Raw genomic sequence first — 57,671 nt, forward strand, 5'->3', positions numbered from 1 at the left:
GTTATTATATAGGAAAAAAGTGTTTTTTTTAATAATAATATGAAAACCCTTTCATGTGAAAATTATTTCGTATATATTCATTTTTGTCAAAAAAATTTTTTTCACACATGTTTAGTATAGCAAATTTTCAAAATAAGTGGGTTAAGAGGAATTTTTTTCTTTGGTTTAATGACGAAAGTTGAAAATTAACATAGTTTCTGGGTAGGTCTTTAGAAATAAATAAAAAAAATAAATTAGTCTTTAAGATAGGATTTCATTTTCGAATCCTATCTTTTATTTAGTAATAATGTATTGGGTTTGGATTGAAATTTACTAGTACTAGGTATAAATCATTAATTGTTTTTTCCTTAAAAGGATATTAAAATTTAGTAAAGAATAATTAGTTAAATATGGTTATAGAGATAGAGGAGGGTGCATATGATTGAGGGGGAAATCATAAAGTTTTATCGTGAAAAAATGGGATTAACTCAAGCGATGCTTGGAGAAGGTATATGTACAACTACTCATGTTAGTAAAATAGAAAGAGGAAAGACGGCGTACTCACCTGATATTATCGCTTTATTTTCAGATCGTTTAGGAATCAATATTAATCATGAAGTCCAATCGTTTTATAATTTAGAGAAAAAATTACATCTTTGGCACGACGCATTAGTCATGAAAAAAGAAGCTCAAATTGTAGAAATTAAAGCAGAACTTGAACAAATGCCCTTTATTGATTATTCACAATATGCAGCCCATTATAATTTACTAAGAGCAAGATATTATTTTCATTATCAAAATTTAGATATGGTTAAGCAAATACTTACATATGTGAAAAAAGAATTTGATGATTTATCACCTTTCGAGAAAAATTTATTCTATCATCTTCAAGGTATGTACTATATATCGAACTATACTAGCCTAAGTAATGAAGACCATCAAAAGGCAATAAAAGTATTAAAGATGATTAATATTGATGAGTATCGAAATGAAGAATACTATCACCATTTAGCAATTGCCTATCATTTCGGAAGTTCAAAAATCTTAGCGTATAAATATGCCGAAATGGCACTTAAGTTTTTTCAAAGAACGAATAATTATTTATTCGCAATTAGTTCTGAATCACTTATGTTATTGCAGTACGGTAGTGAATTGGAAATGAATTTTAGTGAAGTTGTAGAACGCTATAAAGATTTAATTCATAACTGTGAAGTATTAGGCGATCGAGAGCGAAAGGCTATTTTATTGAATAATCTTGGAGTGAAATACTTTAAGCGAGAAGAATATGAAAATGCATTGTATTATTTTGAGGAAAGTATTAATGAAACCGAAAATAAAAAATCAATAAATTACTTAAGAAGATTATGCAATTATTTAGAGACATGTACAGAAGGGACACTATTAGAAAAAGAGATACTTCTTAGTGTGATGAAAAGAGCACTAGCATTAGCAAAAATGTTAAAAAGCCCAGTACATATTACATTGATTAAACTATTTAAGCTTAAGGCTGAAGGAGCCCGTGAAAAATTTTATCAATATCTATCGGATGAGGCACTCCCATTCTTTTATTCTACTAATAATAAATTTTATATCGAACAGTTTGGTAAGAAATTATATAAATACTATATAGAAATTAAAGAGTTTCAAAAAGCCGCAGAGTTGTATGAGTCAATTGAACATACATTTGTGAGCATGTAAAAGAGAAATATATAGACAACGTTAAGTAACGTGTCTATGTATTTTTTTTTTGTCTTTTTTTCTAGAAAAAGTGCATTTTTTATTTAGTGAATTTAAAATATCTAAAATTGGTTTATTCCGAAGGGGAATTATGTTGTTATTTGTCGATTTTATTAAGGTGAATTGGATAAACGTTGATAAAACAGGGTTTCTTATAACCCAATTGCGTAAAAATGGAAAATTCTCAATAATATAATTAATAGAAAAAAACGACAAACGTCATTCTATTTTGTTGATTACTAGAAGAAGTTGTCAAAAAAATTAATTCTAGTAATTAACGTTAAAGGCAAACTAAGAAGAAAAATGAACTGGAGGAAGAAAAATGGGGGAAAAGAGAGAAAGAAGTAAAGTTCTAAAAAGTTTTACTGTTTTAGCTTTAACATCTAGTTTTATTTTAGGTTCTCTTGGACAAGTAACAAATGTATCAAATGCAGCAAGTCCGAGTAAAGCAGAAGATATTTTGACAAGTTTAAGTTCAGAGCAAAGAGCAGCTCTAAAGCAGCTTTCAACTAGTGAAGACTCTGGGCTGCAAATTTCCTCTAATATTAATTTGGACTCTACTGATCAAACAAAAGTCATTGTAGAGTTTGCTAGTAAGCCAGTTAAAGTCGCACAAATTGAAGCGAGTGTAGAAGGTAAAACTTTAACAAAATCAGATGCAGAAAAGCAAATCGATCAAGACCATGATACTTTTACGAAAGATATTAACCAAGTTTTAACAACTGGTAAAAGTAAAAAAGTAGATTACAAAATTAATCATTCATATAAACATGCATTTAATGGTGTCTCCATGACATTACCAGCAAATCAAATTAAGAATCTACTAAAATCTAAAGCTGTAAAAAAGGTATGGAGTAACCAAACTTTTACAATTGACCCACCTAAAGAAAATGATCAACTAAAAGCAGATGAAGCAAATGTTGCAAACTATACACCATATGATGCTCTAGATCGCTTACATGCTGAAGGATTTACAGGTAAAGGAATTAAAGTAGGGATTCTAGATACAGGGATGGATTATCATCACCCAGACTTGAAGGATGCTTATAAAGGTGGATATGATTTCGTTGATAACGATAATGATCCAATGGAAACAACATATGCAGATTGGAAAAAATCAGGGCAACCTGAGATTAGTGGTTCATCAACTTATTATACTGAGCATGGTACACATGTAGCTGGTATCATTGGTGGACGTGGTGTTGCGAATAGTGAATATAAAACAGTTGGAGCGGCACCTGATGCTGACCTTTATTCTTATCGAGTTTTAGGACCTTATGGATCTGGAACTGAGGAAGCTATAATTGCAGGGATCGATCGTGCCGTTCAAGACGGTATGGATGTTATTAATATGTCATTAGGTGCAACGTTAAATGATCCATTGTATGCGACTTCAATTGCTGTAAATAATGCTGTATTAAGTGGTGTAACTACAGTTGTTGCAGCAGGAAATAGCGGTGATCAAATGTATACGCTTGGTTCACCTGGTGCTGCAGCTTTAGCATTAACAGTTGGTGCATCATCAATCGCATTAGATGTTTATCAATATGCTGGAGTAAATAATGGCAAAAACTATTCAGTTAGACAATTAGCTCGTAATTATTCAGATGACTTAACAACATTAAAAGGAAAAACATATCAGTTAGTTGATGTTGGTTTAGGTAATCCAGCAGACTTCAATGGAAAAGATGTAAATGGAAAAATTGCTTTCATTAAACGTGGAACGATTGCATTAATCGATAAAATTAAAAATGCAAAAGCAAAAGGTGCTGTTGGCGTTTTAATGTACAACGACGAAACAAATCAAGCTGAAGGTGCAATTCAATCTTTCCTAGGCGAATCAGTTGATGCAATTCCAGCATTCTCTGTTTCTAATCAAGAGGGTACAGAAATTGCAGCCGCTATCAAAGCTGGTAAATCAGAATTCTCATTTGGTGACTTTAAAAAGGTGCAAACAGCATCAGATGAATTAGCAGGATTTAGTTCAAGAGGTCCATCTCGCGTAAACTATGATATTAAACCTGAAGTAACAGCTCCTGGTGTGGCGATCCTTTCAACGGTACCATACTATGTAAATAATAAAACTGGTGATGGATCAAAGCCTGAAGATTACAAATATGCATATGAGCGCTTATCAGGTACATCGATGGCGACACCTTATGTAGCAGGTGTATCAGCATTATTACTTCAATCAAATAAAGACCTACAACCTGAAGATATTAAATCGATTTTAATGAACACGGCTGATCCGTTATCAAAAGCTTATAGTGTATTTGAAGCAGGTAGTGGACGTGTTGATGCATACGAAGCAATTCATTCGAATGTAGAATTGGAAGTAGTAGACCAAACGCCGACATATATTAATGGCAAACAAAAGTCTATTCAAGAACTAACTGGTGGCATTAGCTTCGGATCATATGGTTCCGATGATAAAGATATTTCAGATTCTCGCAATATTACATTAAAAAATCGTAGCGAAAAAGCGAAAACATTTAATGTAAATGTGAAATTCCAAACTGGATTAAGAGGATCTAAAGATGCAGCTGGGAACAATGTAACGTTAACTGGACCTACTTCTGTAAAATTAAATGGAATTAGCCAAAAGAATATCAAATTTAACTTAAACATTCCAAAAACAGCAGAAAAAGGAACATATGAAGGCTTTATTACATTTACAAATACCGGGGATCCAACTGAGCAATATCAAATTCCATTTGGTGGTCGTGTAGTCGATGAAGGAATTGATTATTTTAAAATTGACAACCCAATGTTTGGTAATGATACGAGCTGGCCAGCAAATGCATTTCCGTTCTTATCATTCGATCTTTCATTAAAGTCACACATGAAAACATTAGATGTATTACTACAAGATGCTACAACAGGTGAAGATCTTGGTTTAGTTGGTTCATTTACACCAATCACAATGAATGAAAATCAAGAGTACTTTATTGGAAGAGGATTTAGTTCAGTTTATTATCCATTCACTGGTGATGCAAAAAATCCGATTAGTAATGATCCAGTAGTAGCAAAAGCAGGAAACTATAAATTAAAATTAGTTGGTACAAATGAAAAAGGTAAGTCATTTGTAAGAACTGCTGGTTTCGTTTATGATGTTGCAGCACCTACTATGACTTCTAGTTTTGACTCTTTAGATCAAAAAGTAATTGAATACAAAGATAGTCAATTTGATTCAAAAGGACAATTCTTATATGACTTTAACATTAATCTAAATGATCCCGAAACTGCTGAAGCAAATCGCTTAGGTTTCTCAGTAGATCAGTCAAATAATGCAGTCGTATCATTTTACGATAGTCCGTTCCCAGCTAATCCAATTAAAACGGATAAGAACGGAAACTATACTGACCAGATTTTAGTTAATAAGCGTGATACACCTTTACAAGTTTCTTTCTATGGTATGGATGCAGCAAGAAACTTTACTGGAAATGCTGCAAATATGTTAAGACTAGTATTCGTGGACCAAAATTTCCCATACTACTACTTAAAAGCAAATAAACAAACAGTAACAACAGGCGATACGGTAAATTATAGTGTTCGTTCAAATAATATTAAAAACTTAAAAACAACTAAAATTAAATTTACAGTTGATCCAAATCTTGCAACAATTCAAAATGTCGTTGTAAATGATGCAGTAAAACAATATGGTGATGCACAAGTTTCTGTAACTTCAGTACCTTCTGGAATAAGTCAGCTTTATACATTTACATTTACTTATAATGGAACAAAAGCTTTACCAGAAGACTTACAATTATTTAATTTTGATATGAAAACAGCAGAGAAATATACAAATTTTATCCCAAATGACTGGTATGGAATGACAGCATCAACAACTGACCAATCAAATGTTCAGACTAATGATGTGTATGCGTACATGGAATCTTATAAAATTAAGAATACTTATTCTAAAATTGATGGAGCATTACGTTTAGAAGGAACAATTGATCCAGCAACAGGTCAGCAAAATTATGCGCTTGATCAAAGTGCAATTGGTGCAAAAGTTACAGTTACGTCTTATGATGGAAAAACAACTGTTCAACCTACAATTAACAAAAGTGGAACATATAGTGCAGAGGGACTGAAAGCAGATCCAAAACCTTATACTTATAAAGTTGAAGTACCAGGACATTTTACTATGAACAGACAAGTACTTTTATCAAATGAAGTACGTGGTGAAACTCTTGGTAAGAGATATAATCTAGGTTTATTAACAGCTGCAGCTGGAGACGTTAATAAAGATGATGTAATTGATGTGTTAGATGCAATAGCTGTACAAACGTATTGGGGTACAAATAAAGCTTCAGCAGACTTTAATTTTGATAAAGTAGTAGATAAAAAGGATATGGACTTAGTTGTTCAAAACTTTGGATTACAAAATCCTACTGTTGATAAAGCTCCAAAACCAAAAACTACTTATAAGGGTGCAACTTTAGATAGTATTTTAAAAGAGTTAGGTTTAGACAAATAATAAAAGATTTAGATTAGGGAAGCCAGTTAATTTGGCTTCCCTTTTAAGGTTGTAGAAGGATGTGGTGAAGTGCAAATAAATAACCGAAAACTGCAAATAAAATTGGCAAATCCTCAATTGAAAAAGTCAAGTCTGCAAATAAAATCGGTGGAACTGCAAATAAAGCTATTCATTTTAAATAAATTGAGTGAAAAAGCATAGATTAGTAAAATGATAAATTGAAAATGAACATAAACAGAAGCAAAGTTCAAAGAAACAATCGAAAAACACAAACTCAGAAGTCAAAATGCCCTCTCATAGACTGCCCCAAAAAAGTGCACTTTCTTCGTTGCCCATTACCTTTTAAAGGTAACTACCTCTTTACTCTGTAGTTACTTTTCATCAAAAAAAGGTGTTAATTATTGGCCATTTCAAATGAAAAATAGACCTAATAAATGATGAATTAAAATATTCTAAAATAGTTTTATCTTGTTCAATTAGTAAAAAAAGCTATCAATTTGGGGTTTAATTAGAAATATTAAAGTTTAATTAAAAAAAGTAAGCGTTTTCAAAGAACGGACTCTTTCTTTTTAAATGATAGAAAAATTGGGTTATTTCGATTGTTTTTCACGGGAGAATTTAGAAGAATCCTGTCGAAAGTAGAGAGGGGAAATTTAAAACTTTGATAAATTAGGCGAGGGATAACCCAATTGACCGAAAATTGGAATAAATTGATAATAAATGTAGAAAGTAAATTTGATGTAAAGAGTTAAATATGAAGATAAAAAGTAGCTTACTATTTTATAAATCATAGATCTTTATTGAATTTTACTTTAGATAAATAAAGCCAGGAGGAAGAAGAATGGGGAAAAGAGTAAAGAAAAGTAAGTTTGTATCAGGCTTTACCGTATTAGCTCTATCATCTAGTGTTGTTGTTGCACCGATTGCACATGTAACAAATGTTTCAAAGGCAGCAGGGAATACGAAGACAGAAACAATACTTGCAAATTTAACTTCCCAGCAACGAGCTGCTTTAAAACAAATTACAACGAATGAAGCGACAGGGATTCAAATTTCATCAGACATTGACCAAACGACTACAAAACAAACTTCAGTCATTGTTGAGTTTGCAAATAAACCGGCGAAAGTGGCTCAAATTGAGGCGCAAGTAGATGGCAAATCATTAACCGAGGCACAAGCGGGGAAATTAGTTGATCAAGATCATTCTACTTTTAGTGCAGAAGTGGGACAAGTTCTTAAAGATGAAAATAATAAAAAGGTAGATTTTAAAATTAAGCATTCATATAAAACTGCATTTAACGGTGTTTCAATGAGTCTACCAGCAAACCAAATTAAGAATCTATTAAAATCAAAAGCAGTTAAAACTGTATGGAGTAATGAGAAGTTCTCAATTGACCCTCCAAAAGAATTAGATAAGAATAGCGAGTTAAAAGCAGACGAGTCTAAAGTAGCAAACTATACGCCATATGATGGCTTGGATAAGCTACATGCTGAAGGCTATACAGGAAAGGGGATTAAAGTTGGTATCCTTGATACAGGTATCGATTACAACCATCCAGATTTAAAAGGCGCTTTCAAAGGTGGATATGATTTTGTAGATAATGATAATGATCCAATGGAGACTACATATGCTGACTGGGTTAAAGCTGGTAAACCAGGATCTGCAAATGGAGCTGACTATTATACTGAGCATGGTACACACGTAGCTGGTATTATTGGTGGACGTGGTGCGTCAGATAGTGAATACAAGCAGGTTGGCGCAGCACCAGAATCTGATATCTATTCTTATCGTGTTCTTGGACCTGGTGGAGTTGGAACAAGTGAAGCAATCATCGCCGGTCTTGATAAAGCAGTAAAAGATGGCATGGATGTTATTAATATGTCATTAGGCGCGTCGTTAAACGATCCACTTTATGCAACTTCGATCGCGGTTAACAATGCTGTATTAAGTGGCGTAACGACTGTCGTAGCTGCAGGAAATGATGGAGACAAAATGGACACATTAGGTTCACCGGGAGCGGCTGCATTAGCATTAACTGTTGGAGCTTCATCAGTTGCAATTGATCTTTATCAATTTAACGGTACACAGAATGGAAACAAATACAACTTTAGACAATTAGCTCAAAACTATTCAGATGATGTTACGACATTAAAAGGCAAAACTTATCAACTTGTTGACGTAGGTTTAGCAAATCCATCTAATTTTACCGGAAAAGACTTAAAAGGGAAGATCGCTTACATTCAACGTGGAACGATTGCATTGATTGATAAAATTAAAAATGCAAAAGCAGCAGGTGCTGTAGGTGTATTAATGGCAAATAACGTTGATAACCAAAGCGAAGGTGCAATCCAAGCATACTTAGGTGAGTCGATAGACGCGATTCCTTCATTCTCAGTTTCATATGAAGAGGGATTAAAAATTACTGAAGCAGTTAAAGCTGGAAAAAATGAAGTTACTTTCGGTGATTATTCTAAGCTACAAACAGCTTCAGATGAATTAGCGACGTTTAGTTCAAGAGGACCATCACGTGTAAACTATGATATTAAGCCAGAAGTGACTGCTCCAGGTGTTTCGATTCTTTCATCTGTACCGTTTTATGTAAATAACAAAACAAGTGATGGATCAAAGCCTGAAGATTATCAGTATGCATATGAGCGTATGTCTGGAACATCTATGGCAACACCATATGTAGCTGGTGTATCCGCGTTATTACTACAATCAAATAAAGATTTACAACCAGAAGATATTAAATCAATCCTAATGAATACAGCTGATCCATTATCAAAAGCGTATAGCGTATTTGAAGTAGGTAGTGGACGTGTTGATGCATATGAAGCAATTCATTCAAATGTAGAATTAGAAGTGGTTGATAAAACACCAACGATTGTAAACGGCAAAGAAAAATTAATTAATGAGTTAACCGGTGGGATGAGCTTTGGTTCATTTGGATTTGATGGTAATGATATTGCTGATTCTCGTAACGTTACATTAAAGAATCGAAGTGAAAAAGCAAAAACATTTAGTGTTGACGTGAAATATCAAACTGGATTAAGAGGATCGAAGGATGCAGCTTCAAATAAGGTTACACTTTCAGGCCCTACATCAGTTAAGTTAAATGGTATTAGTTCGAAATCAATTAAGTTTAATTTAAACATTCCAAAAACTGCTGAAAAAGGAACTTATGAAGGTTATGTTACATTCACGAATACTCAGGATCCAACTGAACAATATCAAATTCCGTTTGGTGTTCGTGTAGTTGAAGAGGGTATCCAATCATTTAATTTAGTCAACCCACTTTATTCAAATAAAATTACGAATCCAACCTATGCGTACCCATTTATTGATGGAAGTGTTTCTATAAAAACACATATGAAATCATTAGATGTGATCGTTCAGGACCCTACAACTGGTCAAGACTTAGGTATTATTGGTTCATTTAATACAGCAGTATTGAAAGAAGATGTCGTTTACAATATCGGTCGCCTTGTCGGTGGATATTACTTCCCATTCACTGGAGATGCGAAAAACCCGATTAGTAGTAAATATGAATTAATTAAACCAGGTCACTACAAATTAAGACTTGTTGGTGTGAGTGAAAGTGGAAAAACATTTGCTGAAGCTAGAGACTTTATGCTGGAATATGCTGTTCCTAATATGACTTCAAGCTTTGACAAGTTAGATCAAAAGGTTATCGAGTATAGTGATAGTCAACTAGATAAAAATGGACAAATGTTATATGACTTCAATATCAATGTAAATGACCCAGAAATCGATGAAGCGAATAAATACGGTATTAAAGCGGATCAATCAGATAACACAATTGTTTACACGTATAATTCCTTCTTCCCATCATTGCCTATTAACGTAGATAAAAATGGTGATTATACTGATCAAATTTTAGTTGATAGCAAATATTCAGTATTACCTTTAACATTCTATGGTATGGATGCAGCGTTAAATCCAACTGCTCAAATTAGAATTGCTTTTGTAAAAAATACAACTCCGTATTATTACTTAAAAGCGAATAAGCAAAATATTGTACCTGGTGATACAGTAAATTACGCTGTTAAAGCAAATAATATTAGTAACTTAAAAACTACTAAATTAACGCTTCAATTGAATAATAATCAAGGAAGCATTGACAATATTCTAGTAAATGATGAAGTTAAAAAATATGGTGACGCACAAGTGACAGTAAAAACATCACCTACTACTTGGGACTATATTACACAATATGACTTTACTTTTACTTACTCAGGTTCAGCTAAGTTACCAGAGGACACTCAATTATTTAATTTCGATATTAAAACATTAGATAAATCATTTACAACAGGTTCAGCGATTAACTTCTCAGGTAATGGTGCGTCTACAATTGATACATCAAATGTTGAAACGAAAAATGTTTACACTTATATCGATGGTTATAATGTAAAACCAACAGTTTCAAAACTTTCAGGTACACTTCAAGTAGAAGGAGCAAAAAACCCTGCAACAGGTGAAACAAACTATGCGATCGATCAAAGTAAAGTAGGTGCGAAAATTACATTAACATCTTATGATGGTAAAACTGTTTTACAAACACCAATCACATCAAAACAAGGTGATTATGCATTCGATGGTGTGAAATTAGACAGTAAACCTTACACATTATCTGTTGATGTACCAGGACACTTTACAATGAATCAAAAAATGAATAATTTATTTGATAATATCCGAGGTGATTTAATTGGTAGGCAATTACGCTACTTATTAGATGTTGCACCTGCTGGTGATGCAAATAAAGACAATGTAATCGATGTATTAGATGCATTAGCTGTACAAACTTACTGGGGCACAAACAAAGCATCTGCTGACTTCAACTTTGATAAAGTAGTTGATGCGAAAGATATGGATTATGTAGTTAATAATTTTGGATTACAAAATTCAACTGTTTCAAATCCTCCTAAAGCAAAAAGTTCATATAAAGATGCTACATTAGATAGTATCTTAGCAGATTTAGGCTTAAACAAATAATAAAAGCAGCCTTCTCCCGATTGTTTTTTGGGAGAAGGCTTTTTATTTTTAAATTACTTTTTTCGATCGTTTTCTTCCCCCTAAACCCTGCATTTAAAACACAATGGTAAATTTATACATAAAGAAATTCATTTCAGGTTAACTTAAAGGAATAAAGGATTTGTAGGGAGACTCTTTATGAATAAAAAGTTTATTTATTCAACGCATATTTATATCTTGATGATTATGTCAACCGGATTTATGTTACATGTGTTTATCGTACCTAGTGTTTTGACATCAACTCATCGAGATTCTTGGATTACGGTTATTGCTAGTATTCTCCCTTTTGTAATTTGGGCAGCTTTAGTTTTTTATTTGTATAAAAAGCTTAATAAAGAAGATATTTTATCTGTAATGTTTAAAGTACTATACAAGCCATTAGCCTACATATTATTAACTATTTTTCTAGTGTACTTTTTATTATCAGCCTTTGTTACTTTTCGATTTACACTAATTTGGGCAAATACAAATTATACACAAGATATTCCTAATTTTGCTGTAGTATTATTAATTTCGCTAGTTTGCTTTTATGCTGTACTTAAAGGTATACGTTCAATTAGTACGATTGCATTTTTAATTTTACCTCCAGTTGTTTTGTTTGGTTTTTTAGTTGGAATAGGGAATGTAAAGAATAAAAATTATGGATTATTATTTCCTATTTTCGAAAATGGATATCATGACATTTTTCATGGCTTTATTTATACATGCTCAGGTTTTTTTGAAATGATATTCATTTTATTTTTAAACTCCTTTTTAAAAGACAAAGTAAAAGTAAAATGGCTAATGATCGTTAGTTTTATATTGTTAATGTTAATTTTAGGTCCACTGACGGGTGCGATTACGGAGTTTGGACCTGTTGAAGCAGAAAAAATGAGAAATCCTGTTTATGAACAATGGAAACTTCTAACGATAGGAGCGAATATTACGAGATTGGATTTTTTATCTATTTTTCAGTGGTTGTCAGGAGCATTTATTCGGATTAGTTTAAACCTATATATTGCAAATTACATCATCAATTATAGCGGAAGAAAAAAATGGAGTTTACCAGTATTGTCACTTATTTTATTAGTAGCGGTAATGATTCCATGGAATGCAACATCATTTATTAACTTTTTGCAATACTATTATTTTCCAATAAATTTAATCTTCTTATTATGCATGATGCTTATATTTTTAGTTATTTCAAAATTAAAAGGTGATTCAGCATGACAAAAGATTCGACTACTTTAGAAAACCTCAATTTACTAGAATTTATGGAGTCTTTTAATCACTCGTCGGATATTGATTTCAGAACAAAATTATATAAAGAAGAGGCAGAATCTCATTATGTAATTATAATGTTTTGTCCAAATTTGATTGACAGTCAATTTAGTAATCAAATTATTAATGACATTTATAATGTTGTCCAAAAAGAAGAAAAATTCAATTTTGAGTTAATAAGTAATATAGTTGAGACTAAAAGGTTGAAAGAAGTATCTAATATTAAAAAAGAAGTCGAAGAAAATTTATTTTCTGGGAAGTTAGTAATATTTAGTTCTTATTTAAATGATGTTTTCTTTATTCAAGTCGCGAATCCTCCAAAACGAATCCCGGAGGAATCAAATTTAGAAACTTCAATTCGCGGTCCAAGAGATGGGTTTGTTGAAAATATTTCGGATAATATGGCTTTAATCCGTCAAAGACTTAAGACTTCAACCCTTAAAAGTGTTGAATATACAATTGGTGAAAGAAGTCGTACAAAAGTTTTACTAGTCTATATGGAAGATATCATTAATCCTTCAATTCTTTCAGAAGTGAAACAACGTCTAAGTTCGATTAACAAAGATGTAATCATTAGTAGCTATGAAGTTGAGGAGGAATTATATGACGAACCATTCTCGATTTTTCCACTTTTAGATAATATAGGTCGACCTGATTTTGTTGTACAATCATTAAATCAAGGTAGGTTTGCAGTTATTGTTGATGGCAATCCAAGTTGTTTAATAGGTCCAACCACCTTAAGCCAACTTGTTTATTCACCTGAAGATATACATGCAAGTATTTATTATATTAACGTAGTAAGATATCTTAGAATTTCTGCAATTTTAACGACCATTTTTTTACCGGGATTATATATTGCAATGGTTAATTATCATATAGATCAATTACCATATCCATTTCTTGCGACCATTGCTATGTCTAGAAACGGTTTGCCATTTTCAGCGCCATTAGAAGCCTGCTTAATGTTAATTTTTTTTGAATTATTTAAAGAAGCGGGAATTCGTTTACCGAAGGCAGTTGGACAAACTGTAGCTGTTTTAGGGGGTCTCTTTATTGGTGATGCTGCGATCCGTGCAGGACTAACTTCGCCTTCTATGCTTGTTATAGTAGCTTTAACTGTTATTTCAGGTTATACATTAGTTAATCAAAATATTGCAGGAAATATTGTAATTCTACGATTTTTTATTTTATTTTTATCGTCTATTTTAGGTTTAATTGGCTTTTTTACTGGGATGTTTCTTTTAGCGACATTGATAGTTTCTTTAGAAAGCTTTGGACAACCTTATATGACAATACTGTCTGTCCCAAGTATATCTGACATTTTAAACGTAATTATAAAGGTGCCTCAAAAGTTTAAACAGAAAAGAAATGAATCACTCCATCCAGTTGATAAAGACCGTAAAAGGGAGTGGAAAAAAAGATGAAAAAATTACTGGTTTTTATGCTAATCGTTTTTCATTTATTCATTTTAACGGGATGTTGGGGCGATCGAACGATTATCGATCAAACATTAGTTACAAGTTTTGGTATTGACTTTAAGGACGATCAGTACATTGTTACGATTCAAGCACTCAATTTTTCGAATATTGCTAAGCAAGAAACTGGGGCATTACAAATACCTGCACCTCCGTTAATCGGCCAAGCTACAGGTAAATCTATACAGGAAGCATTAACTAAAATAGATATAAAATCACCAGTTCCTTTATATTATGGTCATGTTAACAGTGTCATCCTAAGTAAATCAGTTATTGAAAAAAAAATGAAAGAAGTTAATTCTTTCATCAGTGGAAGACCACTATTAAGATACACAGTGTGGATTTATGGGACTGAACGAGATATAAAAGATATATTAAGGAGTCAAAGCTTTTTTAATTTACCTTTTTTATATACTGTAGTGACTAATCCAGCTGAAAAGAGTAGAGGAAGTTTTATTGTTTTAAGCATGCAATTTCATCAGTTTATTTCGAGATACACTCAACCTGTTGGAACATTATTGATACCTATATTAGATATGGAAGAAAAGTATTTTACTGAAAAAGAAGTAGACAAGGTAGCTTATATAAAGGGTGCCTACATTTTATCACAACAAAAATTTAAAGGACAAGTAACATTAAAAGATTTAAAATCACTGAATTATTTGCACCAGAAAAATTATAGTTTACCACTTATGCTTGAAAAAGATGATGTAAATTTAGAAGTTAGAAGTTCTAATAGTTCAGTTAAAGTGTTAAAAGGTGGTAAGAAGCCAAAGTATATTATTAATGTAAGAACAAATGTAGCTGTTGTACAGAATGAGAATGGTTTAAGTAGGAAGAAAATAGCATCTGACATAGGAAAAAAAATGAAAAGTGAAATATTAAAAACGATAAAAAAAGGAGAGGAGCTTCATGTAGATCTTCTCAATATTACAGAAAAGCCTTATCGATTTAATCGAAAGGAATGGGATATAAAAACGCTGAATGCACTTGATGTTAATTCGATAAAAGACATTAAAGTGAAAGTGCATATTATAGGTAGTAAAACGTATAAAAGATGAAAAGTGATAGTAAAAGAGAAAGAGCATAAAAAGAAGTTTATTTTTTATTAAAGAGACTTTTTTTATGCTCATTTTTACTAAAAATGAATTATGATAGAAATGGACTGAATAAAAGGAGAAAAGTTATGACTGAAGGAGTAAAAGATAATTGGTTTCCTGGGCGATGGCTAGGTGGGATCTCCTTAATTTTAGGTCCAATTTTTATGCTTACAGGTGTCATTTTAAGAAGTAGATTTCATTTCTTCTTCCCAGATCAGCTTGAAGCATATAAGACTTACCCAACTTTACTATTTTTATCTTATAGTTTTTTTATTGCGGGGAATGTCTTATTGTGGCCAGCAGTTATATCACTTTGTAAATTAATCAGTATAAAGAAGCCAAATTGGGCATTATGGGGTGGAAGTTTTGCGATATTTGGTCTTTTTGCTCGTACTTTTCATGCAGGAGTCGATCATCTAGCTTTTCAGTTGGTTCGAATTCTAGGTGTGGAGACCGCAACAAAAGTTATGGCGCAATCTTATGGAGCGTTTCATATATTCCATAGCCTATCCCCATTAATTATGTTTGGTTGGATTATTTTAGCCATCGGTTCATATCGAGCTAGAGTACTAGGGTTAATTCGCTCTATAATGTTAGGACTTATGAGTTCGCTGCCACTTGGCGTCTTAAAAGGTACAACCTCATTTTCAATTGTGGCTACATCGGCGCTTTGTATAGCACTTTTACCGATGGGTATAAGCGTATTAAAGGACGGACCAAGACCTAATTTAAAGAAAATACTTGGGTCAGTTTTATTAACGATTGTATTGTTAGTAGGTTTATTTGTAATCGGCGAGTTAGGTTAAAAGAATTAAAATAATCCCTATTTTTTTGGGAAGAGGTGAAGAAGTTGATTCTTGTAATTGGTGGAGCGCGTAGTGGAAAGAGTTCTTACGCAGAAAAAAGAATAAAAGAATTACAAACAAATTCAAATGATGTAGTCTATATTGCTACTGCCATACCATTTGACGGAGATATGAATGAAAGAATTAAAAGACATCAAGATGATCGTCCGATTGATTGGCATACTGTTGAGCGATATAAACAATTTAATCAATTAAAAATGGAAGAAGAATTTATACAATCCAAGTTTGTCATTTTAGATTGCATAACAGTTATGATTACAAATTTAATGTTTGATTCTTATACTGATGTTGATTTTGAGACGATGAATAATGAACAAATAAATAAACTAGAAGTAGATATAGAACATGAAGTGAACGAGTTGATAGACGTATGTGATCAGCATGGTAAAACATTGATAATTGTATCGAATGAGGTAGGTTATGGACTTGTTCCATCTTATCGACTAGGAAGGATTTTTAGAGATATTGCTGGGCGTATAAATCAAAAAATTGCTTTAAGAGCAGAAGAAGTTATACTCGTTACAGCTGGTTTACCATTAAGAATAAAGTAGGAGTACCGATATGAATCGATTTAAAATGATCCTCAGTTTTTTTTCAACCGTCCCGGTTAAAAACTACGAGTTTATTGAATCCGAACTAGGGAAAGGAATTAGATTGGTTCCATTAGTAGGGGTGTTATTTGGTTTAATACTTGTTAGTTTGAATAGTGGAATTTCATTTATTTTGGACAAAGAGACTAATGCATTTTTTATTCTACTAGTCTATTTATTCTTAACGGGTGGATTACATTTTGATGGAGTAGCTGACACATCAGATGGCATTTTTAGTCATCGTTCAAAAGAAAGAATACTAGAAATTATGAAAGATAGTCGGATTGGTGCATTTGGGGTAATTTCCTTAATTGTTTTATTTTTAGGAGATTGGTTATTTTTATCAAAGAGTACAACATTTGCTATTTTTTTATTTCCGATTATTGGAAGATGCATTGCCCTATTTACATGCAGAATAAGTACATATGCTAGAAATGAAGGATTTGGAAGTCAATTTATAATTGAAGCTAAAAAATCTAATTCATTATTTGTTCTAATTGTATATGTGTTACTCATTTGTGTAAGCAGTATTTTAATGAATGAAATAGCAATTATTCTTGCAGTATGTGTCACGTTTATTTTTATTACGTTTATTACGAAAAGAATCAATCAAAAACTAGATGGTATTACAGGGGATGTAATTGGATTTACGATTGAAGTTTCCCAATTATGCTTTTTAATTTTTGCCGTGATAGGTGAGAGATTAGTATGAGAATATTTTTAATTAGACATACAGAAAGCATTGGAAATAGACAAAAGGTTTATGCAGGAATGACTGATTTTGATTTAACAGAAAAAGGCTTGAGTCAAATACGTGGTGTGATTTCCAAGTTTACAAAAATGATTGAGCCTACTTCACACTATTTTTTGTATTCTAGTCCACTTCGTAGATGTACTTTATTAAGTGATGCGATTGGAGAATTAATAGGAGAATCAAAAATAGTTGATCGTAGGTTACAGGAGACAAATTTTGGGCTGTTTGAAGGGAAAACATATACTGATCTTTTAAATGAAGTGCCTGAAGTTATAGAAAAGTGGAATGAAGATTTGATTCATTTTCAAATTCCAAATGGGGAAAGCTTAAAGCAGTGTGCAGAAAGAGTTAATACATTTTGTCATGACATTAGATTGAAAAACGAAGATGTAATAGTAGTATCACATGGGGGAATTATGAAGCTACTACTCCTAAATTTACTTAATTTAGATTTAAGTCATTTCTGGAAATTTTATACGAGCAACGGATGTATTATTGAAATTGAGTATAACGATGGTTTTGGATTTTTGAAAAATATCAATCAACTAAATAAAGAGGATGGGGAAACTTGAACACGAAAAAAATTGTTTTACTTTCATTATTTATTGCATTAAGTGCAGTACTGTCTAATATAAAAATATTCTATTCTATTGCATTTGATTCATTGCCGGCTTTTCTGGCAGCTATGTTGATTTCTCCAATTGCAGGAGGAATTGTAGGGGCACTAGGTCATCTTCTTACAGCAATTACTTCAGGTTTTCCATTTACAGTACCAGTGCATCTATTTATTGCTGTTCAAATGCTTGTGATTGTTTGGATTTTTGGCGTATTATTTAAAAAAATGAATCAATACATAGCCATGATAGTGGCAATTATTTTAAATGGTCCAGTGGCAACTTTATTAAGTGGTCTATTAATTGCTTATTTGAATCACTCCTTTACAGTTAAGACTGTTAGTAGTTTTTTTATCTTAATGGTTGTACCATTGACATTGGCTTCAGCGGCAAATATTGTTTTAGCATTTATACTTCAAAAGGTGATGAGACGTGCAAATTTCAAATTATAGGGACTTAACTTTAATGCATATAGATAAGGATCGTTATTTTACAATTGCTTGTGATAGCTGCGGTGGAATTGGGATGAGTGAGCTTGATTTCATAAAGGTTGATGAAGAAATTGTAGGTTATTTAACGGCGAAATTATGTTTAGTTGAAACATTGGCATTTCGCGCTAAGCCAACTGTATTAATTAATACTTTATGTGTAGAAATGAACGGTAGAGGGAAGCGAATAATAAACGGGATTGAAAAAGCGATTAAAGAATATAATGAAGCTAATTTTTATGAAGACAACTTAGAAATAAATATTACTGGAAGTACAGAAGAAAATATCCCAACAAAACAAACAGGTTTAGGAATTACTCTAATGGGAGAAATTTATAATCCGTATAAAAGGAAAGAAATCATTTCAGGGGATCTTGTAATATTAATTGGTTATCCAAAAGTAGGAAATGAAGTATTAGAGGATTTAAATGAAAATAAAAACGAGATCATTAATTTTAACTCATTAAAGCAATTAACAAAAAGCGAAGATGTCTCAGATCTATTACCAATCGGTTCAAAAGGAGTTCAATATGAATTGAATCAGTTGATGGAGACGAATCATATCGATATAAAATTATTGAATCAATCTAGTATTCCATTACATAAATCGGCAGGACCAGCGACATGTGCTTTAGCAATTATTAAAAAGGATGCGATTGACGGATTAAAAAAGCAAATCTCGCAGCCAATCACTTTACTAGGTGAGATTTTTTAATAGTTTGAAATAAAATGATTGGAGATTTACAATGGCAGATGCTTTGAAAAATGTATATAACCACGATTTAATTTCAAAAATAGCAAACGAAATCCATATCGTTTATACAGATTTTAATCGTGAAAATTTTATAGATAAAGTATTCAATGAAAGCTGGGAAGAAAAAACATTAAAGGAAAGAATGAGACATATTACGATTTGTTTAGGAGAGACACTTCCAAACAAATATGAAAAATCAATAGAGATTTTAAGTAGTATATTAGATAAATTTCCAAAGGGCCAATTAAGTAGTATTATTTTTCCTGATTTTGTTGAAGTGTATGGTCTAGATCATTGGGAAAAATCAATAGAATCCCTAGAACTATTCACACAGCACTCAACATCAGAATTTGCTGTTAGACCGTTCATTGTACAAGACCAAGAACGAATGATGGCGCAAATGCTAAAATGGTCTACTCATCCAAATGAACATGTAAGAAGACTAGCAAGTGAAGGGTGCCGCCCAAAGTTACCTTGGGGAATGGTTCTAAAAAGTCTAAAAAAAGATCCAACTCCAATTCTTCCTATTCTAGAAAACTTAAAGGAAGACGAGTCATTGTATGTACGCAAAAGTGTAGCAAATAATTTAAACGATATTTCAAAAGATCACCCAACTTTAGTATTAAAGATTGCGAAAGAATGGTACGGTAAAAATTCCCATACCAATTGGATTATAAAGCACGCATGTAGAACGCTATTAAAAAAAGGTAATATAGAAGCTTTAACGATTTTTGGATTCGAAACGACAAAAGCAATTCATATAGACCAATTCCAATTACAATCAGACAAAATTGAAATTGGAGGAGACTTAAACTTTTCATTTGCGATTCATAGTAACGAACCGACTACCACCAAACTTAGAATCGAATTCGCAATTGATTACGTAAAGTCAAAAGGGAACCGTACAAGAAAAATCTTTAAAATATCCGAAAACACAATTGAAAATGACAAAACATTATCTTACAACAAAACACACTCATTCAAAAACTTATCAACAAGAAAACACTATCCAGGTCAGCATAGCATCACACTACTAATAAATGGAGTCGAAAGTGGAACTTATGACTTTACGGTAAAATAAAAAAGAGATTCCAATTTTTTTGGAATCTCTTTATATTTTCTAAAATCCAGCTTTCCAATCTTTTCTTCCACTTATCCCTGTCTCTTGTGCATCATCACATCTTCTGTTAAAGGAGTAAAGCCAAGTTTTTCTTGTAAAACACTTTTAGGAATTTGTGACTTAGTGATTGTAACTGCTGTAACTTTTCGATTGATGTTTTCATTATGAATTATCGACATTATATCATAAAAATAAGGTATAGCTGCTTCAGTATAAGCAACAGCTAAAATTTCTGAATACACAGTATCTGGTCGTATTGTCATACCAAAATAGGCAATGACTTGATTTTCTAGCTTACATTCAACTGCATAGTCGAATTCAATTGATCCGTAGTACTCATTCATCATGACAATTTGCTCGTTAGTGAGAATTTGTTGCTTCATTTTTAAATCTTTCCAAACATTAAATTGAAATTGATCTTTTATTTCATACGAAAATCCAGGAATACTTTGGAGTGTTTTCATAAGTAGTGGATAATGCGCACCAACTAATTGAGAACGACTAGTAATGTTGAAGCCTTTCGATAAGAAATAGTCTATTTGTTTTGACCACTGTCCTCTAAATCGCTGTGCAAGTAATTTCCCACCATATTCCTTACTAACAGCAAATTGATAAACTCTTTCAAATAATTCATCTCGCACAGTATCCTCATATTCTGGCAATACCCATGGATAACCTAATGAAACAAATTCACCTTTACCAGAGAAACTCATATAACCAACAAGCTGATCTCCGTCAAAAGCAAAGCATCTAGATTTTTCATTAAATTCAGATTGGTGTTCAAATAATTTTGGAGATAAAGTTGGTTTCCAAGCATATGGTAGAGATTCTGTCATCTTATTCCAAAAATCATACTGCAAATCAAGATCTGTTGGACTCTCATAAAAACGATAATCGATAGTCATATCAGTATCCTTTCCTAAATCGTACTAATTTTAATAGTATCAAATTAATTTGGATTTGAATGTTCTAGAATAGTTAATTTTACTAAAAAACAACAGTAACATTTAATAGGGTCAATTAAATAATTATCACATTAATTAAAGTATGATTTTATAGTCAGTCTGTTGCCTATAAAAAGAGCATTGAGTAAAATCAATGCTTCAGACTGTCTGGTAAATTGACTAAAACAATAAAAAACGAGCCTTTTAAAGACTCTAATTAAAGTTCATTATTCATACGTAATTTATTAATAATTACATATTTATAGTCCTTAAGGTAACGATATGAAAATGACCTACATTAGGAGGAGTAATAATGAGAGCTGTTACATATCAAGGGCATTATAATGTAAAAACGATTAAATTAGTTTTGAAACATAAATAAAGGAGTTCAATATTTAGTACTCCTTTAAATTTATCTAAAGAGATATCTTATTTTGCTTATAATCTAATTGTTTTGAATGAGACATTTTATAGGCCATCACGCCAAATAATACGCCCGCCAATCCTCTGAATATCGTTGAGATAATCATCGCAATATTCATACTGAATGATTCAAGTAAAAAAACACCAAATTGTGGAGCGATGAAGGCAACAATTGAAAGTAAGAAATTATAATTAGCAATATAGGATGTGCGATGTTCTTCTTCAGTAGCCTCTAGTAAGCTATTAAATAATATTAAAACAGTACCAGATACAAAAAATCCTGATGTAAAGTTTACGATAAATAAGTATACATAATTTGTTGATAAAATATTTAAAATAGGTGCAGAGGCCATTCCAATCGAAATCCAAATTAGTAATTGAGTATTACTATAACGATTTGCCATTTTTGCCCACCAACGAAAGCTAACGATTTGTGAAAGTTGGTTGCTTACAGTAAATAAACTAATCCAAAAAGCAGTTGCATGAGCAAATCTTATTTGATAAATCGAAAATAAAGACCAAGCCATTTGCCACGCGAAATTAAAAAACAGTGCACAAACTAAAAATGTGATATAGGGTTTATACTGAAAAAGATGTTTTGAAAAAGGAGAATAGTGATTAGAAATCTCAATTTTTTGTTTTTCCTCTTTATGTTTCAATATATAAAAAAACTCAATCATTCCAAATATAAATGCAAATAAAAAAAGTATTTGATAGGGAAGCGCACTTTTTGAGCTAATGGATTTCATACATATTCCTGCTACAAGCGTTACAATCATTCCCGTAAAGGTTAGTATTCTATTTCGGTTTCCAAAAAATGTATTTCGACGGTCTGCTGGGATTAAATCACCAATGAATGCTTGCCAGCTTAAATTTAGAAATGTACCTGGAAAATTCATTAATGCAATTAAAATAACAAAAAACCATGCGATATGCTCTGATTTAATAAATGGAAGAAAAACCATTATTAATAGAAAGAAACGCGTAAAGAAAATGGAGTAAGCAGTGAATTTTCTTTTTTCTTCTAACTTATTAACCATAAAAGCAGCTGGGAGCATTGCGGCCATTCCGACAATTGAAGGTAAGGAAGAAATTAAACCAACTTGATAATTGGTAGCACCTAAAATTGCAATAGAAAACAATATAAAATAGTTATTTGATAAACTGATTGCGATTGTAGATGCAGCTCCATTTTTAATGCTCTGGGATTCATTGTGTAGCAAATCTTGTTTACTGTAAATCAACTGACGTTCCTTCTCCCTTTTTTAATCTCATAATTTTGATAAAATATTCGATTTTAAATTTTTAAATAATTCATTAGAACAATAGCATATTTATTCATTAAATTCTATGTTTTAGAACTAAGTTTTAATGTAAAATAATGGCTTTATTAAGAGTGGGAATTTCCAAAAATTAGTTATTTATTTCAGAGTTTAAAAATTGCATTTTACATTAATTTTTAATAAACTAAAATAATCTGTCTGATGTAATAAGAATCATATTTTAAACATATTAAATATTGGAAAGAACATTTTTTAATAGTTAAGCCATACTAATATTAGAATTGACGTAAAAATAATTTATTTATTTCATCGTCAATTTTTTATTGCACTTTAAGAAAGTATAAGTTGGCAGCGATGATGAGTAGTCGACGTAGTAGCCAATTCTAGGAATAAAGTATAAGTGCACCGTTTCTGACTTCCCTTTAAAGGCTGGCCAGTCGACAAGTTTTCTTTATTTACATATGAACAATATACGGCAAGGAGAAGAGACATATGTTTTCACCAGTTTACAAAGTAAATGATGATGGAGAAATTTACTTAAGTACGAAAGGCTTTTCAGTAACCTACGATCAATTTAAAGAGGATGAACAAGGAAACGCATATGTAATCGTAAAAAGCGATGAAGAACCTCTAATTAGAGTAAAACTACTTCTACATAATATCGGTAATGCAAAAACACCAGAATTAGAAGTAAAAAACAAATCTGGATTAGGTCAGGTGGAAATAAGATTACTTCGAGTAAAAATTAAAAAATTTAAAAATGGATGGGGAGCAAAAATTGCTCTATCAAATGGAGAAGTGACGATTAAAGGTGATATACCTAAACACGTCAAGATACAAGTAGTTCGAAAAGTTAAATTATCGTAACCTTTTTATTTAATAATAATTAATGAATTAGAGTTCCACTATTTTTGTACTTATTATGTTTATACGTTTATTTTTTTAAAAAACTAATTTATCGACTAATAGCCTGAGTTCTATATAAGAACTTGGGTTTTCTTTTAATCATCTTGAATAGTTATATATAATTTTGTACAATAACCTTTTATTTTAGAAAAATGAAAAATCAACTTAAAATATTCAGAATGTAGTATATAAAAAAGGTTTTTATGAAGCTTCAAAGTATATGTAAAGATTAAAATAAAAAAAATATTTTCTAATAGACTTTCTTAATGATAATATTTTAAAAAATGAGTAGTAAGATAGAATCCCAAATTGAATAAAAATGAATATTTATTGTATATAACTAAACTGTTATTTAAGGATGTGAAAGAAATTAATATTGAAAATATAGAAGCGTTTATCCATGTAATTCATTTTGGTAGCTTTAACAAAGCTGCAGAATCACTTTTTCTGTCACAACCAACTGTTACAGCTAGAATTCAATCGTTAGAAAGAGAATTAAATTGTCAGCTTTTTCACCGTTCCGGTAAACAAGTTAATATCACAGAAGAGGGTAAGCGCTTCTTACCGTATGCTCAACAATTAGTTCATATATACGAAAAAGGGAAGATGCACATTAATCAAAAAAAATCCCACAATAATGAATTGAAAATTGGGTGCACTGTTTCGGTTTCAAACTATGTTATTTCAGAAATTCTGCCAAAACTTTCGGTAAGTAATGAAGATTTACATTATAAAGTTATTACAGGAAAGAGTGATGAATTAATTAATAAAGTATTAAATAATGAAATTGATATATGTTTTGTTCGGAAAACTAGTCACCCTAGCCTACAATCAATTAAATTATTCGAAGATCCAATTACGCTTTATGTTTATAAAGATCATCCGTTTATTTCAAAAAAATCGATCACAATTCAAGATATCGCTCAGGAAAATCTTATTTTCTTTGAATGCGGTTCATTAGACTGGCTTAGAATTCATCGTTTATTTGAAAATCTAGAAGCCCCTCCAAATATAAGGATTCATACTGATAGTTCGGAGATGGCAAAAAAACTTATTATAGAACAATTTGGAATTGCTTTCTTGCCTAGTATTAGTGTGAAAAAAGAAGTTAAAGAAGGAATATTATTTCCAATACATATTGAAGAAACAAAGGGAATTTTTCTTCAAACAAATATTTTCTGTAATCGTGGAGAATATACAGAATTAATGAATGAAATAGTTGAATTAAGCAAAGAGTTGGTGAAATAGCCAACTCTTTTTTCTTTTATATCAAGCAAAAAAATATAAAGAAATATAAGAATTGGGGGTATCCTCAATTGACAATCAACTAGATCGTGCTTAAGGGAACAATAAAGCTAATTCAAATATTTAATAAAACGATAGAAAAGTTCTATTGGAAATTACGTTGACTAAATATTCTGTCAGTGATAAAGTTTATAACAATTAATTCCTAGTTAACCTATAAGGAATATTGGTTTTTAAAAAGGAGGGGAACACGTTGAAGGATATTGTCATTATCTCTGCTAGCTCATCACCAAACTCAAGATTGAATGGCATACTCCAATTTGTAAAAGAAAAGTGGACTAATGAAGGTATTAAAGTATGCCAAGTAAATATTGGGGATTTGCCAACGGAAGCTTTAATTAAGAGCGATTTTAATAATGAAGAAATTAAAGAAGCCCTTAATAAAATTGAGAATTCGATCGGTGTTGTTATTGCAGGACCAGTCTATAAGGCCTCCTATTCAGGTTTATTAAAAATATTTTTAGACTTAATTCCTCAGAATGGCTTGAAAAATAAAGTTGTCCTTCCTATCTTCATCGGTGGAACAATTGCCCATTTACTCAGTTTAGAATATGCATTAAAACCAGTTCTCTCTGTTCTTGGGGGAAATCATTTTGTTACTGGTGTTTATGCAATTGATGATTGGGTAATAAGAGATTATCAAAATCATTTTTCATTATCTAATGAATTAACAGAGAGATTAAATAAAGCAACTGGAGAATTATCAGAAGAGTTAATTTGGCTAGCAGTAAGACCCTAAAAAAATTATTCAGAAATGAGGAATTGAGAATGAAAAAGTTTGTGATTACACTTGTATCCTTGGCAGTCGTAGTTTTAATTATTACATTTGCTTTAAAAAATAAAGATAAAGAGGCAGCAACAGCTACTAGTTCAAAAGTTCAAAGAATTGTTGTAGGTACTGGTACACAATTTCCAAATGTGTGCTTTATCGATAAGGATGGAAATCTAACTGGCTTTGATGTTGAACTTGTAAAAGAAATTGATAAAAGATTGCCAGAATACAAGTTTGATTTAAAAACATATGAATTTTCGAGCTTATTGTTAAGTCTAGAAACTAAGAAAATAGATTTTGTTGCTCATGAAATTGAAAAAAATCCAGAGAGGGAAGAGAAGTATTTATTTAACAAAGAAGCTTATGCGCATTGGAAAAATAAAATCGTTGTTGCAAAAGGTAATAATTCAATTCAATCAATTGACGACTTAAAAGGCAAAAAGGTATTAACATCCGCTACAAGTGCAGAAGCACAAATTCTTGAAAATTATAATAAAGAGCATAATAACGCAATTAAAATTGTTTATCAGAATGGTGGAGCAAATGATACTGTACAGCAAATTACTTCAGGCCGTGTAGATGCTACAGTTGCTGCAGATTTTACCTTATCTTTGATTGACCCAAAAGGTGAGTTGAAAACAGTAGGGACAGCATTGACTGAGGCTGATGTATTATTTGCCTTTAGAAAAAATGATGCAAAAGATCAAAAATTAGCAGGCGCAATTGACGAAGCACTATTAAAAATAAAAGCTGACGGAACACTTGCTAACTTAAGCAAAAAGTGGTTAGGTGCTGATTTTACAGAAAATTAAAGCTAAAACCAAAGGGTGAGAAGGAATGGGTGCTGATTTTAAAGCTGGATTAATCTTCGAATATTTTATTAAATTACTACCTTTTATAAAGATTTCGTTAATCATTGTAGGGAGTTCTATTTTAGTAGGGTTAGGTGTTGGCTTACTTATAGCCTTACCTAGAATGTATAAGGTACCAATTTTTCAAAGAATCTCGCAAATATATGTTTCGTTTTTTAGAGGAACTCCAATTTTAATTCAATTATTTTTAATTTATTATGGCGTACCTGAGCTATTAAAGCTAGTAGAAGTAGATGTTAGTAGAATTGATGTTTTATATTTTGTCATTTTAACATACGGATTACACAGTGCAGCCTTTATTTCAGAAGGTATTCGTGCATCAGTTAGTGCTGTAGATAGAGGGCAAATTGAAGCGGCTTATTCTGTTGGAATGGATGGATATCAGGCCTTTAAGAGAATCATAGCACCACAAGCATTCGCTATATGGATCCCAATTTTAGGAAACTTATTAATAGGAACACTAAAAGATACATCATTAGCATTTACTCTAGGGGTAATGGAGTTAACAGGGCAATCACAAACATTAGGTTTACTAAATCGTCATTTTATTGAATCCTATCTTGCACTTGCTCTCGTTTATTTTATTTTAAGTGTCTTTCTTGAAAAAGGATTTATCTTATTAGAAAACCGGTTTGGAAAATATGAAAGAACAAGTGTTGAAAAGAAAGAAAAAACTTTTAAAATCCGTAACTTATTTGGAAAAATGAATCGCGATGTCGTTGTTGTGAAAGAAGGTACGAGATTATGAAACTAGATTTCTCATTTATTTGGGAGGCATTTATACAAATACTACCTGCAATTCCAACTACACTTTTTATAACTATTTTGTCAGTACTTATTGGGTTTGTGATAGGAACTTTTACGGCTATTGTTCGTATTTATAAGGTTCCAATATTGAGTCAGGCAGCATCTAGTTACGTTACGATTATTCGAGGAACGCCGATGATTACACACTTGTTAATTATTTATTATTCAATCTCAATGCTATTAGATTCACTTGCTAAACATTATCATTTTGCTTTTAATTCATCATCAATTCCTATGACAGCTTTTGCAATTATTTCCTTTTCTATTACAGCAGGTGCGTATTTATCTGAAGTGGTTAGAGCTGGAATTACCAATATCGATCGAGGACAAATTGAAGCTGCTTATTCAGTTGGTATGACAACAACACAAGCACTAAAAAGAATTGTATTTCCACAAGCCTTCGCTGTAAGTTTACCAAATTTATCAAATACATTTATTGGAATGCTGCATGGATCAACTTTGGCCTTTATTGTTTCTGTTGTAGATATAAACGCAAAGGCACAAATTGTAGCTTCTACAAATTGGAAGTTTTTTGAGGCATATATTGCAGCTGCACTAATTTTCTGGGGAATTACATTAGTCATTGAAAGAATGACAAGTTTATTAGAGAAGAGATTTAGCGTCTTTAGTCGAGGGGGAGTGAAATGATTACTTTAACGAATGTAACAAAGTCCTTTGGAAAAAATCATGTGTTAAAAGGTATAGATTTAACAGTTAATAAAGGAGAAGTCGTCGCAATTCTAGGTCCTAGTGGATCAGGAAAAACAACTTTACTTCGTTGTATAAATTATTTAGAGAAACCGAATAAAGGAAAAATTACAATAGACGATTTTAAAGTAGATTTTAGTCAAGCTTCAAAGACCGAAATTCTTTCATTGCGCCAAAAAACAGCTATGGTATTTCAACAATTTAATTTATTTAAAAATAAAACAGTTGTTGAAAATGTAATGGAAGGATTAATAGTAGCTAAAAAATGGTCTAAGGAAGCAGCATACAAAAAAAGCGCTGAATTACTTGAGAAAGTAGGCTTAGGAAACAAGTTAGATTCTTACCCTCTACAGTTATCCGGCGGACAGCAGCAAAGAGTAGGAATTGCTCGTGCGCTTGCTTTAAATCCAGAGGTCATTTTATTCGACGAACCAACCTCTGCTTTAGACCCTGAATTAGTAGGTGAAGTACTAGCGATTATACGAAAAATAGCAAAGGAAGGAATTACAATGATTATCGTCACACATGAAATGGCATTTGCTAGGGATGTTGCTAATCATGTTGTGTTTATGGACGGCGGCATAATTGTTGAAGAAGGGAATCCAAAGGCTATCTTTCAATCACCTAAAGAAGAAAGAACAATTCAGTTTTTAAAACGATTTTCAGAGGAAGACATGTACTATATTTAAAAAAATGGAGGAAAGAATATGGGACTTAAATATGGATTCTTAGATCAAAGTATTATTTTTCCTGGTCAAACTGCAAATGAAGTACTTATAAACACTATAAATCTAGCAAAAGAAGCTGAAAGATTAGGATTTAATCGATTTTGGGTATCAGAGCACCACAATTCACAAGGAATTGCTGGGTCATCTCCAGAAGTGCTTGTTTCACATATTCTTGCTAAAACTGAACGGATTTCTGTTGGTTCAGGTGGGGTAATGTTACAGCATTATAGTCCGTATAAAGTAGCAGAAAACTTCAATGTATTAGCTAATTTGTCACCAAATAGAGTAGAGCTTGGCATAGGAAGAGCACCGGGCGGATTTCCAAAATCTAGCCAAGAGCTCCAAAAAAACTTGAAAGAACCTCAATCTCTTGAAGAGAAAATTGATGAACTAGAAAATTTTTTATATCAGGATGCATCAGAAGTAAGTTCGTTTGATTCTTTACAAGCTTCACCATTACCACAGATTAGAGTTCCGCTATTTTTATTAGGAACGAGTGTATCAAGTGCAAAATTTGCAGCTAAAAAGGGCTATCCATATGCATTTGCATTATTCATAAATAATGACCCAGTGGCAGCAAAAGAAGCGATCGAGGCTTATAATAATTCCTTTAATCATCAAAGTGGTCGAAAACCAAAGTTTATTTTAGCCTTGTCTACGATTGTGACTGAAACCGAAGAGGAAGCACTAAAATTATCCGATCAATTACAAACTGTGCGAGTTACATTAGGGAATGGGCAAATTGTAAATGTCGGCACGCTTGAGCAAGCAAAAATTTACGCAAAACAAGCTGCCCAAACCTATACTACAGAAGTTAAAGAGGCAGACGTTCTTAAGGGAACAAAAGAAACTTTTCAAAAAAGAGTTTTTGAATATCAAAAAGAATACGGTATTGATGAATTTATTTTCACATCATTAATTCCAGATTTTGAACGGAGAGTTCGTTCGCTGCAATTAATTAAAGAAGCTTTTACAGAAATAACGGTTTGACTTAACAGTTTAGGAGTTGAAAACCATGCAATTTGAACTATCTGAAGCGCTACTTGAAAAGCTAATTCAAATAAGAAGGAGTTTGCATTCAATTCCAGAGTTAGCGTTTGAAGAATATGAAACAACAGCCACACTTGTTCAACTTTTAACAGAGTATAACATACGGATCCTGTCTTTGCCTTTAAAAACAGGCCTTGTTGCAGAAATCGGTGATGATCGAAAAGGTCCTACCATCGCAATTAGGGCAGACATTGATGCACTTCCAATTCAGGAGGAAACAGGATTACCTTTTTCATCAAAAAATCCAAATAAGATGCACGCTTGTGGACATGATCTTCATACAGTTGCAATTTTAGGTACAGCTATTTTATTAAAGCAAATAGAAAATGAGTTACCGGGGAAAATACAAATCATTTTTCAACCCGCAGAAGAAATTGGTAAAGGTGCATTAGAAATTATTAAAACAAATGTACTAAAAGATACAAAAGTGATTGTTGGTATGCATAATAAACCTGATTTAACAGTTGGAACCATTGGGATAAAATCAGGTCCTTTAATGGCAGCTGCTGACGGATTTACTGTTGAAATAAATGGGAAATCGAGCCATGCAGCGGTACCGGAAGCAGGGCTTGATTCAATCCTTACTGCATCACATATTGTTACGTCACTTCAATCGATTGTGAGCCGTAATATTAGTCCACTTGAAAATGGAGTTGTAAGTGTAACAAAATTCAATAGTGGGAAAGCATCGAATGTGATCGCTGACAAAGCGGTTTTTAGTGGAACGGTTCGTACTTTTAAGAAGGAAGTCAGAGAGACAATTCAAAATCGATTAAATGAAATAAGTAAGTCTGTTGGTGATGCTTTTAGAACGGATGTTCATACAATTTGGAATCCTGGTCCACCTCCTGTTGTTAATGATGAAAAATTAGCCGGAATTGCAAGAGATGTAGCAACTAAACAATACTTACGTGTAATTGAACCGTCTGTATCTGCAGCAAGTGAAGATTTTTCCTTTTATTTAGAAGAGATTCCAGGTTTATTCGTATTTTTTGGAACTTCAGGAAAATATGAGTGGCATCATCCTAAATTTGATCTAGATGAGAAAGCAATCACGCTAAGTATTCGATTTTTTACAGATTTTTCTATCACGATACTGAATGAACTTTCAAAAAGTGTAGTCAAAATATAGGAGGAAATAGATGAGTACTTTATCAATTGAATTAAGTGAATTTAATCAACTTTATGATTTACTGTCGCAAAAAACTTTCAATCTTCCAAAAGAGAAACTGCATTGGAAGAAAAATGAAAGATCGTGGAGTATTGTAGAAGTGTTAACTCATTTATTAGATCATGCATTTGTAGTGAACTTTCGACTAAGGGAAGTTTTAGCTGGATCAAGTGTTCAATTACCTGCTTTTAATCAAGATAAATGGATTGCAGGGCAATATGCAAACGATGGAAATATTGCAGACGTACTAGAAACATATCGCATTATTTTATATTACAATAGTCAATTGCTTAAAAGACTAACAAGTGATGATTGGAAGAAAAGCGGAATTAACCCTCAAAATGCAATCGTTACAGTTGAAGACATAATTAAATCTTTTATTTCACATGTTCATCTTCATTTAAAACAAATACAACGTATTTTGTATGAATACAGCTTAGTTTAATTTAGGAGGTAGACTATGTCTTCAAACCGCTTAATTATTAGAGAGTCTAAACCAGATGAGATCGATAAAATAAAAAAAGTGTTAATCGATGCGTATGAACAATATGCTGCTATTCTTTCAAAAGAACAATGGGAAAACTATAAAAATAGTATTATTGATGCAACTGAGAACAGCAACACTAAGACAAAGCTTGTTGCGATTGTCGATAATGTTCTATTAGGCGCATGTTTTATCTATGACTCTGCCGAAAAAGCATATGGATTAACTGAGTTAGAGATTAATTATCCTATTATTCGATTAATAGGTGTTTCCCCTAAAGCAAGAGGATTAGGGATTGCGACAGAATTAATAAAAGCAAGCTGCAATCTTTCAATAGAGTGGGGATCGGACCGAGTTGTTCTTCACACTTCAGATATGATGAAATCTGCTATTAGTTTATATGAAAAAATAGGGTTTCAACGGGCTAAACAATATGAGTTTATGAATGGAAATATACTTGTTAAAAGCTATGAACTAAATATTAAAGATACTGCGATTTTATTAAATTAATGGAGGGGAAAAAAATGACAGAAAGAAAAAAACTAAAGCTTGGGGCACTAGTGCATGGAGTAGGAGGCAGTATGTCTGGCTGGCGTCATCCAGAGGTTCAAACAGACGCAAGTGTTAATTTTTCCTATTACCAAGAGCAAGTGAAAATTGCTGAGAATGGAAAATTTGATTTAGTTTTTATTGCAGATGGATTATATATAACAGAAAAGTCAATTCCACATTTTTTAAATCGCTTTGAACCAATTACCATCTTATCGGCATTAGCAGGAGTAACAAAGAATATAGGCCTAGTTGGTACTCTTTCAACTACCTATAGTGAACCATTTACTGTAGCAAGACAATTCATGTCAATAGATCATATAAGTAATGGGCGCGCAGGATGGAATTTAGTTACTTCTCCACTTGAAGGTTCTGCTAAAAACTATAGTAGAAATGGTCACCCATCACATGATGATCGATATAAAATTGCAGAAGAGCATTTAGAAATAACTAGAGGTCTATGGGATTCTTGGGAAGATGATGCATTTATTCGAGATAAAGCTTCAGGTGTGTTTTTTGATCCGAAAAAGTTACACAGATTAAATTATGAAGGGAAGTATTTCCAAGTAGAAGGTCCTCTTAATATCGGGCGATCTAAACAAGGTCAACCAGTTGTTTTTCAAGCTGGATCTTCAGAAAGCGGTAAGGAATTAGCTGCAAAAGCAGCTGACGCAGTGTTTACTGGTCATGATAATATAGAAGAAGCTAAGCAATTTTATAAAGATGTAAAGGATCGTGCAGTAGCATACGGCAGATCAAAAGATGATATTGTTATATTTCCTGGCATTGCTCCAATAGTTGGTCAAACCGAAGAAGAAGCAGAACAAAAATATTTGGATCTTGTTAATTTAACAAGTATTGAAAATGCATTGGATTATTTAGGTCGTTTCTTTGAGCATCATGACTTTTCTCAATATCCTTTAGATGAACCTTTCCCTGATCTTGGTGATTTAGGGAAAAATAGTTTTAGAAGTAATACAGATAAAATAAAGAAAGAAGCGAAAGAAAAAGGTTTAACACTTAGACAGGTAGCATTACAAGCTGCTACTCCTAGAAGTGCATTTATTGGCACGCCAGAAAAAATTGCTAATCTTATTCAAGAGTGGTATGAACAGGAAGCAGCTGACGGTTTAATGATTTATTCTGCAATTCCAAGTGCATTAAAAGATTTTACGGAGCAAGTCATTCCATTATTACAAGAAAGAGAAATCTATCGTACAGAATATGAATCGTCTACTTTGAGAGGAAACTTAGGATTACCAATTCCTGAAAATCGTTATATTACTAATCTAGTTAAAAACTAATCTTTAAATTTATTCAAAAACCATCCTAGACAGGTGGTTTTTTTTTTGATCTTCATTTCATATTGCTAGCAGATTTTTACTCTAAAAAAGTCAAAATTAATTAGTTGTTAAGTAAAAATTAAGGATTCTATTACATAATGCAATTAATCAGTATGAAGGGGTGGGATTAATGATGGAAGATTTAGAATCAAATTTAATAGAAAAAACCCAAAAAACGAATTTGAAGAATCGTTCAACTACGGGTGCGTTTTCGCCTAAAGTAATTTCTATTTTATTAGTTATCAATTTAGTAATTGGCATTTTTACATTAATTGGAGTTGGCTATTTGAGTTATAAAAATAATAATCGAACGGAAATGATGAGAAACTTCCAAAATGGAGGAGGCTTCCCACAAAATGGTGGCGGCGGTTATTTCAATCAACAACCAGGTTCATCAGGTAGCAGCAATTAAGGAAAACGGTTGAACTGTTACTGATTTGGAGGCGACGTAATTCTCCAGGCGGTGGTGAAAGAGGATTCTTAATGAAAATTGTAACAGCAATGGTGGTGGCGATCAGTGACGACGACAGAAGATTTGATCCAAATATCAAATATGAACCATTTTTATGAATTTGGTGGGGAAACATTGCATGTGCTAAATAATGTTTCAATCAATATTAAAAAAGGTGATTTTGTAGCAATTGTTGGCCCATCTGGTTCAGGTAAATCAACATTTATGAATATGATTGGATGCTTGGATCAACCAGACTCTGGAAGCTATTTATTTGATGGCCAGGCGATTGAAGATATGAATAATCGAGAACTAGCGTTAATTAGAAATCGGAAAATAGGGTTTATTTTTCAAAACTTTAATCTATTGTCAAAATTAAGTGCATTGGAGAATGTCGAGTTACCTCTTAGTTATCGAGGCCTCCCGCAAAATGAAAGAAGAACAATGGCAATGGAAGTATTAAAAGAAGTAGGTTTAGACGAACGTATTCATCATCTTCCAAGTCAACTATCGGGAGGTCAGCAACAAAGGGTTGCGATTGCGAGAGCTTTAGCCAGAAGACCAGATCTACTATTAGCCGATGAACCGACTGGTGCATTAGATCAAAAAACAGGACGAGAAATTTTAGATTTATTGAAAAGACTTCATAAAGAAGGTCATACTATTATTTTGATTACTCACGACAATAACATCGCGAAAGAAGCATCAAGGGTCATTAGAATAGGTGACGGTTGCCTGAGTGAGGAAAGTTTTTGTAAGCTTAGAATGGCTTAATTAATTAAAATGTTAATAAAGAGTATAGTTAGAAGCAAATGTTGTTATTACTTGAAATAGATATAAAATGCAATTTTTTAATCAGTCGTACTTAGTTCATTTGGTGGTATGATAGGTGTGGGATTAGGTGAGAGGGTAGCAAAACTGTATTTAATGAATTTAAGTACAACTATTGCATTCTTTTTACCTGGCTCAGCTTCAAATATGATACCAATTCAAGCATGACGATTTGAATAAATAAAGGGGAGCGTTGCTATAAAAGGAACGCTTCTTTTTTAGTCTATGGAGGCATAAAAAGTGAGATTATTAGTTGTAGAAGATCATATAGAAGTTTTAAATTCAATTGTTGAATTATTATCAAATGATTTTACAGTAGATAAAGCGTTAGAAGGAGAAGAAGGTTTTTTCTTAGCGATGCAAAACATATATGATGTGATTGTACTAGATGTGATGCTGCCTGAGAAAAATGGTTTTGAAATTATTAAAGACTTGAGAAAAGAAGGGGTACATACTCCAGTTCTATTTCTAACTGCCAAAGATTCACTAGAAGATCGTGTTGAAGGATTAAACTTAGGGGCAGATGATTATTTAGTAAAACCATTTCAAGGACCGGAGTTACTCGCAAGAATCTATGCATTACTTAGAAGAAGTGGTAAATTAACAATTGATAGTTCATTGAAGTATCAAGGAATCATTTTAAAAGGAAAAGAGCATCCTGTTGAAATAAATAATGAATCGATTCATTTAACAATCAAACAATATGAACTACTAGAATACTTTATACAAAATCAAGGCAAGATTTTAATGAAAGAACAAATTTTTGATAGAATATGGGGATTTGATTCTGATACTACTGTTGCAATCGTAGAAGTATACGTACATCAACTCCGAAAAAAGCTAGAACCATTTAATTATGGTAGTATGATAAAGACCGTCAGAGGAATCGGATATATTATGAAAGATGACTAGGTGAAGAGATGTTTAAGAAAACCAAAATTCGATTAACGATCATAAATTCAGTAGTATTTATCTTAATAATTGGAATCTTTTCTTTAATTATCTATTCATATACAAATAATCGTTTATATAAAGAAGTTGATCAATCACTTTTATGGAATATTAATCGTATACAAAATAGTGATAATCCAAATCGTTTACCAATTTCCAATCGAGATCCACGTGTTTTAATGATCATGTGGGATGAAAATAAAAAATTAGTAAATCCCATGCCAGGTATGAATGCAATCATTTTACAAGATGAACTTAAATATCCTACAAAAATAAACGAAATATATAATGATAAAATCGGTGATATGAATTATCGAACGATCTCAATTCAAGGTGAGACAAATCGAGGGAAAATTACGCTACAAATATTACGTAATATCGACTCAGAAAAGGATGTAGTTGATACATTATTAATCATACTAATTGTTGGTTGGGTTTTGGGAAGTGCATTATCAGTTGTAGCAGGTTATATTTTGGCTGGACGTGCACTCGTACCAATTACAAACGCTTGGCAAAAACAACAAGAGTTCGTATCAGATGCTTCTCATGAAATTCGAACGCCTTTAACTGTCATTCAATCACGTTTAGAATTATTGCTTAGAGAGCCAGGCGCAACAATCGAAGAAAAGGCGCAGGACTTTTCAATTATGTTAAAAGAGAATAGGCGCCTTTCCAAACTAGTAGCAAGCTTATTAACCTTAGCTAGATCGGATTCAGGACAAATACAATTAAATAAAAAAATATTCTCTTTAAATGAATTGTTAGAAGAAGTTGTTTCACACTTCACTGAAATCATTTCATTTCAAAGTAAAGAAATATTTTTGTCTATTAAAGATACGTATTTTTATTTTGGTGATCAAGAAAGAATTCATCAATTACTTGTGATTTTAATCGATAATGCAATGAAATTTACAAACGAAAATGATACGATTCAAATTAGTTGTGAACAAGTAAAAAATAATTTTCTTATCAAGGTGATTGATAGTGGAGTGGGTATAAAAGAAGAGAACCTTCCTCGAATATTTGACCGTTTCTTCCAGGAAGATGTTTCGCGTACATCCAAAAATGGAATTGGACTGGGATTATCAATTGCAAAATGGATTGTTGAAGAACACGGCGGGAAAATTAAAGTTCAAAGTATAAAAGGAGAAGGTACAAGTTTTGAAGTATCTTTACCAATTATGTCCTCTTTAAAACACAGCTAAATTCCAAGACAGCGTATTTAATTAAGAAAGTAATTTGGTGATTTCCCCAAGAAAATAAAGTATATTTCCGACATTATTTCCTAAGAAATAACGATAAACTACAATAAATTAGAAATTAATGAAGAATTTTAATTAAGTGAGAAAATCTACTGAACTAAGTAGATTTTTTTTATGGAAGAATAAATGAAGGTTTTCCAGTTAAGTACTTTTGGTATGAAAGGAATCATTGATTATTGAATAGAATATGTATTTAAAAGATTAAATGTAGTATTATAGAGTATTTTATATAATTAGTTGTGTCTTATATGGGTAAACCATGTTTTAACAAATTGTGTTTGCAAAAAGCACATATATTAATTCTTTGATTTAGTTCCTGTTTTTCTGACATTAGAGAGTGGAAATCAACATTCATCTTTAAATAGATACTAAGTCGCATTTTTAAATTACACCTACATAAAATGATAGTAAGGAGGTCATTTGGGATGGAAAAATATATTTTATCACTTGACCAAGGGACGACTAGTTCAAGAGCAATTTTGTTTGATATAAAAGGTAAGATTGTACATACAGCTCAAAAAGAGTTTACTCAATATTTTCCAAAGCCAGGTTGGGTCGAGCATAATGCAAATGAGATTTGGGGTTCGGTGCATGCGGTGATTGCAACATGCCTTGCGGAATCAAATATTCGTCATGATCAAATTAGTGGAATTGGTATTACTAACCAACGTGAAACGACTGTCGTTTGGGATAAACATACAGGGGCTCCAATCTATAATGCAATTGTTTGGCAATCAAGACAAACAGCTGAAATTTGTGAGGAACTGAAAAACAAAGGTTATGATTCAATAGTTCGCGAAAAAACAGGTCTATTAATTGATGCTTACTTTTCTGGTACGAAAGTAAAATGGATTCTTGATCATATTGATGGTGCTAGAGAAAAGGCTGAGGCAGGAGATTTATTATTTGGAACCATTGATACGTGGTTAGTGTGGAAGCTTTCTGGTGGGAGAGCACATGTTACGGATTATTCAAATGCATCTAGAACAATGATGTATAATATTCATGACTTAAAATGGGATAAAGATTTATTGAAAATGTTAGATGTTCCAGAGTGTATGCTTCCAAGTGTCCGCCCTTCTTCAGAAGTATATGCTAATACTGTAAGTTATCATTTTTTTGGAAGTGAGATTCCGATTGCTGGCATAGCTGGTGACCAGCAAGCAGCTTTATTTGGTCAGGCTTGTTTTGAAAAGGGAATGGCGAAAAATACATATGGAACTGGTTGTTTTATGCTTATGAATACAGGAAATCATGCTGTTAAGTCAAATCATGGATTATTAACTACAATTGCATGGGGAATAGACGGAAAAGTTGAATATGCACTTGAAGGGAGTATATTTGTAGCGGGTTCTGCTATTCAATGGTTACGTGATGGTTTAAGAATGATTAAAAATGCAGCAGATAGTGAGAAATATGCCACTAGGGTAACCTCATCTGAGGGAGTTTATGTTGTACCTGCTTTTGTAGGATTAGGTACACCTTACTGGGATAGTGAAGTCCGTGGCGCAGTATTTGGTTTAACGAGAGGTACATCTAAAGAACATTTTATCCGTGCTACATTAGAAGCTCTTGCATATCAAACAAAAGATGTGCTTACAGCAATGGAGGCGGATTCAACTATTTCTTTAAAAACGTTACGAGTAGACGGTGGAGCAGTTAGGAATAATTTCTTAATGCAATTTCAAAGTGATATTTTGAATGTACCTGTCGAGCGACCTGTTATAAATGAAACAACAGCTTTAGGTGCGGCTTATTTGGCTGGCTTAGCAGTTGGATTTTGGAAAAACCAAGAAGAAATAGCTGGGCAATGGCATATGGATCGATGCTTTGAGCAGCAAATGACAACTGAATTAAGTAATGAACTATATTCAGGTTGGAAAAAAGCAGTTAATGCAGCTTTAGCATTTAAATAAGTTACACACTTAATTTCAAAATTCTAGGACCTTTCTACGTACATCTGTAATTGTAGCGGTCCTTTTTTAATTTTAGATTGATTTCTTTTATGCCAGCTTTTTAAAACAACTAGAAAATTTGTTGAAGTGAGGTTTTACAATGGAAGAACAATTTTCGAGTTTAAATAGAAAAAAGATTAAGAAAGCATTAGCTGAAAAAGAGTTCGATTTATTGGTAATTGGTGGAGGAATAACAGGTTGTGGTATTGCACTTGATGCAACGACTAGAGGGATGAGTACCGCCCTAGTTGAGATGCAGGATTTTGCTTCAGGTACGTCTAGTCGTTCAACTAAGCTAGTTCATGGTGGTTTGCGATATTTAAAACAGTATGAATTTAAAATGGTAGCAGAGGTTGGTAAAGAGCGAGCAATTGTTTATGAAAATGGACCCCATGTAACTACACCTGAATGGATGTTACTGCCTATTTATAAAGGTGGAACTTTTGGTAAATTTACTACTTCTCTCGGCCTTAGATTATATGATTACTTAGCTGGTGTGAAAAAAGATGAACGAAGGAAGATTTTAAATCGAAAAGAAACGATCGAAAAGGAGCCGCTAGTTAAAAAGGAGGGACTTAAAGCTGGAGGATATTACGTTGAATATCGAACGGATGATGCGCGTCTTACAATCGAAGTCATAAAAAAAGCAGTTGAATATGGAGCACAGGCAATTAATTATGTAGAAGTGACTGATTTCATCTATGAAAATAATAGAATAGTAGGCGCTAAAGCAATCGATTTATTAACGAAAGTACCTTTTACAATTCGCGCAAAGAGGATTGTTAATGCAACCGGACCATGGGTTGATCAGCTTAGGGAAATGGAACGATTAAAAAGTGATAAAAATCTTAGACTAACGAAAGGGGTTCATTTAGTTATAGATCATAAAAAGTTTCCATTAAATCAGTCTGTTTATTTTGATACGATAGACGGTCGAATGGTCTTTGCAATTCCAAGAGATGGAAAGACATATGTTGGTACAACGGATACATTTTTTGATCGGGATACCTCTAATCCTAAAGTAAGTAATGAAGATAGGGAATATATTTTAAATTGCGTTAAATATATGTTTCCAACGATAAAACTAGAAGATACTGACGTTGAATCAAGCTGGGCTGGCATTCGTCCTTTAATTTTTGAAGAAGGTAAAGATCCTTCTGAAATATCTAGAAAAGATGAGATTTGGGAATCATCCTCTGGGTTAATTTCAATAGCCGGGGGAAAGTTAACAGGATATCGTAAAATGGCGGAGACAATTGTAGACCTAATTTTAAAAGACAATGACAATAGATTTAGAGAATGTCTGACTAAAAATTTACCAATTTCAGGTGGAGATGTTGGGGGATCAAAAGGATTTAATTATTTTAAAAAACGATTTTCTTCTGCTGGTATCGCAATTGGATTAAGTGAATCGGAATATAAAAGATTAAGTAGAGTATATGGATCGAATATAGAGCATTTAATGAATATATCATTTAGTGATTTGAAAAATGATACTAATCTACCACTATCATTATTTTTACAACTAGAATATGGAATTCAAAAAGAAATGATTGTTAAACCAGTCGATTTTTTTATTAGGAGAACTGGATTTTTATATTTTCATATTGATCTTGTTAATGAGTATAAAGACGAAGTGATTCGTTATATGGCGAATAGATTAAGTTGGAGCAAATACCAAATCGTAGAATACAGTTTGGAATTGGAAGAGCAAATAAAAAATGCAATTACTGCTTCTAATGAATGATTTTAAAAGCGATTAATAAAAGTAGAAACTGCATAAATAAGAAAATCCAGACTGACCAAGAGCGAACGTTGATCAACAGTCTGGGTATTCTTATTTTTTAGATATGAATTTATTATCCGTAATCCAAAACCTCCAAGGATAGTCCCGTGCCTCTCCGGTGTTTTCAATTCCAATCCTAGGACCACTACTAATATGTTCTGGTTTAATTCCTTCCTTGATGTAAACAGGTGGCAGCCAAATTGGTTTTCCATAAGACTCCATCGTAATATTCAATGCTTTTGTAAGTTTACCTGGTCCATTCGTTAAATTAGAGATAGGCTGATTTTTTCGAAATTCGATCATTTTTTCAATCCCGTTCACAGGTTCTAATGCTCTAATTAATACTACCTGTGGTAGGCCGATTTCCTCACAAACTATATTAATTAAAGTATGGGTATGCATTTGATAAGTGTAGATATAACCTGCCTCGTGAAACATGATTTCTGTTCGTTTCGTACGTCGATTTTGATAACTGTGTGCAGCACGATCTTCTGGACCCATATATGCTTCGGTCTCTACAATTATTCCGGAAAGTTCCATTTCATCAGTATTATGAACTAATATATGACCTAAAAGGTCCTTTGCTACTTGTATAGATGGTTTAAAAAAGAAATCTTGTTTTAATGTCGAATTCATAAGTAACTCCTCGAAAATTGTTTTATAAATAGAGAAAATGTATTAATTTGTCATGTTAATAAGACTATTTACCTATTTCTATTATTAGAATTACATTAAAATTAGATTAAATATATTAAACAGATTATTAGAAAATATTCATAATTACTCATTGTACAACCCCCTTCAAACTTGTACTATTTACTTATTGTTAGAAGATTCTGAAAAGGGGTGTAGATTTATGGCAAGACCATCTTACTGGAAGGTATTATCGAGTGTCTCACTAGCTACAGCATTAAGTATGTCCATTTTTTCAACTGGAGTTACTTCAAAAGCAGCAATTCCTACTGAAAGTGAAAGTAAGCAATTAGTAGAAAGTCCTTATTTAGATTTAAACGTAGTGGATGAAGAAAGATTAGAAAAAGCTTTAAGAGACAGAGGCGAGATCAAAGAATCTGATAGTGCTGAAGTAGCTAAAGAAAAAGTACAAGCATACATAAAAGAAAAACAAGGTGAATATAAAGAGAAAGTTCAAGCACAATCACAGTCGGAAATTGCTGATAAACAAAGAGCAACACTAGAAAAACGTAAAGCTCAACTTTTATCACAATTAAATAAAGGCCACGAAAACTATAAAAAAGGCAAACCAAATGGTGTAGTAAAAGTTGATTCTGCAAAACAAGCTGGCTATAACGGCGGAGTACGTGAAGATAAAGTATTAGTAATCTTAACTGAATTTGCTGATTTCAAACATAACAATATTGATAAACAAGAAGGGTATATGTACACTGACGATTTTAGCAAAAAGCATTATGAAGATATGCTTTTCGGAGATAAAGAATTTACTTTAAACGATGGTTCAAAAGTAAAAACTTTTAAACAATTTTATGAAGAACAATCTGGTGGAAGCTATACTGTAAAAGGTACAGTTACAGACTGGTTAGCGGTTAGTGGAAAAGCAGCTGAATATGGTGATGATAGTCCTTCTGGTGGACATGATAATTTAAACCCAAAAGGTCCTCGTGATTTAGTTAAAGAATCATTACGTGCTGCAATTGATTCAGGCATAAACTTAGCTGATTTTGATAATTTAGATATTTATGATCTTGATGGTGATGGCAACATTAATGAGCCTGATGGATTAGTAGACCATTTAATGGTACTTCACGCTGGAACTGGACAAGAAGCTGGCGGAGGTAAGTTAGGTGATAACGCAATCTGGTCACATCGTTGGACTTTAAATGGTGTAACTTCTTTCCCAGGAACACAATCAAAGGTTCCATATTGGGGCGGATTGATGGCTGCATATGATTACACAATTGAGCCAGAAGATGGAGCAGTTGGTGTATTCGCTCACGAATTTGGTCATGATCTAGGATTACCAGATGAGTACGATACTCAGTATTCAGGTAATGGTGAGCCAATTGCTTCTTGGTCAGTTATGAGTGGCGGTAGTTGGAACGGAGCAATCGCAGGAACGACGCCTACAAGTTTTTCACCGCAAAATAAAGAGTATTTCCAAAAAACAATTGGTGGAAACTGGGCTAATGTGACAGAAGTAGATTATAAGGATATTGACGAAAAAGGTATTGCTACTTTTATTGACCAAAGTGTTACTAAATCTAATAACCCAGGTGTAGTAAAAGTTAACTTACCAAAGAAAGAAGTAAAAAGTAAAATTCAACCACAATTTGGTGCTAAGTATTACTATAGTGCAAAAGGAGATAACCTCCATACTACGATGACTTCACCAGTATTTAATTTAACAGCAGCTACAAATGCAAGCTTCGCTGTAAAAGCAAACTATGAAGTTGAATACAATTATGACTATCTGTATGTAAATGTATTAGATGCAGCAACAGGTACTAAACTTGCGACAATCGATACAATTGGTACTAAAAATATTGCAGGTGGACTTGATACATCGAAAGGACTTTGGGTAGATAAAGTTTATGACTTGTCTGCTTACAAAGGCAAAAATGTAAAAGTTCAATTTGAATATGTTACTGATGGTGGACTATCTCCGGCAGGATTTGCTTTCGACGAAGCAAAATTAACTGTTGATGGCACAGTTAAATTTACTGATGGTGCGGAAACGACGCCAGCATTTACATTAGACAAAGCAACTGTATCTAATGGAACTGATTTTAAAAATCACTACTACTACCTAGAGTGGAGAAACTATGCTGGCTCTGATAAAGCATTAGAATATGCTCGCGGAGTTAAGTATAATACTGGTTTAGTAGTTTGGTATGGTGATGATAGCTACACAGATAACTGGACAGGTGTTCACCCAGGTGAAGGTTTCTTAGGTGTTGTAGATGCTCACCCAGAAGCTATGGTTGGTACATTAAATGGTAAACCATCAGTATCACAAAGTACTCGTTACCAAGTAGCTGACGCAGCTTTCAGTTACGACAAATCTCCTGAATTTTACTTTAACTCACCATCTCGTGGGATCTTTGATTATGCTGGTTTACCTGGTGTAACAGAGTTTGATGATTCGCATAGTTACCAAAATACTTTAATTCCAGATGCAGGAAGAAAAGTACCTAACTACGGATTAAAATTCCAAGTTATTGGGGAAGCAAAAGATAATTCAGCTGGTGCTGTTTGGATTCATAAATAAGTAAGTATAAAGAATAAGAGTCTGATATATTATCAGGCTCTTATTCTTTTTTTTGTGTTTAGACTGGCCGGAAAATGAGTATGTCAATGAATATCTTGGTTAATTTCAATTATAGCTTGTTATGAGTAAGTAATTTTCAAAATCGAGCGTATCAAGTTCTTCATGAACCTGTTATGAGTAAGTTATTTCCGTCTTCTAGTGTTTATAGCTACTCATGATCCAGTTATGAGTAGGGGACTCAATGTAGTTTCAAATTTTAGGAATTAAGTTTAATTCCAACTGCGCCCTTGTCTTCGCCTAAATGCTCCCAAATCAGCGAGTTTTTTTATCGTGGTTTTTATGAACAAAATGGTTTTAATGGACTTTACGTCTTTAACGTTCATAAAAACTTTTTTCAGAATTATTAAATTATAATACTTGTATTAGAAAGCGTTTCCAAAAGGGGAGGAACTATAGGTGAAATTTAAAAAGACTAGTTTGTTCGTAATGACTTCTTTAATCGCGGTAAGTCTTGCTGCTTGTAAAAGTAGTAGTGTTTCGACGGGAGGTAATAGCTCAAATTATCCTAATAAGGCAATTTCGGTTGTAGCACCATCTGGAGCAGGTGGCGGATGGGATTTAACGGCAAGATCGTTCACTAAAGTATTAAGTGAAACAAAACTTGTTAAAGAACCTATGACGGTAGAAAATAAACCAGGCGGTGGCGGTACGGTATTCATGGCTGAATATGCTACACAAGATAAAGCCAATAATGAAAAATTATTCGTAAACTCACCACCTATTATTATTAACAATTTGAAAAAAGAGGGAAATAGTCCATATGGCTATAAAAATAGCACACCTTTAGCTCAGCTAACAAAGGATTATGGTGCAATCGTTGTAAAAGCTGATTCTAAGTATAAAGATTTAAAATCACTTTTAAATGATATGAAAAAGAATCCAAAGAATATTACTTTAGCTGGTGGATCTGCACCTGGTTCTATGGATCATTTAATCGGAATATTACCGGCTTATAAATATGGTATTGATCCTACTAAAATTAAGTATGTTTCCTATGATGGTGGTTCAGAGGCAATAACAGCATTATTAGGGAATAACGCGGATGTCATTTCGACCGATGTCTCTAGTACGCTTGAGTTTGTTAAATCAGGTAAAGTTAAAGTTTTAGCAGTAACATCACCTGAACGTTTACAAGGAGATGTATTGTCTAAGTTTCCAACAGCTAAAGAACAAGGAATAGATGCCGAGTTTATCATTTGGCGTGGGGTTTTTGGACCAGAGAAAATGTCTAAGGACGCATACTCATATTGGGAAAAAACAATTTCAAAATTAGTTGAGACAGCTGAATGGAAAGAAGAAGTAGAAAAGCAAGGCTGGCAGCCGGAATATAAAAATGGTAAAGAATTTAATTCATTCTTATCAGATCAAGAAACACAAGTTCAAGATTTATTAAAAGCATTAGGAATGAATAAATAGTTGAAATAAAGAAGGGGAAAAACACTCCTTCTTTTCCATTACTGAACATAAAGAGGTGAGATACATGAATAAAAAATTTGATCGATTAGCAGCTATCATCTTTCTTATTACAGGTATAACTTTTATTATCGAAAGTCGAAATATAGCAGCTACTGCATATGGAAGTGTAGTTGGCCCAAACGTTTTTCCATTTATACTTGGCTGTGCATTGTCCCTATTAAGCTTTAGGTTATTTTACGAAACATTTTCTTATAAGGAAAAAGAAAAGGAAGCAGTTCAATATAATTATAAGCAATTTTTTATCATCCTAGTTTCAGCTATTCTTTATGCACTTTTACTTGAGAAAATCGGTTTTATTATTAGTTCGTTTTTATTCCTGATTGTTGCAATTCAAACAATGGAGCGTGGAAACTGGATAAAATCACTTTCGATTTCATTAGGTTACTCTCTCATTATTTATTTTATTTTTGTCGATGTTTTAAAAGGTACGTTACCTGTTTGGTCAATTTGGTTTTAAGAAAAAAGAAGGGAGAGTTATTAACTTGAGTACTTTTCAATATTTAATGCAGGGATTTGAAACTGCATTTACATGGTACAACTTATTGTTTGCTTTTGCCGGAGTATTAATTGGTACAGCAGTAGGGGTATTACCTGGTATTGGGCCAATGAGTGGGGTCGCTTTATTAATACCTGTTACTGCTTCAGTTACTGGTTTTTTAGGACCTGAGCAAGCAGCGGGGAGTGCAATTATTTTATTAGCTGGTGTATATTATGGTGCTATGTATGGTGGTTCTACTACATCAATTTTATTAAATACTCCAGGTGAATCGTCTTCTGTAGTGACGACTTTGGATGGCTATCAAATGGCTAAAAAAGGTAGAGCAGGAAGTGCTTTGTCAATCGCAGCAATTGGTTCATTTGTAGCCGGGATTTTTACTCTTATTGCATTGATCGTATTAGCAAAACCATTATCGGCATTAGCAATTAAGTTCGGTCCAGCCGAATACTTTTCATTAATGCTTCTTGGTTTATGTGCAGTAAGTGGACTAGCAGGAAAGTCGGTAACAAAAGCATTAATTATGACGATCTTAGGATTACTACTAGCTACAATCGGAATTGATTCCGTATCAGGAGTTTCTCGTTTTACATATGACATTCCATGGCTTTATCAAGGGTTAGAATTTTTAACAATAGCGGTAGGATTATTTGCACTAGGGGAAGTATTTAAAACAATTATTGAAAATGAAATTGAAGATGGCGAGATGGCAAAGATTAATAATTTATTACCATCTAAAGAAGAATTAAAAGAAAGTGTAGCACCGATTGCTAGGGGCTCTGTTTTAGGATTTTTCGTCGGTTTATTACCGGGAGCGGGTGCTATTTTAGCTTCATTTTTTGCTTATATTTTAGAAAAGAAGGTTAGTAAAACGCCAGAAAAGTTTGGAACTGGTACTATTGCAGGAGTTGCATCTCCTGAGTCAGCAAACAATGCCGCGTCTGGAGGAGCGATGATTCCTTTATTAACTTTAGGGATTCCAAGTTCAGGAACAACTGCAATCTTAATGGGTGCTTTGATGATGTATAACATACAACCAGGGCCACTATTATTTGATGAACATCCTGACGTAGCATGGGGATTAATTGCAAGTATGTTTATCGGTAACGTAATGCTTATTATCTTAAACATGCCTTTAGTAAAAATATTTGCAAAGATTATTCAAACGCCGAAGAAATATTTATTGCCACTAATTGTAGCCATTTCAATATTTGGTGTTTATGCCGTTCAAGTATCTGTAAATGATTTACTTCTATTAATAGCATGTGGTATTTTCGGATATTTCCTTTCGAAAAATGATTTTCCAATCGCACCATTAGTATTAGGAATCGTTTTAGGACCAATGATTGAAAATAATTTAAGAAGAGCTTTAACTGTATCAAATGGTGATTATAGTATTTTCTTTACTCATCCTATCTCATTAGTATTTTTAATCATTGGTGTACTTTGGATTCTCATTCCAATTATTATTAAATTGAAAGGTAAAGAAGTAGTGATTAATGTAGAAGCTTAAAATATTCTAACAAAACTCCTTTAATAAAAGGAGTTTTTTGATTATTATAAAAATATAAGGGGAAATTTTATGCGTTTACATTATAAGTTGATCATTTTTATTTCTGTACTCATTCTAGTGATTAGTAGTGTTTTTGAAATAGTATCTCAAGAAATGTTTCTAAAAAACCTTAAACATGAAAAGGGTCTAAAGGCCTTAGCTATTTCTCAAACAGTGGCAAATATGCCAGTAGTTCGTGAAGCATTTCTAAGTGAAAATCCATCGGGGATCGTTCAACCAATCGTTGAAAAGATCCGAGAGAAAGTTGGAGCGGAATTTATTGTTGTAGGAAATAGAAATGAAGTACGTTATTCACATCCAAATCCATTGCTAATTGGTAAGAAAATGGTTGGCGGGGATAATGATAAAGTATTTAAGGGACAGGAAATCGTATCAGAATCGACTGGTACACTTGGTCCTTCTTTAAGGGGAAAAACTCCTATTTTTGATGATAATGGTAAAGTAATTGGAGTTGTTTCTGTAGGCTACTTAATAAAAGATATCGATCATGAGGCAAAAGCGTTTAGTAAAAAACTAATAAAAAATAGTATTGTCATATTATTACTTGGCATAGGAGTAGCTTTTTTAATATCATTTAATATTAAAAAATCGATATTTGGATTGGAGCCGAAAGAAATTGGAAGGATGTACAAAGAAAAACATGCAATTTTAGAATCCATTCATGAAGGGATCATTGCAATTGATGAATATGGAGAGATTACGGTAGTAAATGAAAATGCTCATAAAGTACTTTCAATTCCTAATAATTTAAAGCTTAGAGGATTAAAAATCGAAGACATATTGCATAATTCACATCTGAAGAAAGTAGTTGAAACTGGTAAGCCAATTTATGATTTAGAGTTTTTAATAAATGAAAAAGTAATGATTATTAATTGTATACCGATTGTTGGAGTGAATTCTAAAATTGTTGGAGCTGTAACAACCTTTAGGGAAAAATCAGAATTGAATAAATTGCTAAATGAACTATCACAAATCAAAGCGTATTCAGAAGGCCTTAGAGCACAGGCACATGAATATTCGAATAAGTTACATACGATTTTAGGCTTAATACAGCTTGAATCTTATCAAGAAGCGATTGAATTAATTTCAAAGGAATCAAATATAACTCAAAATATTATCCATTTTATTATGGAAGAAATTTCAGACCCGGTTGTAGCAGGACTTCTATTAGGAAAAATAAGTTTAGCTAATGAGTTAAAAGTAGACTTTAACATTGATTATAATAGTAGTTTTGCTGATGTCCCAAAAGAAATAAATCGGGAAGACTTAATAACCATAATCGGAAATCTATTAAATAACGCTTTCGATGCAGTATTAGAAACGAATAAATCAGAAAAGCTTGTTTCACTATTTCTTACTGATTTAGGTGAAGATTTAGTGATTGAAATTGAGGACAATGCAAATGGAATCCCTGAAGAATTAATCGATGAGATTTTTGAATATGGTATTACTTCTAAGGAGAAATCTAAAAACTCAGGGATTGGACTTCACCTAGTTCAAAGATTACTCCATAAATTAAACGGACAAATTACTTTTCATTCAAATGAACATGGGGGAACTACATTTATTGTTGCCATTCCGAAACGCCAAAAGGAGAGTAACAGATACGATGAAAAAGAATTTTATAGAAGTGTTAATAGTTGAAGATGATAGTAGAATTGCAGAAATTCATCAACGATTTATTGAAAGAATTGAAGGGTTTAGTGTAATTGGTATTGCGACAAATTACCAAGAAGCAGTTGATTTAATTGAGATTCTAAAACCGCAGCTAGTATTACTAGATGTTTATTTTCCAGATATGAATGGCTTAGATTTTTTACAATGGATGAAGAAACATTCAATTTTAGCAGATGTGATTATGATTACAGCATCCAAAGAAATCGATTCAGTTAATAAGGCCTTACATTATGGTGTATTTGATTTTATTATAAAGCCAGTCATTTTTGATCGTTTTAAAAAGTCTCTAATTCGTTATGTAAATTATTCAAATAAAGTGCAAAGCCTACAATCAAAAAGTGCTTATCTAACTCAGGAAGAAATAGATGGTTTAATCGGAAAAAATAATTCGATAATTGAAGAGCAAAGTATATACCCTAAAGGAATTGATCGACTTACTTTAGATAAAGTGTTATTTGCGATAAAAGAAGTTCATAATGGAATGACTGCTGAGAATATAGGGCTAGAAATTGGCGTTAGTCGAACAACTGCCCGACGATATTTAGAATATCTAGTATCTGAAGGAAAAGTATTAGCCGATTTAGCGTACGGAACAATCGGAAGGCCAGAAAGAGTTTATTTAATAAAAAACTAGATTGTGTGATTTAGTAAAGTTTACTTAATGACTATGACAAACCTAACATTTCTGTAACAGGAATTGTGAAAAATCATGATAAGAGGATCGTCTAAACGCTTGGTGTACAAGCGTTTTTTTATGTTTTTTACAAGTTTATGACAATGGGAGTTTACTAGAGTCTGGATTTTGAAAGCGTTGAAAACCTTGCATTTGTTATATAAAATATACTTTGCAAGAACTACGGAGGTTAATAACAGTTAGTTTTAGTTTACAAAAATGGCACAATTTATCGGTAATGGAAATCACTTGTCATGTTTTAATATATATGAGGTGATTTGGTTGAAAACTTATTCGATTGACGAATTTGTCAGAAATTTAGGAAGAGCAGAACAGACACCTAGAAACTGGGATAACACTAATAAAATTGAACCTTATCGTGTTTCCGTAGGCGGTGCTCAATATAATTCGCAAGAACAACTTAATTATTATTTTCTATTAAAAATATTTAATTCGATTAGGATATTTATGTGACACATATGAAGTTGCAATAAAATGTTCTAAAGAAATAAGGAGTTAATAGAAAATGATACTTGCTAAGAAAGTGAGATTGAAACCAACTAGGGAACAAACAATACAACTATGGAAATCAGTAGGTACAGCTCGATGGGCCTATAACTGGGCTTTAGCGAAGCAAGAAGAAAATTATAAAATTGGTGGGGAAATTATTTCAGATAGAATACTTAGAAAAGAATTGACAATTTTAAAACAAACAGATGAATTTGCTTGGCTATATGAAGTATCTAACAATATTACGAAACAAGCAATTAAAGATCTTTGTGATGCCTATAAGAGGTTTTTCGAAGGGCTAACTCATAAACCACGATTCAAAAGTAGCAGAAAATCTAAAGCTTCTTTCTATAACGATAATGTAAAGTTGAAAGTAAAAGGAAATAAAGTATTAATTGAGAAAGTCGGTTGGACAGTAACCTCTGAAACAATTCCAAACGAAAAATACTTTAATCCTAGGATTAGTTTTGACGGGAAATATTGGTATCTTTCAGTAGGAATTGATACATCGAGACCAACTGTTGAATTAACAGATGTCTCACTTGGGGTAGATGTTGGAATAAATAAATTAGCTATTTGTTCTGATGGGGAGAAGAAGAAAAACATTAATAAAACGATATCAGTAAAGAAGGCGGAGAAACGACTACGTAGGTTGCAGCGTCAAGTTTCCCGTAAATACAATAAGAATAAGGAGGGAAACCGTTTCGTCAAAACGGGCAACATTATAAAAATCGAAAAGAAGATACGACACTTACATAGAAGATTATCAAATATTAGAATGAATCATCTCCATCAATCCTCAAACGATATTGTGAAAACCAAGCCATATCGTTTAGTAATGGAAAACTTAAACATCGAAGGAATGATGAAGAACAAGCATTTGGCTAAAGCGATTGCGAAACAATGTTTGTACGAATTTAAACGACAAGTTCAATATAAATGTGAAAAATACGGGATTGAGTTTGTAGAAGCTAATAAATGGTATCCTTCTTCTAAAATGTGTTCAAGTTGCGGAAGCATTAAAAATGACATAAAGCTATCTGATCGTTTATACAGTTGTAAATGCAGTCATAAAATGGATAGAGACTTAAATGCAGCAATCAACTTGTCACGATATGAATTAGCAATTTGACAACTAAATGTCATTGTTAATATGTAGGATTCGTTGTATCCGAATTTACGCCCTTGGAGTGTTATATCAAACGAGATTAGCTATAGTCTAGCGAAATCGAACACGTAGAACAGGGAAGAAAACAAATTTATAAAAATAATAGATGTTTATTAGTTTTTATAATTTTTTGGCAACGGGATAAGTATGAAGATACGTTTATTAACTAAAGAAGATGCAGAAATCTATCTTAATATTCGTTTAGAAGGTTTAAAAGAGAATCCTGAAGTTTTTAGTACCACTATGGATGAAATACTTGATCAAGATGACCCTATTGAATACAAAGCAGAAATCTTAGATAAGGATAAAAATTATACAATCGGTGCATTTACTGACAAAGGTGAATTAATTGGAGTAACCACTTTAAAAACATTTGAAAAGGTTAAAGCAGAGCACAAAGGAAAGATAGAGTCTGTCTATGTATCTACCAGAGCTCGTAAAATGGGGGCAGGCTATCTTCTAATCGAAGAAGCAATCCATTTAGCAAAAAGCTTAGGACTTGAACAACTTACATTAAATATCATAGAAGGAAACGAAACAGCAAAAAAACTATACGAAAAACTAGGATTCAAAACATTCGCTAAAACACCTAATAGTTTAAAATTTAACAATGAATATTGGGACCAAGAGCATATGATGCTTACGCTAATTGCAGGAAATGCTAAGGATGCAGGGAAAGCGGGATAAGCAAGTATTGCAGGAATGGTAATAGGCCAGACCCCAACTTAAACAAAAAAAGTTTACCTAAATTGTCATTCAATCTGACAATAAAGGTAAACCTTTTTAAATTCTATTATTTAATAAAAGTCTTTTCAATGTCATCTAACATTAAGTAAGCAGCCTTGATTCCACCTGCAGTGTTCCAAGTTACATCATTTACTTTAATGACATGTCCATTTTTAGAAGCATTTAACTTTTTAAATAAAGGATCTTCTGTAAATTCTTTTTCAAGCTTAGATCCAGACTCTTTACCGTCATCAAACGTAAAGTAGAATATGTAATCTCCATCCATTGCTGGAATACGTTCTTTTGTTACGCCTCTTTCAGCAAAATCAGGAGCATTTTGTTCCTCTGGACGTTGGAATCCTAATTGTTTAAGTATTACACCAGAGAATGTATCTTGGTGATAGATTCGTACATCAGCACCCATGAAACGGACCATTGAAATTTTTTGATTTACTTTATCACCTAATTCAGCTTTTAGATCATTAACACGTTTTGTATAATCAGCTAATACTTTATTGCCTTGTTCTTCTTTGTTTAATACTTTTGCATAAAATTTGAAATTTTCTTGCCAATCTCCACGTAATGTTTCAGCGAAAACTGTTGGTGCAATTGCACTTAATTGCTCATATACTTTTTCTTGACGCATTTTATTACCAATGATTAAATCTGGTTTTAAGCCAGCGATTTTTTCAAGATTAACTTCACTTTCCACACCTACAACTTCTACGCCATCCATATCTTTAGAAATATGATCGTACCAAGGATTTCCTGTCCATGATTTAACAGCACCAACCGGTTTCACACCTAATGCTAGTAAAGCCTCAGTTCCTTCGTTTGTTAAAATAACAACTCTTTTAGGATTAACAGGAACTTTTGTCGTACCCATTGCATGCTCAATCGTAATTGTATTTGCTTTTTTACTTTCACTACCAGAAGCTTCATCTGATTTTTTTGTACCACAAGCACCTAATACCATAATTGCTGCTATGAATAGAGCAATTAGTGAAGAAAATTTTAGTTTGTTCATAGAATGTTCTCCCTTTTTAGTTGATAATGATTATCAATTCTCTCGGTAGTATTATAGATTAAGATTTGATTAGAAGTCAATAAGAAAATGAAAATCATTCTCATTGACTTGATAATTCGTATCATTTAGACTATTAGAAGAGAATAGAATAGTAGGAGATATAAAATGCTAATTCACCTAAGATCAAGAGTTATCGTATTAGTAGCTTGTATTTTATTGTTAGTAATTTGTTTTTTTTCTAGTATTTTACTAGGATATACGGATACTAGTTTTACAAGTTTAATCCATTCATTTACACAATTTGATGGATCAAATGAACAGTTAATTATTCAAAATGTTCGGTTACCAAGAGCGATTATTGCTTCAATAGTAGGAGCAAGCTTAGCAATCGCCGGTTTATTTATGCAAGTTTTAACGAAAAATCCTTTAGCATCACCTAGCGTTCTAGGAATTAACGCAGGTAGCTCAATGATGATTGTACTTAGTATTACATTTTTCCATTTACAATCACCTAATGCGACTATATGGCTTTCATTTATAGGAGCTACATTATCAGCGGTATTTGTATTTGGGTTAAGTTCAATAGGGCGAGACGGAGCGACACCATTAAAAATAACACTAGCCGGTGTTTCAATTGCAGCTATGTTTAGCTCAATTACCCAAGGCTTACTAGTAACTAATGAAGTAGTACTAGAGCAAGTTCTATTTTGGCTAGCAGGTTCAGTTCAAGGTCGTTCACTTGATTCTTTACATATGGTACTACCATATATCGTAATAGCTTGGGTGATCTCACTTGCACTTGGTGGAAAGATTAACACATTCATGCTGGGAGAAGATGTATCTAGAGCATTAGGGCAAAATACAGCTTTATTAAAGACGACATTAGTCGTATTAGTGATCATTCTAGCAGGTGGTGCTGTAAGTATAGCAGGACCAATAGGATTAGTTGGTATCATTGTTCCTCAAATAGTTAGAATGTTCGTTAAAAATGATTATCGCTGGATGATTCCATTTTGCGGTATTTTCGGAGCAATTTTACTTCTATTAGCTGATGTAGGATCGCGTTACATATTAATGCCAGAAGAAACGCCAGTTGGTATTATGACCGCAGTTATTGGTGCACCATTTTTTATTTACTTAGCAAGAAAAGGCGGTACAGTAAAATGAACATGCTCAAATTAAGAAACAAGTATTTTTCACTACTATTTAACAAGCAATTATTTTCCGTTTTAATCATTGCACTTCTTTTACTGATCAGTTCATTTATAGTGAGCTTAACGCTAGGTGACCGTTACATTTCTATTCCAAAAGTATTATCTGTTATTTTTGGTGATGGTGAAAAAATAGATGAATTATTTATTCAAGCATTTCGAATGCCTCGAATCATCATTGCAATTTTTGCTGGGCTTTCTTTAGCGATTGCTGGAGCGATTATTCAAGGGTTAGTTAGAAATCCACTAGCATCTCCGGATATTCTTGGGATAACAGGTGGAGCAGGTGCTGCCGTTGTATTATTTTTAGCCATTTTTAGTAATGATCGAACAAATCAATTAACAGTAAGTATAAAATGGCTACCATTAGCGGCATTTATCGGTGCCATCATCAGTTTAGTATTTGCCTATGCTTTTGCTTATAAGGATGGGGAATTAAGGCCATTAAGATTAGTTTTAGTAGGAGTTGGATTTTCGGCATTAGCTCAAGCGACAACTTCATTCTTTATGATTATTGGACCTATTTTTAGAGCAACTGAAGCGAATATGTGGTTAACCGGGAGCGTATATGGAGCGAACTGGGAACAGGTTAAAATCATTACAGTCTGGACTCTAATTTTTATCGTGTTAGCTTTATCGTTTATTAGACAAATCAATACGCAACAACTTGGAGATGAAGTTTCAACAAGCTTAGGTGTTCAAGTAGAAAAAAATCGACTAATCTTGTTATTTATAAGTACAGCATTAGTAGCTGGTGCAGTTGCATTTGCAGGAGCAATCGCATTTGTTGGATTAATTGCACCCCATATTGCTCGGAAAATAGTTGGTGCTTCTTACGGTGCATTGATTCCCTTATCTGGAATAATCGGTGCCATCATGGTATTAGTGGCTGATACAATCGGAAGAACGGTATTTAGTCCAATTCAAATACCAGCTGGTGTATTTACTGCCGTAATTGGTGCACCATATTTTATCTATTTATTATTTAAGACTGGAAAAAGGTGATAAGATGTCAACGAGCGCAATCGAAACAGAAAAATTAACGTTATCGTATGATGATCGAACAATTATAAACGAATTAAATTTTCAAATCCCAAAAGGAAAAATCACAGTTCTAATTGGAGCTAATGGGTGCGGAAAATCAACATTACTTCGTTCACTTGCAAGATTACTTCAACCAAAAAGTGGAACCATCTTACTTGATGGAAAAGAAATAAGTAAGCGACCTACAAAGGAAATTGCACGTAATCTTTCAATCCTACCTCAAAGTCCTGTTGCACCTGAAGGTTTAACAGTTTTTCAATTAGTAAAACAAGGGAGATATCCATATCAAACTTGGTTAAAACAATGGTCAAAAGAAGATGAAGAAAAAGTAAATCATGCCTTGAAAATTACAAATATGTATGAATTAAAGGATCAATTAGTCGATTCATTATCTGGTGGACAACGTCAACGTGCTTGGATTGCGATGACATTGGCTCAGGACACAGATACAATCCTATTAGATGAACCAACAACCTATTTGGATTTAACACATCAAATCGAGATTTTAGACTTACTTTACGAATTAAATGAAAAAGAACAGCGTACAATTGTTATGGTACTACATGATATTAACCTAGCATGTCGATATGCACACAATGTTGTTGCGATTTCAAATGGTGAAGTTTACGCAGAAGGAGACCCAGAAAAAATCATTAATCAGAACTTAATCTGTGACGTTTTCTGTATGAACTGCGATATTGTGAAGGATCCATTATTCGGAACGCCACTGTGTATACCTCATGGGCGAGGAAGAAAAATAATTTAATCAACTCTAAAAAGGTGTCCAAATATAGGACACCTTAGTTTGTAGACAAAGTACTAAAAGCTTGATTCTCAGACTGATTGCAAGCGCTTGTCTTTCGAGGCGTGAAGACTGGTGAGGAGCGGAGTTACCTTAGACGGTAATGAGCACCGCAGACAGGCGAAGCAACGAAGAAAGCGAGCGTTTGTCAACAGTCTGAGGTGTCCAAGTATGGGACACCTTTCATTTAGAAAGAGGTGAAATAGAATGACATTATCAATTAACAATATAAGTGTAGATATTCTTGGTAGTTCAATTCTTAAAAACATTACTTTTCAAACGAATAAGGGGGAAATTTTTTGTTTAATTGGAACTTCAGGGGCAGGGAAATCGACATTGCTCCGGACTTTAAATCGATTACAGTCGATTAGCAAAGGTGATATTCATTTAAATGGACAATCAATTTACAAAATGACTCCTCAAAATTTAAGAAAAAATGCAGTAATGATCCTGCAAACTCCTTCATTATTTGAAGGGAGCATAGAGGATAATATTTTGTTTGGACTCAAATTAACTGGAAACTATGATAAGACAGATTCCAAAACACTAGCGAAATCTTTATTAGAAAAAGTAGGATTAGAGACGAAATTACTTGATCGAAATGCTTTAACGCTTTCGATTGGTCAACAGCAAAGAGTATCGATCGCAAGAGCAATAGCTATGAAACCAACTATTTTATTATGTGATGAAATTACTTCAGCATTAGACCCTCAATCGACTCTACATATTCAGGAGCTTCTAGTAACTTTAAAAAGAGAAGAAAATCTAACAGTTATTCTTGTTACACATAATATGGATCTAGTTCAACAAATAGCTGATCGAGTAGGGTTACTTATTGACGGGAAATTAGTAGAAGTGAGTCCTGTTAATGAATTTTTTAATAATCCACGCACTGAATTAGGGAAAGATTTTCTTTCTACAATTGCTTAAAGAGGTGGGGAAATGGAAGGGAATTTGCAAATAACAGGTGTATCGCTGACATTTCTATTGATCATAATTGCTATTGGATTGTCTTATTATCAAAAGCTTGGTGTTGAAAAAGACATTGGCATTTCTTCAGTTAGGACAGTCATTCAATTAATGATTATGGGCTATGTACTTGAATACATACTGCAAGTTAAACATTTATT

At 32.7% G+C, this 57,671-nt stretch carries 48 protein-coding genes (1 of these 48 running past the window's edge); 44 read left to right on the forward strand and 4 right to left on the reverse strand.

What is annotated here, in order from left to right; translation table 11 throughout:
• Positions 1–417 precede the first annotated feature (417 nt).
• From ACFWM3_RS16040 to ACFWM3_RS16100, 13 genes are all read left to right on the forward strand, one after another.
• Positions 418–1,677, forward strand: a complete 1,260-nt coding sequence (locus ACFWM3_RS16040; RefSeq protein WP_390312067.1) for a helix-turn-helix domain-containing protein — start codon at positions 418–420, stop codon at positions 1,675–1,677.
• A gap of 361 nt (positions 1,678–2,038) precedes the next feature.
• Entirely contained in the window at positions 2,039–6,199 is a 4,161-nt protein-coding gene (locus ACFWM3_RS16045) for a S8 family serine peptidase (RefSeq protein WP_390312068.1), read from the forward strand.
• An 841-nt stretch (positions 6,200–7,040) separates the two neighbouring features.
• Positions 7,041–11,213 (forward strand): S8 family serine peptidase, encoded by a 4,173-nt coding sequence (locus ACFWM3_RS16050; RefSeq protein WP_390312069.1) that lies wholly within the window; start codon positions 7,041–7,043, stop codon positions 11,211–11,213.
• A gap of 177 nt (positions 11,214–11,390) precedes the next feature.
• On the forward strand, positions 11,391–12,461 hold the full coding sequence (locus ACFWM3_RS16055) for a GerAB/ArcD/ProY family transporter (RefSeq protein WP_390312070.1): 1,071 nt from the start codon (positions 11,391–11,393) through the stop codon (positions 12,459–12,461).
• Positions 12,458–13,936: a spore germination protein gene (locus ACFWM3_RS16060; RefSeq protein WP_390312071.1), complete on the forward strand. Its 1,479-nt coding sequence runs from the start codon at positions 12,458–12,460 to the stop codon at positions 13,934–13,936. Before ACFWM3_RS16055 ends, ACFWM3_RS16060 begins: the two co-directional genes overlap by 4 nt.
• On the forward strand, positions 13,933–15,048 hold the full coding sequence (locus tag ACFWM3_RS16065; RefSeq protein ID WP_390312072.1) for a Ger(x)C family spore germination protein: 1,116 nt from the start codon (positions 13,933–13,935) through the stop codon (positions 15,046–15,048). The genes ACFWM3_RS16060 and ACFWM3_RS16065 overlap by 4 nt, the downstream gene beginning before the upstream one ends.
• Before the next feature lie 125 nt (positions 15,049–15,173).
• Positions 15,174–15,893, forward strand: coding sequence for a hypothetical protein (locus tag ACFWM3_RS16070; protein WP_056471449.1), 720 nt, complete (start codon positions 15,174–15,176; stop codon positions 15,891–15,893).
• 44 nt (positions 15,894–15,937) lie between these two features.
• On the forward strand, positions 15,938–16,504 hold the full coding sequence (gene cobU / locus ACFWM3_RS16075; protein ID WP_390312073.1) for a bifunctional adenosylcobinamide kinase/adenosylcobinamide-phosphate guanylyltransferase: 567 nt from the start codon (positions 15,938–15,940) through the stop codon (positions 16,502–16,504).
• Positions 16,505–16,514: 10 nt separating this feature from the next.
• On the forward strand, positions 16,515–17,255 hold the full coding sequence (gene cobS, locus ACFWM3_RS16080; RefSeq protein ID WP_390312074.1) for an adenosylcobinamide-GDP ribazoletransferase: 741 nt from the start codon (positions 16,515–16,517) through the stop codon (positions 17,253–17,255).
• Positions 17,252–17,869: a histidine phosphatase family protein gene (locus ACFWM3_RS16085; protein ID WP_390312075.1), complete on the forward strand. Its 618-nt coding sequence runs from the start codon at positions 17,252–17,254 to the stop codon at positions 17,867–17,869. The genes cobS and ACFWM3_RS16085 overlap by 4 nt, the downstream gene beginning before the upstream one ends.
• Positions 17,866–18,363 carry an ECF transporter S component gene (locus tag ACFWM3_RS16090; RefSeq protein ID WP_056471438.1) on the forward strand — a complete coding sequence of 166 codons (498 nt, stop codon included), beginning with the start codon at positions 17,866–17,868 and terminating at the stop codon, positions 18,361–18,363. Before ACFWM3_RS16085 ends, ACFWM3_RS16090 begins: the two co-directional genes overlap by 4 nt.
• On the forward strand, positions 18,344–19,114 hold the full coding sequence (locus ACFWM3_RS16095) for a hypothetical protein (protein ID WP_390312076.1): 771 nt from the start codon (positions 18,344–18,346) through the stop codon (positions 19,112–19,114). Before ACFWM3_RS16090 ends, ACFWM3_RS16095 begins: the two co-directional genes overlap by 20 nt.
• A gap of 31 nt (positions 19,115–19,145) precedes the next feature.
• A complete protein-coding gene (locus tag ACFWM3_RS16100) occupies positions 19,146–20,234 on the forward strand; it encodes a DNA alkylation repair protein (protein WP_390312077.1) in 1,089 nt (362 codons plus the stop codon).
• 71 nt (positions 20,235–20,305) lie between these two features.
• Here ACFWM3_RS16100 and ACFWM3_RS16105 read toward each other — a convergent pair whose 3' ends face one another.
• Together ACFWM3_RS16105 and ACFWM3_RS16110 are read right to left on the reverse strand one after the other, a co-directional pair.
• On the reverse strand, positions 20,306–21,178 hold the full coding sequence (locus ACFWM3_RS16105; RefSeq protein ID WP_390312078.1) for a hypothetical protein: 873 nt from the start codon (positions 21,176–21,178) through the stop codon (positions 20,306–20,308).
• Positions 21,179–21,633: 455 nt separating this feature from the next.
• Entirely contained in the window at positions 21,634–22,884 is a 1,251-nt protein-coding gene (locus ACFWM3_RS16110) for an MFS transporter (RefSeq protein WP_390312079.1), read from the reverse strand.
• Positions 22,885–23,415: 531 nt separating this feature from the next.
• Here ACFWM3_RS16110 and ACFWM3_RS16115 point away from each other — a divergent pair.
• From ACFWM3_RS16115 to ACFWM3_RS16200, 18 genes are all read left to right on the forward strand, one after another.
• Positions 23,416–23,790 carry a hypothetical protein gene (locus tag ACFWM3_RS16115; protein ID WP_056471423.1) on the forward strand — a complete coding sequence of 125 codons (375 nt, stop codon included), beginning with the start codon at positions 23,416–23,418 and terminating at the stop codon, positions 23,788–23,790.
• A gap of 348 nt (positions 23,791–24,138) precedes the next feature.
• A complete protein-coding gene (locus tag ACFWM3_RS16120; protein WP_390312080.1) occupies positions 24,139–25,077 on the forward strand; it encodes a LysR family transcriptional regulator in 939 nt (312 codons plus the stop codon).
• 250 nt (positions 25,078–25,327) lie between these two features.
• Complete coding sequence (gene ssuE / locus ACFWM3_RS16125) at positions 25,328–25,873, forward strand: NADPH-dependent FMN reductase (RefSeq protein WP_390312081.1); 546 nt, start codon at positions 25,328–25,330, stop codon at positions 25,871–25,873.
• A 29-nt stretch (positions 25,874–25,902) separates the two neighbouring features.
• Complete coding sequence (locus ACFWM3_RS16130) at positions 25,903–26,718, forward strand: transporter substrate-binding domain-containing protein (RefSeq protein ID WP_390312082.1); 816 nt, start codon at positions 25,903–25,905, stop codon at positions 26,716–26,718.
• Between the two features lie 25 nt (positions 26,719–26,743).
• Positions 26,744–27,526: an amino acid ABC transporter permease gene (locus tag ACFWM3_RS16135; protein ID WP_056471415.1), complete on the forward strand. Its 783-nt coding sequence runs from the start codon at positions 26,744–26,746 to the stop codon at positions 27,524–27,526.
• Complete coding sequence (locus ACFWM3_RS16140; protein WP_390312083.1) at positions 27,523–28,233, forward strand: amino acid ABC transporter permease; 711 nt, start codon at positions 27,523–27,525, stop codon at positions 28,231–28,233. The genes ACFWM3_RS16135 and ACFWM3_RS16140 overlap by 4 nt, the downstream gene beginning before the upstream one ends.
• Positions 28,230–28,982, forward strand: coding sequence for an amino acid ABC transporter ATP-binding protein (locus ACFWM3_RS16145; protein ID WP_056471409.1), 753 nt, complete (start codon positions 28,230–28,232; stop codon positions 28,980–28,982). Before ACFWM3_RS16140 ends, ACFWM3_RS16145 begins: the two co-directional genes overlap by 4 nt.
• Before the next feature lie 18 nt (positions 28,983–29,000).
• Positions 29,001–30,011, forward strand: a complete 1,011-nt coding sequence (locus ACFWM3_RS16150; RefSeq protein WP_390312084.1) for an LLM class flavin-dependent oxidoreductase — start codon at positions 29,001–29,003, stop codon at positions 30,009–30,011.
• A gap of 25 nt (positions 30,012–30,036) precedes the next feature.
• Positions 30,037–31,203 carry an amidohydrolase gene (locus tag ACFWM3_RS16155; protein ID WP_390312085.1) on the forward strand — a complete coding sequence of 389 codons (1,167 nt, stop codon included), beginning with the start codon at positions 30,037–30,039 and terminating at the stop codon, positions 31,201–31,203.
• Positions 31,204–31,213: 10 nt separating this feature from the next.
• The gene (locus ACFWM3_RS16160) at positions 31,214–31,687 is read left to right on the forward strand and encodes a DinB family protein (RefSeq protein ID WP_056471400.1); all 474 of its coding nucleotides are present in this window, start codon (positions 31,214–31,216) and stop codon (positions 31,685–31,687) included.
• A 15-nt stretch (positions 31,688–31,702) separates the two neighbouring features.
• Positions 31,703–32,236 (forward strand): GNAT family N-acetyltransferase, encoded by a 534-nt coding sequence (locus ACFWM3_RS16165; RefSeq protein ID WP_390312086.1) that lies wholly within the window; start codon positions 31,703–31,705, stop codon positions 32,234–32,236.
• A gap of 14 nt (positions 32,237–32,250) precedes the next feature.
• The gene (locus ACFWM3_RS16170) at positions 32,251–33,579 is read left to right on the forward strand and encodes an LLM class flavin-dependent oxidoreductase (RefSeq protein WP_056471394.1); all 1,329 of its coding nucleotides are present in this window, start codon (positions 32,251–32,253) and stop codon (positions 33,577–33,579) included.
• Positions 33,580–33,751: 172 nt separating this feature from the next.
• Positions 33,752–34,030, forward strand: a complete 279-nt coding sequence (locus ACFWM3_RS16175) for a hypothetical protein (protein ID WP_390312087.1) — start codon at positions 33,752–33,754, stop codon at positions 34,028–34,030.
• A 141-nt stretch (positions 34,031–34,171) separates the two neighbouring features.
• Positions 34,172–34,843 (forward strand): ABC transporter ATP-binding protein, encoded by a 672-nt coding sequence (locus ACFWM3_RS16180; RefSeq protein ID WP_390312128.1) that lies wholly within the window; start codon positions 34,172–34,174, stop codon positions 34,841–34,843.
• Positions 34,844–35,140: 297 nt separating this feature from the next.
• The gene (locus tag ACFWM3_RS16185) at positions 35,141–35,812 is read left to right on the forward strand and encodes a response regulator transcription factor (protein WP_390312088.1); all 672 of its coding nucleotides are present in this window, start codon (positions 35,141–35,143) and stop codon (positions 35,810–35,812) included.
• Positions 35,813–35,820: 8 nt separating this feature from the next.
• On the forward strand, positions 35,821–37,056 hold the full coding sequence (locus ACFWM3_RS16190; protein ID WP_390312089.1) for a sensor histidine kinase: 1,236 nt from the start codon (positions 35,821–35,823) through the stop codon (positions 37,054–37,056).
• A gap of 482 nt (positions 37,057–37,538) precedes the next feature.
• On the forward strand, positions 37,539–39,029 hold the full coding sequence (gene glpK, locus ACFWM3_RS16195) for a glycerol kinase GlpK (RefSeq protein WP_390312090.1): 1,491 nt from the start codon (positions 37,539–37,541) through the stop codon (positions 39,027–39,029).
• Positions 39,030–39,168: 139 nt separating this feature from the next.
• Positions 39,169–40,815, forward strand: a complete 1,647-nt coding sequence (locus tag ACFWM3_RS16200; RefSeq protein WP_390312091.1) for a glycerol-3-phosphate dehydrogenase/oxidase — start codon at positions 39,169–39,171, stop codon at positions 40,813–40,815.
• Between the two features lie 90 nt (positions 40,816–40,905).
• Here ACFWM3_RS16200 and ACFWM3_RS16205 read toward each other — a convergent pair whose 3' ends face one another.
• Positions 40,906–41,490: a DNA-3-methyladenine glycosylase gene (locus ACFWM3_RS16205; RefSeq protein WP_390312092.1), complete on the reverse strand. Its 585-nt coding sequence runs from the start codon at positions 41,488–41,490 to the stop codon at positions 40,906–40,908.
• 220 nt (positions 41,491–41,710) lie between these two features.
• Here ACFWM3_RS16205 and ACFWM3_RS16210 point away from each other — a divergent pair, with 220 nt between their 5' ends.
• The 8 genes from ACFWM3_RS16210 to ACFWM3_RS16245 all read left to right on the forward strand — a co-directional run bounded on the left by ACFWM3_RS16210 (position 41,711) and on the right by ACFWM3_RS16245 (position 52,418).
• Positions 41,711–44,098, forward strand: coding sequence for an immune inhibitor A domain-containing protein (locus tag ACFWM3_RS16210; RefSeq protein WP_390312093.1), 2,388 nt, complete (start codon positions 41,711–41,713; stop codon positions 44,096–44,098).
• Between the two features lie 456 nt (positions 44,099–44,554).
• A complete protein-coding gene (locus tag ACFWM3_RS16215; RefSeq protein ID WP_390312094.1) occupies positions 44,555–45,574 on the forward strand; it encodes a Bug family tripartite tricarboxylate transporter substrate binding protein in 1,020 nt (339 codons plus the stop codon).
• 64 nt (positions 45,575–45,638) lie between these two features.
• Complete coding sequence (locus ACFWM3_RS16220; protein WP_056471373.1) at positions 45,639–46,091, forward strand: tripartite tricarboxylate transporter TctB family protein; 453 nt, start codon at positions 45,639–45,641, stop codon at positions 46,089–46,091.
• Between the two features lie 46 nt (positions 46,092–46,137).
• A complete protein-coding gene (locus ACFWM3_RS16225; RefSeq protein WP_390312129.1) occupies positions 46,138–47,643 on the forward strand; it encodes a tripartite tricarboxylate transporter permease in 1,506 nt (501 codons plus the stop codon).
• A gap of 69 nt (positions 47,644–47,712) precedes the next feature.
• Positions 47,713–49,347: an ATP-binding protein gene (locus tag ACFWM3_RS16230; RefSeq protein ID WP_390312095.1), complete on the forward strand. Its 1,635-nt coding sequence runs from the start codon at positions 47,713–47,715 to the stop codon at positions 49,345–49,347.
• Entirely contained in the window at positions 49,313–50,014 is a 702-nt protein-coding gene (locus ACFWM3_RS16235) for a response regulator (protein WP_056471366.1), read from the forward strand. Before ACFWM3_RS16230 ends, ACFWM3_RS16235 begins: the two co-directional genes overlap by 35 nt.
• A gap of 565 nt (positions 50,015–50,579) precedes the next feature.
• Positions 50,580–51,695, forward strand: a complete 1,116-nt coding sequence (locus ACFWM3_RS16240) for an RNA-guided endonuclease InsQ/TnpB family protein (RefSeq protein ID WP_390312097.1) — start codon at positions 50,580–50,582, stop codon at positions 51,693–51,695.
• Between the two features lie 183 nt (positions 51,696–51,878).
• The gene (locus ACFWM3_RS16245) at positions 51,879–52,418 is read left to right on the forward strand and encodes a GNAT family N-acetyltransferase (RefSeq protein ID WP_056471363.1); all 540 of its coding nucleotides are present in this window, start codon (positions 51,879–51,881) and stop codon (positions 52,416–52,418) included.
• 106 nt (positions 52,419–52,524) lie between these two features.
• Here the strand turns inward: ACFWM3_RS16245 and ACFWM3_RS16250 are convergent, their stop codons facing one another.
• Positions 52,525–53,484, reverse strand: a complete 960-nt coding sequence (locus ACFWM3_RS16250) for an ABC transporter substrate-binding protein (RefSeq protein WP_056471361.1) — start codon at positions 53,482–53,484, stop codon at positions 52,525–52,527.
• A gap of 165 nt (positions 53,485–53,649) precedes the next feature.
• Between ACFWM3_RS16250 and ACFWM3_RS16255 the strand changes: the two genes are divergently transcribed.
• The 5 genes from ACFWM3_RS16255 to ACFWM3_RS16275 all read left to right on the forward strand — a co-directional run.
• Positions 53,650–54,651, forward strand: a complete 1,002-nt coding sequence (locus tag ACFWM3_RS16255) for a FecCD family ABC transporter permease (RefSeq protein WP_390312099.1) — start codon at positions 53,650–53,652, stop codon at positions 54,649–54,651.
• Positions 54,648–55,700: a FecCD family ABC transporter permease gene (locus ACFWM3_RS16260; RefSeq protein WP_390312100.1), complete on the forward strand. Its 1,053-nt coding sequence runs from the start codon at positions 54,648–54,650 to the stop codon at positions 55,698–55,700. Before ACFWM3_RS16255 ends, ACFWM3_RS16260 begins: the two co-directional genes overlap by 4 nt.
• Before the next feature lie 4 nt (positions 55,701–55,704).
• Positions 55,705–56,505, forward strand: a complete 801-nt coding sequence (locus ACFWM3_RS16265; RefSeq protein WP_056471353.1) for an ABC transporter ATP-binding protein — start codon at positions 55,705–55,707, stop codon at positions 56,503–56,505.
• Positions 56,506–56,748: 243 nt separating this feature from the next.
• Positions 56,749–57,471 carry a phosphate ABC transporter ATP-binding protein gene (locus ACFWM3_RS16270; RefSeq protein ID WP_390312101.1) on the forward strand — a complete coding sequence of 241 codons (723 nt, stop codon included), beginning with the start codon at positions 56,749–56,751 and terminating at the stop codon, positions 57,469–57,471.
• A 12-nt stretch (positions 57,472–57,483) separates the two neighbouring features.
• Positions 57,484–57,671, forward strand: the beginning of a protein-coding gene (locus tag ACFWM3_RS16275; protein WP_390312102.1) for an ABC transporter permease. Its footprint extends 592 nt past the window's final position; the window shows 188 of its 780 coding nt (coding positions 1–188); it begins with the start codon at positions 57,484–57,486; its stop codon lies beyond the right edge, outside the window.

This window comes from Gottfriedia sp. NPDC058432 (assembly GCF_042721555.1).
GTDB lineage: Bacteria > Bacillota > Bacilli > Bacillales > Bacillaceae_G > Gottfriedia.

What these genes read in the sequence shown, in the direction of transcription:
- ACFWM3_RS16180 (WP_390312128.1), top strand. Translation starts at nt 34,172, where the DNA reads ATGAACCATTTTTATGAATTTGGTGGGGAAACATTGCATGTGCTAAAT.
- ACFWM3_RS16225 (WP_390312129.1), top strand. Translation starts at nt 46,138, where the DNA reads ATGCAGGGATTTGAAACTGCATTTACATGGTACAACTTATTGTTTGCT.
- ACFWM3_RS16145 (WP_056471409.1), top strand. Translation starts at nt 28,230, where the DNA reads ATGATTACTTTAACGAATGTAACAAAGTCCTTTGGAAAAAATCATGTG.
- ACFWM3_RS16150 (WP_390312084.1), top strand. Translation starts at nt 29,001, where the DNA reads ATGGGACTTAAATATGGATTCTTAGATCAAAGTATTATTTTTCCTGGT.
- ACFWM3_RS16175 (WP_390312087.1), top strand. Translation starts at nt 33,752, where the DNA reads ATGGAAGATTTAGAATCAAATTTAATAGAAAAAACCCAAAAAACGAAT.
- ACFWM3_RS16140 (WP_390312083.1), top strand. Translation starts at nt 27,523, where the DNA reads ATGAAACTAGATTTCTCATTTATTTGGGAGGCATTTATACAAATACTA.
- ACFWM3_RS16235 (WP_056471366.1), top strand. Translation starts at nt 49,313, where the DNA reads ATGAAAAAGAATTTTATAGAAGTGTTAATAGTTGAAGATGATAGTAGA.
- ACFWM3_RS16245 (WP_056471363.1), top strand. Translation starts at nt 51,879, where the DNA reads ATGAAGATACGTTTATTAACTAAAGAAGATGCAGAAATCTATCTTAAT.
- ACFWM3_RS16070 (WP_056471449.1), top strand. Translation starts at nt 15,174, where the DNA reads ATGACTGAAGGAGTAAAAGATAATTGGTTTCCTGGGCGATGGCTAGGT.
- ACFWM3_RS16060 (WP_390312071.1), top strand. Translation starts at nt 12,458, where the DNA reads ATGACAAAAGATTCGACTACTTTAGAAAACCTCAATTTACTAGAATTT.
- ACFWM3_RS16105 (WP_390312078.1), bottom strand. Translation starts at nt 21,178, where the DNA reads ATGACTATCGATTATCGTTTTTATGAGAGTCCAACAGATCTTGATTTG.
- ACFWM3_RS16210 (WP_390312093.1), top strand. Translation starts at nt 41,711, where the DNA reads ATGGCAAGACCATCTTACTGGAAGGTATTATCGAGTGTCTCACTAGCT.
- ACFWM3_RS16065 (WP_390312072.1), top strand. Translation starts at nt 13,933, where the DNA reads ATGAAAAAATTACTGGTTTTTATGCTAATCGTTTTTCATTTATTCATT.
- ACFWM3_RS16255 (WP_390312099.1), top strand. Translation starts at nt 53,650, where the DNA reads ATGCTAATTCACCTAAGATCAAGAGTTATCGTATTAGTAGCTTGTATT.
- cobS (WP_390312074.1), top strand. Translation starts at nt 16,515, where the DNA reads ATGAATCGATTTAAAATGATCCTCAGTTTTTTTTCAACCGTCCCGGTT.
- ACFWM3_RS16160 (WP_056471400.1), top strand. Translation starts at nt 31,214, where the DNA reads ATGAGTACTTTATCAATTGAATTAAGTGAATTTAATCAACTTTATGAT.
- ACFWM3_RS16085 (WP_390312075.1), top strand. Translation starts at nt 17,252, where the DNA reads ATGAGAATATTTTTAATTAGACATACAGAAAGCATTGGAAATAGACAA.
- glpK (WP_390312090.1), top strand. Translation starts at nt 37,539, where the DNA reads ATGGAAAAATATATTTTATCACTTGACCAAGGGACGACTAGTTCAAGA.
- ACFWM3_RS16200 (WP_390312091.1), top strand. Translation starts at nt 39,169, where the DNA reads ATGGAAGAACAATTTTCGAGTTTAAATAGAAAAAAGATTAAGAAAGCA.
- ACFWM3_RS16155 (WP_390312085.1), top strand. Translation starts at nt 30,037, where the DNA reads ATGCAATTTGAACTATCTGAAGCGCTACTTGAAAAGCTAATTCAAATA.
- ACFWM3_RS16165 (WP_390312086.1), top strand. Translation starts at nt 31,703, where the DNA reads ATGTCTTCAAACCGCTTAATTATTAGAGAGTCTAAACCAGATGAGATC.
- ACFWM3_RS16040 (WP_390312067.1), top strand. Translation starts at nt 418, where the DNA reads ATGATTGAGGGGGAAATCATAAAGTTTTATCGTGAAAAAATGGGATTA.
- ACFWM3_RS16050 (WP_390312069.1), top strand. Translation starts at nt 7,041, where the DNA reads ATGGGGAAAAGAGTAAAGAAAAGTAAGTTTGTATCAGGCTTTACCGTA.
- ACFWM3_RS16240 (WP_390312097.1), top strand. Translation starts at nt 50,580, where the DNA reads ATGATACTTGCTAAGAAAGTGAGATTGAAACCAACTAGGGAACAAACA.
- ACFWM3_RS16260 (WP_390312100.1), top strand. Translation starts at nt 54,648, where the DNA reads ATGAACATGCTCAAATTAAGAAACAAGTATTTTTCACTACTATTTAAC.
- ACFWM3_RS16135 (WP_056471415.1), top strand. Translation starts at nt 26,744, where the DNA reads ATGGGTGCTGATTTTAAAGCTGGATTAATCTTCGAATATTTTATTAAA.
- ACFWM3_RS16190 (WP_390312089.1), top strand. Translation starts at nt 35,821, where the DNA reads ATGTTTAAGAAAACCAAAATTCGATTAACGATCATAAATTCAGTAGTA.
- ACFWM3_RS16045 (WP_390312068.1), top strand. Translation starts at nt 2,039, where the DNA reads ATGGGGGAAAAGAGAGAAAGAAGTAAAGTTCTAAAAAGTTTTACTGTT.
- ACFWM3_RS16230 (WP_390312095.1), top strand. Translation starts at nt 47,713, where the DNA reads ATGCGTTTACATTATAAGTTGATCATTTTTATTTCTGTACTCATTCTA.
- ACFWM3_RS16205 (WP_390312092.1), bottom strand. Translation starts at nt 41,490, where the DNA reads ATGAATTCGACATTAAAACAAGATTTCTTTTTTAAACCATCTATACAA.
- ACFWM3_RS16170 (WP_056471394.1), top strand. Translation starts at nt 32,251, where the DNA reads ATGACAGAAAGAAAAAAACTAAAGCTTGGGGCACTAGTGCATGGAGTA.
- ACFWM3_RS16265 (WP_056471353.1), top strand. Translation starts at nt 55,705, where the DNA reads ATGTCAACGAGCGCAATCGAAACAGAAAAATTAACGTTATCGTATGAT.
- ACFWM3_RS16270 (WP_390312101.1), top strand. Translation starts at nt 56,749, where the DNA reads ATGACATTATCAATTAACAATATAAGTGTAGATATTCTTGGTAGTTCA.
- ACFWM3_RS16220 (WP_056471373.1), top strand. Translation starts at nt 45,639, where the DNA reads ATGAATAAAAAATTTGATCGATTAGCAGCTATCATCTTTCTTATTACA.
- ACFWM3_RS16100 (WP_390312077.1), top strand. Translation starts at nt 19,146, where the DNA reads ATGGCAGATGCTTTGAAAAATGTATATAACCACGATTTAATTTCAAAA.
- ACFWM3_RS16115 (WP_056471423.1), top strand. Translation starts at nt 23,416, where the DNA reads ATGTTTTCACCAGTTTACAAAGTAAATGATGATGGAGAAATTTACTTA.
- ACFWM3_RS16055 (WP_390312070.1), top strand. Translation starts at nt 11,391, where the DNA reads ATGAATAAAAAGTTTATTTATTCAACGCATATTTATATCTTGATGATT.
- ACFWM3_RS16130 (WP_390312082.1), top strand. Translation starts at nt 25,903, where the DNA reads ATGAAAAAGTTTGTGATTACACTTGTATCCTTGGCAGTCGTAGTTTTA.
- ACFWM3_RS16250 (WP_056471361.1), bottom strand. Translation starts at nt 53,484, where the DNA reads ATGAACAAACTAAAATTTTCTTCACTAATTGCTCTATTCATAGCAGCA.